The organism is Eubacterium aggregans (assembly GCF_900107815.1).
In the GTDB taxonomy this organism is placed as follows: domain Bacteria; phylum Bacillota; class Clostridia; order Eubacteriales; family Eubacteriaceae; genus Eubacterium_O; species Eubacterium_O aggregans.
On record NZ_FNRK01000018.1, the window covers coordinates 1 to 51,004 of the forward strand.

The 51,004-nt window shown below is 48.4% G+C and carries 54 protein-coding genes and 2 pseudogenes; 20 read left to right on the plus strand and 36 right to left on the minus strand.

The annotated features are described in order from the left end of the window. From BLW33_RS10085 to BLW33_RS10140, 12 genes and pseudogenes are all read right to left on the minus strand, one after another. Positions 1 to 344, minus strand: a pseudogene (locus BLW33_RS10085) (sulfide/dihydroorotate dehydrogenase-like FAD/NAD-binding protein); the annotation flags it as partial. Between the two features lie 20 nt (positions 345 to 364). Further along, positions 365 to 1,222 (minus strand): DMT family transporter, encoded by an 858-nt coding sequence (locus BLW33_RS10090; RefSeq protein WP_090308380.1) that lies wholly within the window; start codon positions 1,220 to 1,222, stop codon positions 365 to 367. 7 nt (positions 1,223 to 1,229) lie between these two features. Next, on the minus strand, positions 1,230 to 1,718 hold the full coding sequence (ilvN, locus tag BLW33_RS10095) for an acetolactate synthase small subunit (RefSeq protein WP_090246809.1): 489 nt from the start codon (positions 1,716 to 1,718) through the stop codon (positions 1,230 to 1,232). Positions 1,719 to 1,727: 9 nt separating this feature from the next. Further along, positions 1,728 to 3,365, minus strand: a complete 1,638-nt coding sequence (gene ilvB, locus BLW33_RS10100) for a biosynthetic-type acetolactate synthase large subunit (protein WP_090308501.1) — start codon at positions 3,363 to 3,365, stop codon at positions 1,728 to 1,730. A gap of 24 nt (positions 3,366 to 3,389) precedes the next feature. Continuing rightward, positions 3,390 to 4,541, minus strand: a complete 1,152-nt coding sequence (locus BLW33_RS10105) for a DUF362 domain-containing protein (RefSeq protein WP_090308382.1) — start codon at positions 4,539 to 4,541, stop codon at positions 3,390 to 3,392. Between the two features lie 9 nt (positions 4,542 to 4,550). Continuing rightward, positions 4,551 to 5,408 (minus strand): CvfB family protein, encoded by an 858-nt coding sequence (locus tag BLW33_RS10110; protein ID WP_090308386.1) that lies wholly within the window; start codon positions 5,406 to 5,408, stop codon positions 4,551 to 4,553. A 47-nt stretch (positions 5,409 to 5,455) separates the two neighbouring features. Then, entirely contained in the window at positions 5,456 to 5,902 is a 447-nt protein-coding gene (locus BLW33_RS10115; protein ID WP_090308389.1) for a hypothetical protein, read from the minus strand. Positions 5,903 to 5,917: 15 nt separating this feature from the next. After that, a complete protein-coding gene (gene coaD, locus BLW33_RS10120) occupies positions 5,918 to 6,388 on the minus strand; it encodes a pantetheine-phosphate adenylyltransferase (protein WP_090308391.1) in 471 nt (156 codons plus the stop codon). Positions 6,389 to 6,392: 4 nt separating this feature from the next. After that, on the minus strand, positions 6,393 to 6,950 hold the full coding sequence (gene rsmD, locus BLW33_RS10125) for a 16S rRNA (guanine(966)-N(2))-methyltransferase RsmD (RefSeq protein ID WP_090308394.1): 558 nt from the start codon (positions 6,948 to 6,950) through the stop codon (positions 6,393 to 6,395). 15 nt (positions 6,951 to 6,965) lie between these two features. Next, positions 6,966 to 9,014, minus strand: a complete 2,049-nt coding sequence (locus BLW33_RS10130) for an ATP-dependent DNA helicase RecG (RefSeq protein WP_090308397.1) — start codon at positions 9,012 to 9,014, stop codon at positions 6,966 to 6,968. A 21-nt stretch (positions 9,015 to 9,035) separates the two neighbouring features. Next, entirely contained in the window at positions 9,036 to 10,655 is a 1,620-nt protein-coding gene (locus BLW33_RS10135; protein ID WP_090308400.1) for a DAK2 domain-containing protein, read from the minus strand. Between the two features lie 11 nt (positions 10,656 to 10,666). Continuing rightward, on the minus strand, positions 10,667 to 11,014 hold the full coding sequence (locus BLW33_RS10140; RefSeq protein WP_090246823.1) for an Asp23/Gls24 family envelope stress response protein: 348 nt from the start codon (positions 11,012 to 11,014) through the stop codon (positions 10,667 to 10,669). Between the two features lie 172 nt (positions 11,015 to 11,186). Here BLW33_RS10140 and rpmB point away from each other — a divergent pair, with 172 nt between their 5' ends. Further along, on the plus strand, positions 11,187 to 11,375 hold the full coding sequence (rpmB, locus tag BLW33_RS10145; RefSeq protein WP_090246825.1) for a 50S ribosomal protein L28: 189 nt from the start codon (positions 11,187 to 11,189) through the stop codon (positions 11,373 to 11,375). A gap of 121 nt (positions 11,376 to 11,496) precedes the next feature. Then, on the plus strand, positions 11,497 to 11,916 hold the full coding sequence (locus BLW33_RS10150) for a hypothetical protein (RefSeq protein ID WP_090308403.1): 420 nt from the start codon (positions 11,497 to 11,499) through the stop codon (positions 11,914 to 11,916). On the opposite strand, the gene BLW33_RS10155 is transcribed toward BLW33_RS10150, so the two are convergent. Genes BLW33_RS10155 through rlmN form a run of 5 tightly spaced genes read right to left on the minus strand, consistent with a single transcriptional unit; the run spans position 11,903 to position 16,996 of the window. After that, positions 11,903 to 12,565: a thiamine diphosphokinase gene (locus tag BLW33_RS10155; protein WP_090308407.1), complete on the minus strand. Its 663-nt coding sequence runs from the start codon at positions 12,563 to 12,565 to the stop codon at positions 11,903 to 11,905. The genes BLW33_RS10150 and BLW33_RS10155 overlap by 14 nt on opposite strands. Continuing rightward, complete coding sequence (rsgA, locus tag BLW33_RS10160) at positions 12,562 to 13,443, minus strand: ribosome small subunit-dependent GTPase A (protein ID WP_090308410.1); 882 nt, start codon at positions 13,441 to 13,443, stop codon at positions 12,562 to 12,564. The genes BLW33_RS10155 and rsgA overlap by 4 nt, the downstream gene beginning before the upstream one ends. Before the next feature lie 11 nt (positions 13,444 to 13,454). Continuing rightward, a complete protein-coding gene (gene pknB, locus BLW33_RS10165) occupies positions 13,455 to 15,218 on the minus strand; it encodes a Stk1 family PASTA domain-containing Ser/Thr kinase (protein ID WP_090308412.1) in 1,764 nt (587 codons plus the stop codon). Beyond that, positions 15,215 to 15,958, minus strand: coding sequence for a Stp1/IreP family PP2C-type Ser/Thr phosphatase (locus BLW33_RS10170; protein ID WP_090308415.1), 744 nt, complete (start codon positions 15,956 to 15,958; stop codon positions 15,215 to 15,217). The genes pknB and BLW33_RS10170 overlap by 4 nt, the downstream gene beginning before the upstream one ends. A gap of 24 nt (positions 15,959 to 15,982) precedes the next feature. Further along, positions 15,983 to 16,996 (minus strand): dual-specificity RNA methyltransferase RlmN, encoded by a 1,014-nt coding sequence (gene rlmN / locus BLW33_RS10175; protein WP_090308418.1) that lies wholly within the window; start codon positions 16,994 to 16,996, stop codon positions 15,983 to 15,985. A gap of 112 nt (positions 16,997 to 17,108) precedes the next feature. Between rlmN and BLW33_RS10180 the strand changes: the two genes are divergently transcribed. The 3 genes from BLW33_RS10180 to BLW33_RS10190 are packed head-to-tail and all read left to right on the plus strand — an operon-like array spanning position 17,109 to position 19,905. Further along, the gene (locus BLW33_RS10180; protein WP_090308421.1) at positions 17,109 to 18,731 is read left to right on the plus strand and encodes a putative manganese-dependent inorganic diphosphatase; all 1,623 of its coding nucleotides are present in this window, start codon (positions 17,109 to 17,111) and stop codon (positions 18,729 to 18,731) included. Between the two features lie 8 nt (positions 18,732 to 18,739). Beyond that, positions 18,740 to 19,501 carry an FMN-binding protein gene (locus BLW33_RS10185; RefSeq protein WP_090308423.1) on the plus strand — a complete coding sequence of 254 codons (762 nt, stop codon included), beginning with the start codon at positions 18,740 to 18,742 and terminating at the stop codon, positions 19,499 to 19,501. Between the two features lie 23 nt (positions 19,502 to 19,524). Then, complete coding sequence (locus BLW33_RS10190; protein ID WP_090308426.1) at positions 19,525 to 19,905, plus strand: helix-turn-helix domain-containing protein; 381 nt, start codon at positions 19,525 to 19,527, stop codon at positions 19,903 to 19,905. Positions 19,906 to 19,990: 85 nt separating this feature from the next. Here BLW33_RS10190 and dhaM read toward each other — a convergent pair whose 3' ends face one another. The 3 genes from dhaM to dhaK all read right to left on the minus strand — a co-directional run bounded on the left by dhaM (position 19,991) and on the right by dhaK (position 22,088). Beyond that, a complete protein-coding gene (gene dhaM, locus BLW33_RS10195; protein WP_090308504.1) occupies positions 19,991 to 20,374 on the minus strand; it encodes a dihydroxyacetone kinase phosphoryl donor subunit DhaM in 384 nt (127 codons plus the stop codon). A gap of 1 nt (position 20,375) precedes the next feature. Beyond that, complete coding sequence (gene dhaL, locus BLW33_RS10200; RefSeq protein WP_090308428.1) at positions 20,376 to 21,017, minus strand: dihydroxyacetone kinase subunit DhaL; 642 nt, start codon at positions 21,015 to 21,017, stop codon at positions 20,376 to 20,378. A 78-nt stretch (positions 21,018 to 21,095) separates the two neighbouring features. After that, entirely contained in the window at positions 21,096 to 22,088 is a 993-nt protein-coding gene (gene dhaK, locus BLW33_RS10205) for a dihydroxyacetone kinase subunit DhaK (protein ID WP_090308431.1), read from the minus strand. 546 nt (positions 22,089 to 22,634) lie between these two features. Between dhaK and glpK the strand changes: the two genes are divergently transcribed. The 5 genes from glpK (at position 22,635) to BLW33_RS10230 (ending at position 28,136) form a co-directional block, all read left to right on the plus strand. Beyond that, on the plus strand, positions 22,635 to 24,128 hold the full coding sequence (gene glpK / locus BLW33_RS10210; RefSeq protein ID WP_090308433.1) for a glycerol kinase GlpK: 1,494 nt from the start codon (positions 22,635 to 22,637) through the stop codon (positions 24,126 to 24,128). Positions 24,129 to 24,286: 158 nt separating this feature from the next. Continuing rightward, entirely contained in the window at positions 24,287 to 24,889 is a 603-nt protein-coding gene (locus BLW33_RS10215) for a glycerol-3-phosphate responsive antiterminator (RefSeq protein ID WP_090308436.1), read from the plus strand. 124 nt (positions 24,890 to 25,013) lie between these two features. Continuing rightward, positions 25,014 to 26,501, plus strand: coding sequence for an NAD(P)/FAD-dependent oxidoreductase (locus BLW33_RS10220; RefSeq protein WP_090308439.1), 1,488 nt, complete (start codon positions 25,014 to 25,016; stop codon positions 26,499 to 26,501). A gap of 3 nt (positions 26,502 to 26,504) precedes the next feature. Next, on the plus strand, positions 26,505 to 27,776 hold the full coding sequence (locus tag BLW33_RS10225) for an NAD(P)/FAD-dependent oxidoreductase (RefSeq protein WP_090308442.1): 1,272 nt from the start codon (positions 26,505 to 26,507) through the stop codon (positions 27,774 to 27,776). Continuing rightward, a complete protein-coding gene (locus BLW33_RS10230) occupies positions 27,777 to 28,136 on the plus strand; it encodes a DUF1667 domain-containing protein (protein WP_090308444.1) in 360 nt (119 codons plus the stop codon). It abuts the gene before it with no gap. A gap of 63 nt (positions 28,137 to 28,199) precedes the next feature. On the opposite strand, the gene BLW33_RS10235 is transcribed toward BLW33_RS10230, so the two are convergent. The 3 genes from BLW33_RS10235 to trhA all read right to left on the minus strand — a co-directional run bounded on the left by BLW33_RS10235 (position 28,200) and on the right by trhA (position 30,001). Continuing rightward, positions 28,200 to 28,832, minus strand: coding sequence for a chitobiase/beta-hexosaminidase C-terminal domain-containing protein (locus BLW33_RS10235; protein ID WP_176966700.1), 633 nt, complete (start codon positions 28,830 to 28,832; stop codon positions 28,200 to 28,202). A gap of 11 nt (positions 28,833 to 28,843) precedes the next feature. After that, a complete protein-coding gene (locus tag BLW33_RS10240; protein WP_090308449.1) occupies positions 28,844 to 29,263 on the minus strand; it encodes a hypothetical protein in 420 nt (139 codons plus the stop codon). Between the two features lie 84 nt (positions 29,264 to 29,347). Continuing rightward, positions 29,348 to 30,001 (minus strand): PAQR family membrane homeostasis protein TrhA, encoded by a 654-nt coding sequence (trhA, locus tag BLW33_RS10245; protein ID WP_090308450.1) that lies wholly within the window; start codon positions 29,999 to 30,001, stop codon positions 29,348 to 29,350. A 148-nt stretch (positions 30,002 to 30,149) separates the two neighbouring features. Here trhA and BLW33_RS10250 point away from each other — a divergent pair, with 148 nt between their 5' ends. After that, on the plus strand, positions 30,150 to 30,725 hold the full coding sequence (locus tag BLW33_RS10250) for a DUF1836 domain-containing protein (protein ID WP_090308453.1): 576 nt from the start codon (positions 30,150 to 30,152) through the stop codon (positions 30,723 to 30,725). On the opposite strand, the gene BLW33_RS10255 is transcribed toward BLW33_RS10250, so the two are convergent. The 10 genes from BLW33_RS10255 to BLW33_RS10300 form a co-directional block, all read right to left on the minus strand. Then, positions 30,722 to 31,816: a murein hydrolase activator EnvC family protein gene (locus BLW33_RS10255; RefSeq protein ID WP_090308455.1), complete on the minus strand. Its 1,095-nt coding sequence runs from the start codon at positions 31,814 to 31,816 to the stop codon at positions 30,722 to 30,724. The genes BLW33_RS10250 and BLW33_RS10255 overlap by 4 nt on opposite strands. Positions 31,817 to 31,848: 32 nt before the next feature. After that, positions 31,849 to 32,730 carry a permease-like cell division protein FtsX gene (gene ftsX / locus BLW33_RS10260; protein WP_242911654.1) on the minus strand — a complete coding sequence of 294 codons (882 nt, stop codon included), beginning with the start codon at positions 32,728 to 32,730 and terminating at the stop codon, positions 31,849 to 31,851. Positions 32,731 to 33,608: 878 nt separating this feature from the next. Then, positions 33,609 to 34,529 carry a cysteine synthase A gene (gene cysK / locus BLW33_RS10265; RefSeq protein ID WP_207647826.1) on the minus strand — a complete coding sequence of 307 codons (921 nt, stop codon included), beginning with the start codon at positions 34,527 to 34,529 and terminating at the stop codon, positions 33,609 to 33,611. A gap of 70 nt (positions 34,530 to 34,599) precedes the next feature. Further along, on the minus strand, positions 34,600 to 35,889 hold the full coding sequence (locus BLW33_RS10270; protein WP_090308458.1) for an O-acetylhomoserine aminocarboxypropyltransferase/cysteine synthase family protein: 1,290 nt from the start codon (positions 35,887 to 35,889) through the stop codon (positions 34,600 to 34,602). A gap of 151 nt (positions 35,890 to 36,040) precedes the next feature. Next, complete coding sequence (locus BLW33_RS10275) at positions 36,041 to 37,735, minus strand: putative ABC transporter permease subunit (RefSeq protein WP_090308460.1); 1,695 nt, start codon at positions 37,733 to 37,735, stop codon at positions 36,041 to 36,043. Continuing rightward, complete coding sequence (locus BLW33_RS10280; protein WP_090308462.1) at positions 37,732 to 38,454, minus strand: ABC transporter ATP-binding protein; 723 nt, start codon at positions 38,452 to 38,454, stop codon at positions 37,732 to 37,734. Before BLW33_RS10280 ends, BLW33_RS10275 begins: the two co-directional genes overlap by 4 nt. 126 nt (positions 38,455 to 38,580) lie before the next feature. Beyond that, positions 38,581 to 39,225: a BMC domain-containing protein gene (locus tag BLW33_RS10285; RefSeq protein ID WP_090308465.1), complete on the minus strand. Its 645-nt coding sequence runs from the start codon at positions 39,223 to 39,225 to the stop codon at positions 38,581 to 38,583. Positions 39,226 to 39,318: 93 nt separating this feature from the next. Next, the gene (gene rsmA / locus BLW33_RS10290) at positions 39,319 to 40,179 is read right to left on the minus strand and encodes a 16S rRNA (adenine(1518)-N(6)/adenine(1519)-N(6))-dimethyltransferase RsmA (RefSeq protein WP_090308468.1); all 861 of its coding nucleotides are present in this window, start codon (positions 40,177 to 40,179) and stop codon (positions 39,319 to 39,321) included. Beyond that, complete coding sequence (locus BLW33_RS10295; protein WP_090308470.1) at positions 40,127 to 41,401, minus strand: CCA tRNA nucleotidyltransferase; 1,275 nt, start codon at positions 41,399 to 41,401, stop codon at positions 40,127 to 40,129. The genes rsmA and BLW33_RS10295 overlap by 53 nt, the downstream gene beginning before the upstream one ends. Beyond that, positions 41,370 to 42,035: an HAD-IA family hydrolase gene (locus tag BLW33_RS10300; RefSeq protein WP_090308473.1), complete on the minus strand. Its 666-nt coding sequence runs from the start codon at positions 42,033 to 42,035 to the stop codon at positions 41,370 to 41,372. Before BLW33_RS10300 ends, BLW33_RS10295 begins: the two co-directional genes overlap by 32 nt. A gap of 220 nt (positions 42,036 to 42,255) precedes the next feature. On the opposite strand from BLW33_RS10300, the gene hisZ reads away from it, so the two are divergent. The 9 genes from hisZ to hisIE are packed head-to-tail and all read left to right on the plus strand — an operon-like array spanning position 42,256 to position 49,852. Then, positions 42,256 to 43,509 (plus strand): ATP phosphoribosyltransferase regulatory subunit, encoded by a 1,254-nt coding sequence (gene hisZ / locus BLW33_RS10305; RefSeq protein ID WP_090308475.1) that lies wholly within the window; start codon positions 42,256 to 42,258, stop codon positions 43,507 to 43,509. Continuing rightward, the gene (gene hisG / locus BLW33_RS10310) at positions 43,509 to 44,132 is read left to right on the plus strand and encodes an ATP phosphoribosyltransferase (protein WP_090308477.1); all 624 of its coding nucleotides are present in this window, start codon (positions 43,509 to 43,511) and stop codon (positions 44,130 to 44,132) included. The genes hisZ and hisG overlap by 1 nt, the downstream gene beginning before the upstream one ends. A 9-nt stretch (positions 44,133 to 44,141) precedes the next feature. Beyond that, positions 44,142 to 45,422, plus strand: coding sequence for a histidinol dehydrogenase (gene hisD, locus BLW33_RS10315; RefSeq protein ID WP_090308479.1), 1,281 nt, complete (start codon positions 44,142 to 44,144; stop codon positions 45,420 to 45,422). A 1-nt stretch (position 45,423) separates the two neighbouring features. Continuing rightward, positions 45,424 to 46,494, plus strand: a complete 1,071-nt coding sequence (gene hisC, locus BLW33_RS10320) for a histidinol-phosphate transaminase (RefSeq protein ID WP_090308483.1) — start codon at positions 45,424 to 45,426, stop codon at positions 46,492 to 46,494. Beyond that, the gene (gene hisB, locus BLW33_RS10325; protein WP_090308486.1) at positions 46,484 to 47,071 is read left to right on the plus strand and encodes an imidazoleglycerol-phosphate dehydratase HisB; all 588 of its coding nucleotides are present in this window, start codon (positions 46,484 to 46,486) and stop codon (positions 47,069 to 47,071) included. Before hisC ends, hisB begins: the two co-directional genes overlap by 11 nt. 18 nt (positions 47,072 to 47,089) lie before the next feature. Continuing rightward, positions 47,090 to 47,698, plus strand: coding sequence for an imidazole glycerol phosphate synthase subunit HisH (gene hisH, locus BLW33_RS10330; protein WP_090308489.1), 609 nt, complete (start codon positions 47,090 to 47,092; stop codon positions 47,696 to 47,698). Beyond that, positions 47,695 to 48,414: a 1-(5-phosphoribosyl)-5-[(5-phosphoribosylamino)methylideneamino]imidazole-4-carboxamide isomerase gene (hisA, locus tag BLW33_RS10335; protein ID WP_090308491.1), complete on the plus strand. Its 720-nt coding sequence runs from the start codon at positions 47,695 to 47,697 to the stop codon at positions 48,412 to 48,414. Before hisH ends, hisA begins: the two co-directional genes overlap by 4 nt. Continuing rightward, positions 48,408 to 49,172 carry an imidazole glycerol phosphate synthase subunit HisF gene (gene hisF / locus BLW33_RS10340; RefSeq protein WP_090308493.1) on the plus strand — a complete coding sequence of 255 codons (765 nt, stop codon included), beginning with the start codon at positions 48,408 to 48,410 and terminating at the stop codon, positions 49,170 to 49,172. The genes hisA and hisF overlap by 7 nt, the downstream gene beginning before the upstream one ends. A gap of 26 nt (positions 49,173 to 49,198) precedes the next feature. Continuing rightward, a complete protein-coding gene (gene hisIE / locus BLW33_RS10345; protein WP_090308496.1) occupies positions 49,199 to 49,852 on the plus strand; it encodes a bifunctional phosphoribosyl-AMP cyclohydrolase/phosphoribosyl-ATP diphosphatase HisIE in 654 nt (217 codons plus the stop codon). 86 nt (positions 49,853 to 49,938) lie between these two features. On the opposite strand, the gene BLW33_RS10350 is transcribed toward hisIE, so the two are convergent. The 3 genes and pseudogenes from BLW33_RS10350 to BLW33_RS14015 form a co-directional block, all read right to left on the minus strand. After that, entirely contained in the window at positions 49,939 to 50,529 is a 591-nt protein-coding gene (locus BLW33_RS10350; protein ID WP_090308498.1) for an accessory gene regulator B family protein, read from the minus strand. Further along, the gene (locus BLW33_RS14595) at positions 50,526 to 50,654 is read right to left on the minus strand and encodes an AgrD family cyclic lactone autoinducer peptide (protein ID WP_176966701.1); all 129 of its coding nucleotides are present in this window, start codon (positions 50,652 to 50,654) and stop codon (positions 50,526 to 50,528) included. Before BLW33_RS14595 ends, BLW33_RS10350 begins: the two co-directional genes overlap by 4 nt. Before the next feature lie 195 nt (positions 50,655 to 50,849). Then, positions 50,850 to 51,004: pseudogene (locus tag BLW33_RS14015) on the minus strand (IS256 family transposase); the annotation flags it as partial.

The following is a 51,004-nucleotide window of genomic DNA, read 5'->3' on the forward strand; positions in this document are numbered from 1 at the left end:
ACGCCTCCGGCCACAAAGAGAATCTTTTTAGCTTTTAGGGCTTCGAGATCTTCGTTGATCAATTCTGAGGCACAGCCCAGGGGTCCGATGAAGTCTAAGAAGGCGTCGCCCTCTTTTAACGCGGCCATGCGGATGGTGGAGGCGCCCACCTCCTGGAATACGATGGTGACGGTGCCGGCTTCCCGGTCGTAGTCACAGATGGTTAGGGGGATGCGTTCCCCTTTTTCATCCATCCGGACGATGATGAATTGTCCGGGTTCACAATGCCCCGCTACCCGGGGAGCGGCAACGTCCATCAGGACGATGTTCTCTGCCAGGTGTTCGGCTTTGACGATTTTGTACATAGTTCCTCCTCAAATAATTATTAATTCACTCCAGCCTGATATTTTTCTGGCCGCAGGGTCAGTAGGATCCCGACCAAAATAGCGGCAAAACCAAGGATAGTAAACCCTGTTGGTTTCTCTCCGATAATAAAAAATACAAGGATGGGGTTTAGGATGGGCTCTAATAAGGATATGATGGAAGCCTCAAAGGCTGAGACCAGACGTACCCCTTTAAACAGGAAGAGGTAGGCCCCGCCCAGCTGGACGACCCCCAAGAATATCAACACTAACCAATTAGACCACGAAATATTCAGAATGTCAATCTGATGATTAAATAAAAGCAGCATCCCAAAAGCCATGATTAAGTTAATAATCCCAACCTTGGAAAGATCATTCATGGGGTAATCCTTTTCCATTAAATACTGCTCTACGGCATAGGCGATTCCTGAGGCCAAGGCCAAAAGATTGCCAAATACGGCCTGACCTCCACCTGCGTTGGTGGGATCAAAGAGAATAACTAAAATTCCACAGAGAATGACGAGTCGGGGAATCAGTTCGGACAGCACAATGGACTTCTTCCCACTGACTAAATAAAATAAATACAGCCAGAGGGGAGCCGTGCATTGCAGGATAATGGCATTAGCTGCCGTGGTCATCTTCGTTGCCGTTACAAAGGTTGCCGTTAAAAAACTATAGGCTAAAATCAATCCCACAAAGGATTTGTCAAAACGCAGCTTTTTCCACTGGATAAAGGGGATGAAAACAATCCCCGCAATGCCTCCACGGACAGCGGCAATGGTCATAGAGCTAGCATCTACACTTTTAATGAGAACGCCACCGCAGCTTAAGAGCACAGTGGCGATGACAATACACAAAACACCCTTTTTTCGATTATCCATTCATTCCTCAGATCTTATGCTTTCCACGTTGAAGTCCCGTTTCGCCTGAACGGACAAATTCCAAAACCCCAAAGGGTTCAATGATTTCGATAAAGGCATCCACCTTTTCCCGGGTTCCCGTCAGCTCTAGAATCAGGCTTTCCTTGGCCACATCCACCACCGATGCCCGGAACAAATTGGAAATCTGGACGATATTGGCACGGGTATCGTCATTGGCACGAACCTTAATAAACACCAGCTCCCGGCGGATGGCTTCGCCATCCTTGAGCTCAATGACCTTAATGACATTGATCAGCTTATTCAATTGTTTTTTAATCTGCTCCAGGATCCGCTCATCCCCCGTAACCACCATGGTGATCCGGGAGATCCTGGGATTCTCCGTGGTCCCGACCGTGAGGCTGTCGATGTTGTAGCCACGACGGGCGAAGAGTCCAGAAATCCGGGAGAGTACCCCGAAGTTATTTTCTACGAGTAGTGATAAACAATGCTTTTCCATCGTCCCCTCCTAAATCCGAATGAAATCTTCGTGGACCATGCATTCCACAAGGGTCGGGCCCTTATGGGCGATGGCCTGCGCAATTGCGGACTCAGCCTCCTCCGTGGTCTCGGCATGGAAGCCCTGGATACCGTAAGCTTTGGCCAAGGTCATAAAATCCACAGAGAAACTAAGATCTGTCCCGGAGTAATGGTTTTTGCCGTAATTATCATGCTGGAGCTGGCGGACCATCCCCAACTTGCCATTGTTAATGAGAATGATATTCACATCCAACTGGTACTCTGCAATAACCCCCAGCTCACCCATGGCCATTTGAAAGCTGCCATCACCACATACCGCAAAAATTTGTTTTGGGGTTTCCCGGGTAGCAAAGGCCACCCCGGCTGCTGCGGGAATGCTATACCCCATGGTGCCCAAGCCTCCAGAGGTAAAGTAATGGCGATCTCCCATGACATGGTAGTATAAGGCAGACCAAATCTGATTCAGTCCAACATCTGCCACCAGGGTCGCATCCAAGGCGGCAATGTCCGACAAGCGGGTAAACAACAGCTTGGGATTCACCAAATCTAAGTCCAGGTGACAATCGTACAACACCGGGTGCTCTTCTTTTATTTTTTCAATCCCCGTAATCCATGTCTTGGTATCCTTGTTAATGTCCTTTTCAATCAAATCACTCAGGACGATACGGGCATCACCCACAATGGGAATATTGGTGTCATCAATATTTTTACCAATTTCAGCCGGATCAATATCAATATGGATCAGCTCCATATCATTCATACTCCCCACGTTATTCATAGTACCCCGATCCGACATCCGGGCTCCCACACAGATACATAAATCTGCCTCATCCATAATATGATTGGAATACTCATAACCATGGCTTCCCACAATGCCGGCATAGAGGGGATGATTTTCTGGAAAGGCCCCAATCCCCATCAGGCTTGTAATGACAGGGATGGTATTTTGCTGGGCAAAGGTTAAAAGCTCCGCCTGGGCCTTGCTCAGAACCACCCCGCCCCCGGCGTAAATCACTGGACGCTTAGACGCCTTAATCTTTCGGATGGCCCGGCGAATCTGTCCCATGTGCCCTTCGTAGGTTGGCTTATATCCACGGATATCCACCTCATCCACATATTTGATGTTTTTAATGGTCTCCAGCTGGACATCCCGGGGAATATCGATCAAGACGGGACCCGGACGACCCGTGGATGCGATGTGGAAGGCCTCCCGGATAATCCGTGGCAGGTCTGCCGCTTCCTTTACGAGATAAGAGTGCTTGGTAAAAGGCGCCGTTGCCCCAAAGATATCCGCCTCCTGAAAGGCATCCGTCCCAATGAGATCCCGGTTAACCTGCCCGGTGATAGCGACAATGGGGATGGAATCCAGATAAGCGGTTGCAATCCCTGTGACCATGTTAGTGGCTCCGGGACCGGATGTCGCTAAGCAAACCCCCACCTTTCCAGTTTCACGGGCATAGCCACTGGCATAATGGGGTCCCGCCTGTTCATTTCTCACCAGGACATGCTCGATGGGAGATTCACGGAAGGCCTCATACAAAGGCAGCAGCGCCCCACCGGGATACCCAAAAATAACGTCTACATTTTCTTTTTCAAGGCATTTAAGTATTAATTTTGATGCTAACAATAAAATCACTCCCCTCTTTTGTATTTATCGGTATATAAAAATTCGCCCCAAAAGCGGCGTTTTAACAACAATGGCCTTTTTCGGGCACATTTCCTGGCAGCAATAGCAGCGAATGCAGCGGTGATAATCGTACTTCGGATATCGATTGCTGCCCACCTCCTGCCAACGCAAGGCTTTTTCCTCTAAAGGACAGCTGGCAATGCAAATGCCGCACTGGACACAGCGTTCCCTTATGACCACCGGCTTTCGCGTTAGCCAATTTTTAACAAATCTTAAATTACTCAGACTGATGGTGCTTTCATCCTTGACCGGAATCCGTTCCACAGAAAAATTATCATTAATCAGATCACCTAAATGATCTCCCAAAAGTGTAATTTCATCCTGGAGGTAGGTTCCCAGGCCCATTTCTTCCCCTGCGGTGATGGTGGGCACAAAGGACGGGTCCAGGTCCACCAACCGGGCAAAGGTGGCATCCAGAGCCACAGGATCATCAGAAATCAAAAGGCAATTCATTTTGACCGGTGTTCCCGACGCCGGACCGTTGCCCTCCATTGCGGTAATCCCATCCATGATGAAGAGCCGGGGGGCAATGCATTGATTGAGATCCACCAGCATTCGGCTAAACTGCAAACTATTTGGAAAACGGGCATGGCTGGCCCCTTTATTAAAGCCATAGACACAGCCTAGTTGGTTTTTAACCGCCCCTGTAATTCGGGTGAGCCCATGGGTCTTCATCTTGCACAGACTAATTAAAGCGTCGGTTTCGATAACAGACTGGGCCAGTTCAAAGCGCTTGGTCACCTCCCCATCAGGGTAGGCCACCGTTTGACCCCGGTCAAATACGCCCTGGGGAATGCCGTGGGCCTGGGCCACAGCCGCTAGCCCCACCTCGGTTGCCACCTTTTCCGGTGACCCCAAACCTGGGGAATCCCCATAGGTCAGCTTGGTGCATTGGGCCTCTTCCAACAAGCGAATGACGCCTTCGAATACAGCCGGATGGGTCGTGCAGCCACTCTCTATTTTTTTACTCCGCAACATGTTGGGCTTCAAGAGAATTTTCTCTTCCGGGGATACAAAGCGGGTAATCCCACCCAGATAGGCCATGCCCCTCTTAAGGGCTTCGTACACCTGCTCACCATCGTAGCTGGTGCATTTAACGATGACGACCTTCGACATAGCCATCACCTAATGGCGACTTTCTGACAGGGTAATCCCCCGACTGGTGATCCGAATCTTCTTGGTTTTCAGCAGGTTACCAATGGCCCGTTTAAAGGAGGCCTTACTCATGTGGAATTCCTTAGCAATAATGGCTGGCGGTGTTTTATCGTTGTAAGGCAGTGATCCCCCTGCCGCCATGAGCTTATCGTAAATCACCCGGGCATCCTGAGGGATTTCCTTGTATGCTTTGCGGTTGGGGCTAAGGGCCAGCTTGCCATCCTTTCGGATTTGGGTCACCCGTGCTTTGACTGAATCCCCACAATGCACATCCGCACTGATCATTTCCTTCAAGGGGACTAGGCCATGGTATTTTAAGTCTACCGCCACAAAAGCCCCCATTTCCGGATTAATCTGATAGATATAACCTTCCACCCAATCTCCTGCCTTGTAGGGCGTTTCGTTTTCCAACTTGGGGTATACTTTCATCGTCGCGCAAAGACGGCCACTTTTGTCCAGGTACAGCTCCACCAAATATTCCCGGCCGATCTGTACCTTAGTGATTTGCTCGCTATAGGGGAGGAGTACATCTTTTTCCAGCCCCCAGTCCATAAAAGCCCCCACCTTGGTAATGGCCACCACCTTCAGGGGTGCCAGCTCTCCCATAAGTATTTTAGGCCGCCTTAGAGTGGCGATGGGCCGGTCCCCGGAATCCCGGTAGACAAAGACCGATAGGGTATCCCCCACAGCCGCGCCCTTAGGCAATTCCTTCCCCGGCATCAACACTGAATCCTTTTTTTCTTTTTTATCCTGGGGGTCCACCAAATATGGCCCAATTTTTGAAATCCGATCGATGACCAGATCTTGAATCTTTCCAACTTCTATCATTCTATTCTCCTTGCTAAAATCGGGACTTGCAACCAAGTCCCGATTCATCATTTAATATCCTTTAGTTCTTTGCGATTTGCTTCGATTTGATCATTGATCTCTTTGAGTTTGATTTGAAGATTGTATAAAATTTTATCCGAATAATGCTGGGTCCCAATGCGAATTTCCTTGGCCTGGATTTGGGCATTTTCAATGATAATTTCCGCCTGAGTTTGAGCATTTTTTGTAATCTCACTGTTATCGATGACCTGTCGCAGCTTACCCTCCACATCGTTTTTCAAGCGATCGGCATCAGCCTGGGCCTCAAACAAAATCTGCTTGCGCTCTGCCACAATCTTACGGGCCTCTGCCAACTCCGGCGGGAGGGCGGTCCGGATTTCGTCCAAAATCTCTATAATTTCCTCTGGATTCACTAAGGCTTTTGATGAGAAGGGAACGGAATTCCCCTTTTCCACCAGTTCTTCCACCTCGTTGATTAATTCCAAAACCTTCATTACACTGCCTCCAATCTATTTCAAGCGCAGCGCGGCTTCCACCTCTGGCGGTACCAGCCCGCTGATATCTCCTCCAAAGCCCAGAAGCTCCCGGACTGCTGAGGAACTGATATATTCATGTTCATGGCTGGCCATCAGATACACGGTATCAATATCCTTCGCCATCCGTTTGTTAAAAAACTCCATGTTGTTTTCATATTCAAAATCCCGGTTATTTCGAAGTCCTTTAATCACGACATCGATTCCGCGATCCACCACGTAGTTCATCAAAAGCCCTTCGTAATGATCCACCTGGATATTCCTCCGATCAGAAAGGGCGCTTTCAAGTAACGCAATGCGCTGCTCCAAGGGAAACAGGTACTGCTTCGTGGTGTTCACCATGACGCAGACCACTATCTCATCAAAGATGGCGGATGCTCGTCTGATAATGTCCAAATGCCCCGTCGTCATGGGGTCAAAGCTGCCAGGGTACACTGCCTTCGCCATACCTTCACTCCTCACCGTAATAACTGATGACGGTATTTCCATATTTTTTCTCTTTTGTTTTCACAAAATTACAGATCGTTAAAGGCATTATAACAGATTTTTCATGCTCCATCATTATAATTCCTTCAGATTTCAGAATTTTTTTATTTGCCATGGCCTCAATGAGGGCGATGCTTTCCTCTCCCTTAACATAGGGCGGGTCCATGAACACAAAATCGCAGGACACTCCGCCCTGGGCCAAGCGATCGATCCCTGCCTTGGCCGACATCCGGCCAATCCTTGCCCGATTCCCAAAGCCTGCTTTTTCCACATTCTTTTCAATCAGCCGGATACTCTCTGTATCCACATCGAAAAACCAGGCTTCCCTGGCTCCCCGGCTGAGAGCCTCGATTCCCATGGCGCCGCTCCCCCCAAAAAGATCCACGAAGATGGACTCCCCGTCCAAACGCATTTGGATGGTATTGAAGATGGCCCCCTTTATTTTATCCGTCGTGGGGCGAATGCGTTCATCCCCCGGCTCATAAAGCCGCATCCCCCGCTTTTCTCCTGCTATGACACGCATTGGCGCCTCCTTTTCTTAATTCATGGTGATGTCAACACTCTGGTAAAAATCCTCGATAATCCTGGAGCGAAAAGACATGGTCTGCGCATCCTGGGCTTCAAGGATTTCCTTGGCAATTTCTCGGGTTTGGGCAATGAGCTCCAAATCCTCATAGGGGTCCAGGGCCTTTGTGGATGGAAAACCGTGCTGCCGGCATCCGAAATAATCCCCGGGCCCCCGCAATCGGTAATCCTCCTCTGCAATCTTCTGACCATTGGTATGCCCCACGATGGCCTTCATCCGCTCGATGGTTTTCTCCCCCCGAGCATTGGATACCAGAAAACAATAAGCCTGCTGATCCCCACGCCCGGCCCGCCCCCTCAGCTGATGAAGCTGGGATAAGCCAAAACGGTCAGCACTTAAAATCGTAATCACAGAGATGCCCCGGACATCGATGCCCACCTCCACAATACTGGTGGCGACCAGAAGTTTCAGCTCCCCGGCGTTATAATCGCCAATAATCTTTTTTTTATCTGCATCGGGCATTTTTCCGTGGAGGCATCCCACGGAATAACGTCCCCTGAAATGCTTCTCCATTTCTGGATATACCCGCTCGATATCCTTCACATCCTCTAAGCCCTCGGCCTCCTCAATGAAAGGACAAATCATCAGGGCTTGATACCCCTTGTCCATTTCATCCGCCATAAAATTCAAAATTTTAGGCAGTGCCTTTTCCCCATAGAAATAGGTTTTAATCTTCTTTCGCCCACTGGGCATCTCATCAATGGTGGAAATATCCAGATCCCCATACAGCACCAGGGCCAGGGTTCTGGGAATGGGGGTCGCACTCATGACCAAGGTATGGGGCTGATGTCCCTTTAGCCCCAGTTTACCCCGCTGGCGAACTCCGAAACGATGCTGTTCATCGGTGATGACCATCCCCAAATTGTAATAATCCACACTGTCCTGAATTAGGGCATGGGTTCCAATCACTACCTGGACCTCTCCAGAAGCCACCCCCTCCAGAACCTCTCGCCGTTCTGCCGGCTTCATACTCCCGGTGATGAGGGCCACGGTAATGCCATAGGGCTTTAAATACGCCTCAAAATTTCTGGCATGCTGGGCAGCCAAAATCTCCGTGGGTGCCATATAGGCTGTTTGATACCCCGATAACCCCATAAGGTAGGCACAGGCCACCGCAATAATGGTTTTCCCAGAACCCACATCCCCCTGGACCAGGCGATTAATGGTCTTTCCTTCCCGAAAATCACCGACAATATCGCTGAGAACCCCCACCTGGCCGCTGGTCAGCTCAAAGGGCAGGCCCCGTTCAAAGCGGCCCAGCTGGCCAAAATTATGGATTTGGATTTTCGATGGCCCCAGGGATATGCGGTTACTCAAAATCCCCAGATTTATTTTAAGGGCCTCGTCAAATTTTATTCGATGCCGCCCCGTCGCTACCTCCTCCAAACACTTCGGATGGTGAAGCATCTTAACCACCTCGGCCATCCCCGGTAAATCAAATTGGTCCCGATAATTCTGAGGCAGGGGATCCTCTATTCCTAAATCCTCATCCAGGGCCTTTTGAATGTATTTTTTTAAAGTTTCCGGTGGAATCCCCTCGACCTTGGGATAAACCGGTGTCAGCTCAAAAAAATCCCCGGGCTGATCCGCCCGCACAAATTGAGGGCTGTACAGTACATGCCTTCCTTTTTTAAAGGTGACACGGCTATAAAAATGGTACACCGTGTCCACCTCAAAATGCTCGGATAACCAGGGCTGGTTAAACCACACCGCCTCTCCCCGGACCACCTGTCCCCCGGATAATATTTCCTCAATGGGCAATACAAAAAGGGACAGGCTCCTGCGGATCCGCCGAACCGTCCCTTTCTTTGCGACCACTGCCGTTACCGTCACACACTGGGCTGTTTCTGTGAGCAATGTGCCGGTTTCGCTGCGATCCAGGTATTTTCGGGGAAAGATCCCCAGGAGGTCTCCCACGGATTCCACACCAAAGGCCTTTAGGGCCGCTTCACGCTTCGGCCCCACCCCAGGAATTGTCCGTACCGGATCTTTGATCGCCATCTTTTACCTCTTTATATCATCCTACTCCACCGAAACGATGTAGTAATACAGCGGTTGACCGCCGTCGTTCACTTCAATATCACAGTCGCTGAAGTCTGCTTCCAGGGCTTCTGCCAGAGACTCCGCCGTCTCCTCATCCACCTCGTGTCCAAAGTAAATGGAAATCAGCTCGCTGTCCTCATCCACCATTTTCTGCAGCAGCTCCACCGTCACAGCATCGACATTTTTGCCCTTCACGACGATTTCCCCGCCGTAAATACCAATAATATCACTTTTTTTAATCTTAAGGCCGTTAAATTTAGTATCTCGCACCGCATAGGTGACCTCGCCGGTTTTGACATCGGCAATGACCGCCTGCATGTCATCCCTATTTTTCTGGGCATCCAACTCTGCGTTAAAGGCTAGCATGGCGGTTACGCATTGGGGAATGGTCTTGGTTGGAATCACATGGAGGTTTTTGTCTGAAATGGCCACGGCCTGATTGGCCGCCATAATGATATTACTGTTATTGGGGAAAATAAAGATATCCTTGGCGTGGAGCTTTTCCACTTCATCCAAAAAATCCTGGGTACTGGGGTTCATGGTCTGTCCCCCGGAAATCACCCGGGTAATGCCAAGATCATGGAAGAGATGGGTTAGCCCCTCCCCTGGAGAAACAGCGATAAAGCCATAGGGAACCTCTGGAGAATCCTCTTCCTCCCCTTCCTCTGGCACGCCTAGCATTTCCCGCATATTATCCACCTTCATCCGAATCAGATCGCCGTAGGACAAGCCCTTTTCAAAGGCCTGACCCGGATGGTCTGTATGCACATGGACCTTGATGATATCATCATCCTTAATCACCAGCACACAGTCTCCGATGGTATTTAAAAACTCCCGCAATTCATTTTCATCGGCGTCTCCCGCTTCTTTGACAATGAATTCCGTGCAATAACCAAAGGTGATATCCTCAGGACGCATACCGGAGTCATCCACAAAACGGTCCCGGTCGCTGATATCGAAGCGCACCTCTTCCGTAAGCTCCTGATTGGTCAGCGCCAGGTATCCCCCTTCCATAATGAAAATGAGACCCTGTCCCCCAGCATCCACCACACCCGCTTCCTTAAGTACTGGCAGCATATCCGGTGTTCGGGATAGGGCGTCCTTCCCTTGGGTGATGACATCCTTTAAGAACAAATCGATATCCCGATATTCATCGTGATGGTCCATGGCAAATTCCGCCATTTCCCGGGCCACGGTCAGGATTGTCCCTTCCGTGGGCTTCATGACCGCCTTGTAAGCCGCATCGGCCGCAGCACGGATCACCTTGGCGGCGCCAAACACATCCAGACTGTCTTTATCTTTACAGCCATCGGCCACCCCACGCAGCAGCTGTGAAAGGATAACCCCGGAATTCCCCCGGGCGCCAATCAAGGCGCCGCTGGAGGCTGTCTTTGCCACAGAGTACAGATGCATACTGTCGAGTTTTGCCAACTCCCCCACGGCATGAGAGAAAGTCAGAGACATATTCGTCCCGGTGTCGCCATCGGGCACGGGGAAGACATTGAGTTCATCCACCGTCTTTTTATTGATTTCCAGATTTTTAGCCCCGTATTCGAACATTTTCTTCAGCATCGCGCCGTCGATTCTTTTTGACTCCATTTTAACCTCCGTTATACCCTGACGCTGACGACATTCACGCTGACCCGCTTGACCTTCAGTGATGTCTGCTTTTCAACGCAGTATTTCACTGCAGAAATAATATTTTCAGCCACCACCGAAATCTTGATGGCCTGCTCGACGATGACGTACAGGTCGATGATCAGCCGGCCGTCCTCGTCGATCTTCACGCCGACACCCTTGCTGGAATGCTCCTTGGTCAGAAGCTCGATGAGGCCATCCTTCCCGCGCTGGTGGGCCATGCCTACGAGGCCATAGCACCCCATGGCCGCGGTTCCAGCGATATCGGCAATGGCTTTACGTGATATTTCGATATACCCAAGTTCATTTTCGATTTTCATTGTATAATCTCCTTAAGCTCAAAAACTCAAAATTACCCATTGTTTCTTTATATTCTACATTTTTTTCGGGATAAAGTCAAAAATCTTATTGCATTATTTTTTGCTTCTGTGATATAATGGCTTCTGTTTGATAGACGAATAAGTTAGAACTGAATAAGGGAGGTAAATATAGATGGCTAAAGAATGCTTTGTGTGCAAGAAACATGTCGTTGCTGGCAACTCTGTTTCTCACTCCAACAAACATAACAAGAGAATCTGGAAGCCCAACCTGCAGAAAATCAAAGTAATGGTCGATGGCACACCCCAACGTGTCCACGTCTGTACAAGATGTCTGCGTTCCGGCAAAGTCGAACGTGCGTAATCAGACCACCTAGAAGGGGGCTGTCCTATGTGCTGATGGAAATCAGCAATGGGACAGCCCTCTTTTTATGTGCTGTGTTCTGTGATATACTGATATAAAGCCTAAAAATCTTTGAGTTTTTATGGAAAGGACCTATTATGATAAAAACAAACCGATCCTCCCCTACCTCCAAATCACCCTGACCCCCTACCTGGTTCTGGGCCTGTGCCTCTACCTTGTGAATTATATCCGCTTCACTCTGGCGAACGTCTCTTTTTCCTACGAGCATACATTTTTAGCCTTCATCCTTATCCTTGCCAGCTACCTCATCTCCGGTATCCTCCTGGCTACCCTGGCCCACAGCTTTGCCCAAATCCGCCATCAAAAAACAGCACGGATTATCGTGCTGTGCAATTTGGCCCTGCTCGTCTTCTCTTATATCATCAGTTTTTTCGGTGTTCCCTTTTTCTTCAATATTGATGATTATTTCATGTGGGCTTTCCTGCTCATCGGCTTTTACGGTACCCTGGCGGTGCAGGCCTTCGTCGTTAAAAATCCGTAAAACCCTCCTCATGCACCACATCTACCAGCAGGATCCCACTTTCCACAACAATCTCTTGGTGTTCTGCCACCGCCACATTACTCACCCCCAGCCCCGCAGCCAGATGGTCCAAGTCCGCCCGGTCCAGGGGATACTCAAATCCCCTTAGGGTAACCCCCTCGGCCCGATCGGTATAGGCAATGACGGATAGGGTGGTACCCACCGGCAATTCCAGGACTTTTCGGTCCTCCACTAAAAACAAGGTGTTGTATTCGTCCATAATACGGCCATAAACCCCAGCGGCTTGGAGCCGCCCCAGAAGATGAATATTGCTCAGGCTATGGTCCAATCGGGTGCCCAAGGCCCCCAGGAGCAGAATTTCGGTACAGCCCCTCTGTAAACAGGTGGTGATGGCCAGCTCCGTATCGGTTTCGTCCTTATGGGTGGGATGGACCACCATGGGAATTGCCATTTTTTTGATCTGCGCTAAAACCTCCGGGGCGATGGAGTCAAAATCCCCCAGCACCGTGTCCGGTTTAATGCCTAGAGCTAACGCCGTCTCCGTTCCTTTATCGGCACACAGGATATAGGCCGGCCTTTCCTTTTCAAGAAGCTGGGCATAGAAATCCAAATTCCGGTAGCGTCCCCCGGTAAAGATGATGGCCCTCATCGCCAGCTCTCCTTTTTTCCTAAAAAATCGTATAACTCCAAATAATGCTCATATCGAAGGGGATTGATGGTCCCTTCCTCCACCTGGGCTTTAACGGCACATTTCGGCTCGGAGCGATGGGTACAATTCATAAATTTACAGGCTCCCTGGGCAAACTCCGGGAAATAGAATTTTAGATCCTCAGCGGTCATTTCTTCATCAATATCCAGGGAGGAAAACCCTGGGGTATCCAGCAGATACCCCCCGCAATCCATATTAAGCAGCTCCACGTGTCTCGTGGTATGCTTCCCCCGGCCAAGCTTTTCACTCAGTCCCCCGGTTTCCATCTCACTAGCAGCACACAGGCGATTGGCCAAAGTGGATTTTCCCACGCCAGAGGGCCCGGCTAAAAAAGCTGTTTTATCAGTAAGAAGATCTGTCAGTGCCCTTAAGGACCCGGTTTCCACATTACTGACAGGGACGATGGCATAGGGGGTATCCTTAAAAACCGCAGCTATTTCTGCCACTGCCTCAGCTGGGACTAAATCCGTCTTGGTAATACAGATAATGGGCTCCACCTCCCGATATTCTGCTGTAATCAGCAACTTGTTCAACAAAAAAAGATTAGGATCGGGGTTGGCGGCGGCAAAAACAATAATAGCCACATCCACATTAGCCACCGGCGGGCGTACAAAGGCGTTTTTACGGGTTTTAATGGTATCGATGGCCGTTTCCTTCCCATCCACCGCTACATCCACGTAATCCCCTACCATCGGGGTTATTTTTTGATGTCGGAATTTTCCCCTGGCCTTGGTTTCTAATAAAGCAAGGGAACCGGTGGGTCTTACGTAGTAAAACCCTCCGATTCCTTTAATAATGCGTCCTGATATTTTCTTCATATTCGATCTTCTTAATTGTCCGGCGTCGGTGCTGGTTTCACCGTCGTCGTTGGGGCTGGTGTTGCCGTGGGTGTGGGTTCCGGTCCGGAACTGACGACATAGTTTACCGCTGAGCCCCGTTCCGTCTGGGTTCCCTCAGAGGGGGATTGGCGGATGACCACGCCAGTGGCGTAGGTCGAGCTATGCTCTTCCGTCACGGTACCAACACTCAGTCCATTGGCCTGGATTCGGGAATCCGCGTCACTTTTAGCCAAGCCCACGATTCCTGGTACATTGACCACATCCGGTCCTTTACTGACATATAAGGTTACCTTGCTTTTTTCTGCCACTTGGCTGCCCTCACCTGGGCTGACCTTAAAGACCGTACCTGTGCTATAATCCGAGTTGAACTCCCGCTGGATTTCCCCAACGGCAAGCTTTGCCCCTTCTATCGCTGTAATGGCATCATTTTCGGAAAGACCAATTACTGATGGCACGCCAACGCTTTGGCTGCCCTTACTAATGCTAACTTTAATGGTTTTTCCCTCTTGAGACGTTGAACCTGCTGTAGGATTTTGGGAGACGATTTTTCCAGCATCCACGGTGCTGCTATACACTTCTTTTTCAACTTCCAAAGTGAGCTTCAGGTTGTTCAAAGCGGTGGTGGCCTGCTCCTTCGTCATGTTGGTAACATCTGGAACGGTCACATTTTTCTTGGGTGAAAAAGCATTAATGGCAACAATGGCCAAAATGAGGACGATAACCGCAGCAATGACACCCACGATAATCATTTTTTTCTTTTTCTTTCGGCTTTGTAAATCACTTAAACCCGTTTCATCTACTTCATCATCATCGGGAATGATGGGCTGGGCCATGGTTGCTGGCTCGACCTTAAACAGTCCATCATCACCTAAATCATTAAAGAGTTCATCGGTATTAGACGCCCTCATTCCACTGGCCATGCCCACAGCCGCTTCCGCGTCCATCATCAGGCGGTCTAAATCCGCCACCAGTTCATCGACATTTTGATAGCGTTCCTCAGGTTTTTTCTGGGTTAACTTCAGGATAACAGCGTTGACGCTATCTGGAATATTCGGATTAATCTCCTTGGGTGGCACAATCTCTTCCCGAATGTGTTTAATGGCGATGGTAACGGTGCTTTCCTCGTCAAAGGGCAGCTCTCCGGTAACCAGCTCATAATACATAATCCCCAGGGAATACAGGTCTGATCGTTCATCGACAAAACCACCCCGGGCTTGCTCCGGTGAGATATAATGAACCGACCCCATGGTCTGGTTGGTCATCGTCACCGTGGAACTGGTCACTGCCCGGGCAATCCCAAAGTCTGTGACCTTGGGGACTAAATCCCTGGTCAGCAAAATATTGTGGGGCTTGATATCCCGGTGGATGATTTTGTGCTCATGGGCACATTTTAAGGCTTCTGCCACATCGATGATAAAATTCGTGGCTTCTTCATAATCTAGAACACCCTTTTTATCCAAATATTGCTTCAGGGTAATCCCATCTACATATTCCATGATGATGAAATAAACATCATCATCCACCCCCACGTCGTATACTGATACGATATTCGGGTGAGTCAGCCCAGCTGCTGCCTGGGATTCCCGATCAAACTTTTTAATAAATTGTTCATTTTCCGTATACTCATCCCGGAGGACCTTTACCGCAACAAAGCGGTTGAGCTTTAAATCCTTAGCCTTGTACACGTAGGCCATGCCCCCGCGTCCAATGAGCTCGATGATTTCATAACGACCGTTTAACAATCGACCGATCATATGGCATTTTCTCCTTCCTGGGGATCAAAAATAATGACGGTGATATTGTCGTTTCCACCGTTTCGATTCGCAGTGTTGACCAGCTCCTTTGTCGCTTCCTCCATATCTTCCTCCAGGACGATACGGCGGATCAAGGTTTCGCTTACCAGATTGTACAGGCCATCCGAGCACACCAGAAATTTATCCCCTGGCCCGATGGTATATTCAAACAAATCTGTTCTGACCACCTCATCAGTGCCAAGGGCCCGGGTAATGACATTCTTTTGGGGATGGGTCTTGGCCTGACTGGAAGAAAGCCGCCCTTCATCCACCAACGCCTGGACCAGGGAGTGGTCCTTAGTCAACTGTTCGATTCCTTCCCGGTTAATTCGGTAAGCACGGCTATCTCCCACATGAGCAATAACCAAATTCTCACCGTCCACAATACAGAGGGTCAGCGTAGTCGCCATTCCTCGTAATTCTTCATTCCGAAAACCGGCTTCCAAAATCTGTTGATTGATCCCATTGACAAAGGTATTTACCTGTCCATAATCGGTATAGTCCCCAATTCCTGCGATATTTGTTTTGATATAATCGACAGCCATCTCACTGGCCACCTCGCCGGACTGATGTCCCCCCAGTCCATCAGCGACAACGAAAATATAACAGATTTCGCCATCCTTCTCAAAATTCGCAGCAAGGTAAGCGTCCTGATTCACTTTTCGTTTTACACCGATATTTGAAGAATATGCACACTTCATCTATTTTATTCACCTCAAAACGCACTAATTGTTCGTCTTTCTACGTAGTTGTCCACATGCAGCGTCGATATTGCCGCCCATTTTCCTTCTCATTGTACAATTAATGCCCCTCTTTTTCAACTGACCCTCAAAAAAGTTTACATTATCGCTACCTTTGTATACACTTTCGCTAACAGAATTAAGTCCAATGAGGTTAATATGACAGTTTTGGCCTCCAAACAGCCGAACCAGTTCATCCACATCCGCCTGACGGTCATTAAAACCGGCAATCAGAGCATATTCGAAGGAAATCCGGCGCCCCGTAATTGTAAAGTAATTGTTACAAACCTTTAGTAATTCATCCATAGAATAACGTTTTGCGATGGGCATCAGCGTTTCACGCCGGTCTTGGAAGGGTGAGTGGAGGGAAATGGCCAAATTGATTTGCAAATCCTCCTTGGCCAAGGCCTCGATTTTGGGCACCAGTCCACAAGTGGAGACGGTTATTTTCCGCTGCCCAATCCCCCATCCTTTATTGGCTATTTCGATAAAGGTGAGTAATTCGTCGTAATTATCCAGGGGCTCGCCGATCCCCATAAGCACGACATTGGATATCCGAACCCCCTTCTCCTTTTCCACTAAGTAAATTTGGTCCAGAATTTCTCCAGCTCCCAAATTCCGGACTTTCCCCCCAAGGGTGGAGGCACAGAAGGCACAGCCCATGGCGCACCCCACCTGGCTGGAGACGCACAGAGAATAGCCATGCTTGTAGGACATCAGCACCGTTTCCACACATTCTCCATCCCGCAAACGAATTAGAAATTTAGAGGTGCCGTCTACGGGGTCATGCTGCTCCTCTACAATAATGCCATGCCCGATCCCGTAGCGTTCTGCCATCCGCTCCCGCAGAGCGGCGGGTAAATTTGTGCAATCCGATAAATCCGTTGCTTTTTTTTCATAAAGCCACTCATACAGCTGCTTCCCCCGGTATTTCGGTTCTCCCAGAAGTTGCATCACATCCTGGCACTCGGCCAAGGTTTTTCCGAATAAATATTCCATTAAGATTCCTCTCGTTATTTTCATATCAAAATGTATAAAACTTTGTTTTATGATATCATTATCCTACTAAAAGTACAATTAAGACTATTTAAAATAAGAAGGAGAAGCTTAAATGTCCCAAGATATTTATGTGTTCGGGCATCGCAACCCGGATACGGACTCTATTTGCTCTGCCCTGGCTTACGCTAATCTCAAACATGCCCAAGGTGTGCCCAACGTCGTTGCCGGCCGTCTTGGAAAAATCAATAAGGAAACCCAATTTGTCCTCGATTATTTTGGTGTTACTCCACCTAAACGCATTAGCGATGTTCATCCCCAGGTCTCAGATCTTAATTTAAACAATGACTCCATGGTAACCGAATCGGAATCCGTCCTCAATACCATGAACAAAATTGTCTCGAATCCCGGTCGTTCCCTGCCGGTGGTCGATGATGAAAAAAAACTGCTGGGGATGATTGCACTCCCGGACATTATGCAGGCCTATACCGATCCCTTTCGGGCATCCCTTCTTCGAGATAATGCCACCCCTTACCGTAACGTGATCGATATTTTAGAGGCCCGGGTCATCGGGTCTATCCCTGGTAAAATTATTCTCGGTGATGTTTATAGCAATACCCAGCTTCATCCCTCCGAACACCTGAATCCCCAGGATTTAATCGTCACCGCTTTAAATGATGGCTCTCTCGAAAAAGCTTTTTTGGCAGGTGCCCATAATATCATTATATCCAATACGCCCAATGGCACCACGCCCCAGCTGCCCCAGGATTTTCCAGGGGTCATTATGCTCTGTGAAGCCCCCCCTTTTGAGGTCATCAGACGTCTAACCCAGGTTATTCCCATCGCCAATTTTGTCAAACGGGAAAAGCTGGAGTATTTTGTTATCTATGAAACCATCGACGATGTGAAGGAGAATATGCTGACCTCGGACCACAACCGCTTTCCCGTGGTGGATGAGGATGGGACCGTTTTGGCCTCCATTACCAAAAGCTCCCTTTTAGACTTCAAGCGGAAGCAGGTTATCCTTGTGGACCATAACGAGCGGGGTCAATCCATCGGCGGTATCGATGAAGCCGAGATTATCGAAGTCATCGACCATCACCGCATTGCAGAGATCCAGACTGCAGCCCCTCTTTATCTCCGATTAGAGCCCGTGGGCTGCACCTGCACCATCATCGCCCGTATCTATGAGGAGAAGGGAATTCCCATTCCCAAAGCCATGGCTGGCATTATGCTGTCTGCCATCCTATCCGATACACTGCTCTTTAATTCCCCCACCTGCACCGATTTAGATCGAAAAACCGCCATGCATCTGGCGAAAATTGCAGATGTCGATCCCCAGAGCTACGGTCAGAAAATGCTGGTGGCCGGCAGTAACCTCACCGACATGACCCCAGAGGAAATTCTGAACACTGACCGAAAGCACTTTACCATGGGGAATTACCGGGTAACCATTTCACAGATCAACACCGGGGATTACAAAGGGATGTTCTCCCAACTAAAACCGGTGCTCTCCCAAATGGAATCGGACTGCGCTACAGGCAGTTTTGATCTGGCGGTGCTCATCGTCTCTGACGTACTGCTGGGAGGCAGCGAGCTCCTGGTCGCTGGTAAGGCCCGGAAACTGGCAGAGGCCGCCTTTGGCATTGCAGAGGATGATATCAGTCAATTTTTCCCGGGAATGTTTTCCCGTAAAAAGCAGGTCGTTCCCCCCCTTATGAATGCTGCTTCATTATAGGAGACGCCATGGGTAAGAAAATCACACTTTTTCTCTGCTTCGCCCTGCTTTTTTTAACCGGCTGTACCAAAGAGGATATCATCAATAACAAAAAAAATGGTACGGTGGACACTGGACTAGTGGCACAATACCAGGATGGATCCTATACGTCTACCTCCAAAACCTACGACAGCTACGGTTACGGCCAAACCCTTGTGATTGAAGTCCACTCTGGTATTATCACAAAAGTGCGTTTTTATGAGCAAAACCGTACCGGTACCCTCAAAAATGATGCTGCTGGTACCTGGCTTTCCAAAAGCGACACCCCAACCCTTACCGAGCTTTACAGCACCTTGGTCACTAAATTGATCCGTGCCCAAAGCGCAGATATTGATACAGTATCTGGCGCAACTAAAACCTCCCAGGCATTCAAAGATTTAGCCACGTCAGCCATATCCAATGCACAATCCGGCAGTACAGCTGTGTCGAAGGTCGATTTAGACGACACGTATACCGCCACCAGCAGTCTCCCCACAGAAACAGGCAGCATCGGAACCTTAACCGTCGTCTACGATGGCCACACCATCTCCGATGTCCAGTACGATGAAGTAAAGGATGGGAGCAATAAAAGCAGCAATATGGTTTATAAACAACTCTTTACCACAATGACACGGGAGACCTTAAAACACCAGGAACTAACACCCATAACCCCTGATCCCACATTTCCAGAAGAATACGCCACCTACAATGCTTTATTGGAAAACATCAACAGCCAACGGGGCGCATTTTAATACGTGATACAACGGAGAACATTATGAAGAATGATACATTTGGCAAGCGATTCCGCGCCCTTCGAACCCAGAAAGGCCTGACCCAAGAAAAAATTGCAGATATTTTTTACCTGAACACCAGCTCAATTTCAAAGTATGAAAAGGATAAAAGCATGCCTGAAATTGCTCTGCTTATCCAAATCGCAGATTTTTTTGGTGTCTCTGTGGACTACTTACTTTGCCGCACAACATGCCCATTACTCATTCGCCCCGACAACGGGGCCGCCCTTATCGATGGTAATGGATCCCCTCATTTCCTGGATTCCCGGGCCTTTGAAACCCTTTTAGCCTACCTGCGTTTGCCAGAGGATGTCCAGATGGAGATTTCCGATTTTATTTCTTTTAAAGAAAAGCAACGCCATTAGAAAATATTTTGATTTGCTGCCGTATAAAAGTGAAAGAGCCGGAATTCCGCAGATGGAATTCCGGCTCTTTTTTTACAGACTTAGGTTAAAACTTCACCTGTTCTTTAACCTGTTTTAACACCTCTTCAATATGTTCCACTGAAGAGCCAATGGATGCTTCTACCGCACCAAAGATGGTCCCCTCGACTACGGGAGCGTCTACCATCTTTATCTTTTCAGGGTCTGAAGACATTTCAATGGCCATCTCTGTGGTCATAATGGCAGAACCCATATCCATCAAAACAATTACGCCATCATCGGACATTACTTCTTCGATACCGGCGGTAATCTTTTCTAAATCCGTCCCAATGCTTCCATCGGCCATTCCACCAGCTGCTGCAATTTTAGCATCTGATGCCATTTGATGAGCCAGCTCTGCTGCCCCTTCTGCTACCTTTTGACTATGGGATACAACAACGATGCCAACCAAATCAGGCACCTGCCTGCTGTGCGGCTTCCCGTGCTGCCTGAATCAGATAAGTCACTGAGGTGGCCCCGGGATCCTGGAAGCCGATGCTCCGTTCGCCCAGATAACTGGCACGGCCCTTGGTTGCTATGATGGTCTTGGTGTACTCCACACCCTTCCAAGCCGCATCCTCTGCATCCACTAAGGCGTCGGTAATGCTTTTTCCTTCAGCAATCGCTGCATTATATGCATCTTTTGCCGGCACAAGAGCATCCAACATGGTCTTCTCTCCGGTTGTCGCCTTCCCACGGCTGATAATACCCGCAATGGCTGCATCAAACATTTCACTGATATCTGAAGCTGATAGTTCTTCTTTACCCTTCATGGCCATTCCAGCTTTCATAAAAGCGGTGCCGTAAAGGGGGCCTGATGCACCACCAACAGTGGACACCAATGTCATCCCAACCGATTTTAAAATATCAGCAATGGGCTTATCTACCACTGCATCGATTTTTTCTTCAACAGCCTTCATCCCACGATTCATATTAATACCGTGGTCACCATCGCCGATGGCCTGGTCCATATCCGTGAGGGCCTGGCGATGTTCTTCCATCTTATTATTGAATAAATCGACGAAAGTCAATACATCTTTCTTAGTTGCTGCCATATTTTACCTCTTTTCTAAAGAATGACAGGCCAGAAAGGCCTGCCATTATCTTTTTTGTATAATTATAAATTGTTTTCCTTAATCCTGAGTCAAAGCGATGGTATCTGCAGGTGCTAAAAGCAGTGCTTTCATTTCATCATCAAGTCTCAGTAAGGAAATGGATGCTCCAGCCATATCGATGGAGGTCATATAGTTGCCAACATAAGTCTTTGCAATCTTGATTCCTTTTTCTGTTAAGACATCGTGAATGCGTTTATTCAAAATGTAGAGTTCCATTGCTGGTGTTGCGCCACCGCCGTTGACCATTACAGCCACTTCGGAACCGGAATAATCAATATCAGCCATTATCTTATCCAGCAGATGATCCACAATGGCATCAGCCGGCATGATTTTTTCCCGGCTGGTTCCGGGTTCACCGTGAATACCAATACCCAGTTCGATTTCGTCTTCTTCTAATTCAAAGCCCGGCTTACCCGCAGCAGGAACAGTAGAAGGTTTGAGGGCGACACCCATGGTACGGACATTGGCGATGACCTTTTCGGCGACGGCTTTAACGGTGGCTAAATCTGCACCTTCTTCCGCCTTGGCACCGGCGATCTTGTGAACAAAGATAGTTCCCGCAACACCACGACGACCGGTGGTATACAGGGAATCTTCCACTGCAACGTCATCATTGGTGACGACATGATCGACTTCAATCCCTTCGTCCTGGGCCATTTCAGCCGCCATTTCGAAGTTCATAACATCTCCAGTATAGTTTTTAACGACCATCAGGACACCTTTTCCTGCATCAATCGCCTTAATTCCTTCAAAAACCTGGTCTGGTGTGGGAGAAGTATACACAGCACCTGCAACGGCGGCATCTAACATTCCCTTGCCAACAAAACCACCATGAGTCGGTTCATGGCCGCTGCCACCACCACTGATGAGGGCAACTTTTCCAACTTTCTTTTCTGCTCTGACTAAGACATCAAAATCAGGAATTCGCTTAACATATTCAGGATGAGCGTCTACGATACCTTCCAGCATCTCATTTTCGACATTTTCAACATCATTGATAAACTTTTTCATCAAAAATTCCTCCTAAGAATTAAGACTTTTACTAAATAATAGTATAACACATTCAATCTTTAATTACGATTATGTTTCACGAACACGACAAAATATTACTCTATTTAGACAATAAATAATAATCAGAAAATCACAACATCTTATGAAAATTTTCAGAAATTGAATAAGGGTGTAAACTGCATGAAAACCGCCTGTTTTCCTTTCATTCTTATCGTTAAATTAATAACGTTCTTTTTTCTTTGTTCTCCCTTTACAAATCTGACCGGCTATGCTATCATATGAGTGTAATCGAAAGCGGACTGCTTTTAAAAGCAAATTATTCCTCTTTCGCAAAACAACATATTCTATATATAGGGCAGGAGACTGGAGGGCCGAGCTAAACCATTCGCATCACATAAATTGAATATGTGCTTGTGTAAGTGTATGTTTAGTTGTCAGCCTTTTTTTTATGACCTCTCCAATCCTTATCCTTTAATACTTCATTTCGGTTTAATCATGCGTGTCATGTTTAAATAATACATTTATAATTCATAGGGGGTTTTATTTATGGCAAAGTATGTATTGGCACTCGATGCAGGAACAACGAGCTCCAGAGCTATCTTATTCAATCACGAAAGTGAAATCGTTAGTGTCGCACAGAAGGAATTTACACAGATTTATCCTAAGCCAGGTTGGGTTGAACATGATCCCATGGAAATTTGGGCTACCCAAAGTGGTGTTGTCAGTGAAGCAATGGCAAAAGTAAGCGCTACTGCTGATGATGTCGTTGCTATCGGTATTACCAACCAGCGTGAAACCACCGTCGTTTGGGACCGTGCAACTGGCGAACCGGTTTACAATGCCATCGTATGGCAATGCCGTCGTACCGCCAGCTATGCCGATGATTTCCAGGCCATTCCTGGTTTCGGTGATTATGTACAGGAAAACACTGGTCTGATCCTTGACCCCTATTTCTCCTCCACTAAATTACTCTGGATCCTCGATCACGTTGAAGGCGTTCGTGAAAGAGCAGAAAAAGGCGAATTAGCATTCGGTACTATTGATACCTGGCTGCTCTGGAAACTCACTGGCGGTAAAGTACACGCAACCGACTATTCCAATGCTTCCAGAACCATGCTCTTCAACATCAAGACCCTGAAATGGGACGAAGAATTATGTGCGAAGTTCAGAGCTCCCATGAGCTTACTGCCTAATGTACAGCCTTCTTCCAGCAAATTCGGAACAACCACCCTCTTCGGTGGCGAAATCCCAATTACCGGTATTGCCGGTGACCAACAGGCAGCCCTCTTCGGACAGGCTTGCTTCGATGCTGGTATGGCTAAGAACACCTACGGAACCGGCTGCTTCATGCTGATGAACACCGGGGAATCTCCAGTGAAGTCCAACAATGGCCTGTTGACCACCATTGCCTGGGGTTTAGACGGTGTCGTTGATTATGCTCTTGAAGGTTCTATCTTTATCGCTGGTGCTGCCATCCAATGGCTGCGTGACGAAATTAGATTAGTCGATACCTCCCCTGACTCCGAACACTTTGCTAAGAAAGTGGCTGACACCAATGGCGTTTACATGGTTCCTGCTTTCGCTGGCTTAGGCGCTCCTCACTGGGATGCTTATGCTCGTGGCTGTATTGTCGGTCTTACCCGTGGTGCTAACAAATGCCACATCATCCGTGCAACATTAGAATCCCTTGCATTCCAGACCAAAGATGTTTTGGATGCCATGGAAAAAGACTCTGGCATTACCCTGAAATCCTTAAAGGTTGATGGCGGTGCTTGCGCTAACAACTTCCTGATGCAGTTCCAGGCTGATATCCTTGGTGTTCCAGTTGACAGACCTTCTATCGTTGAAACCACCGCTATGGGTGCTTCCTACTTAGCTGGTTTAGAAGTTGGATTCTGGGCAAACAAAGCTGAAGTTGCTTCCGCTTGGAAGATTGACCGTACCTTCGAACCAATGATGGATTCTGAAGTTCGTGCTAAACTGTACAAGGGATGGCAAAAAGCCGTTGAATGTTCAAAGGGTTGGGAAGACGCTGAATAAGCATTTACTTTCCCATATGTAAAGATAAATGATATTTTGACGAAAAACCTCCGGGTTTTTCGTCAAAATATTTACAAAAAGTGAGAATTATCCCAATTAGCGGTTTACCTCTGATTGCCGGAGTGCTAGAATAATGACAGTGGAGTTGGAGGGCAGTCATGTCAACAAGAAAGTGTTTTCTTTTGTTTCAAGCGAATCCAATCATCGCCGCCGTTCGAAATCCAAAAGACATCTACGACGCCGTTGAATCCGAAGCAGAAGTAATTTTCCTTCTGGGAGGCAACATTTACAATTTGAAGAAAATGGTGGATTTTATTTCTCAATCCGGAAAGCATGCTTTTGTTCATCTGGATCTCTTAAAGGGCTACGCCCAGGATAATTACTTCATTAAATACTTAAAAGAAGAAATTAATCCAACCGGTGTGATCTCTACAAGGAATTCCCTAGTAGCTAAAGCAAAGCAAGAAGGTTTGATGACGGTTCAACGCCTTTTCCTTTTGGATTCATCCGCTATGGATACCACTATCCAATCGGCTAGGAAAATCAAGCCGGATGCAGTGGAAGTGTTGCCAGGACTGGTTCCTAAAATTATCCATCGGGTTAAAGACGAGTTGGCTATCCCCATTATTACGGGTGGATTCATTGAAACAGAAGAAGAAGTACAATCTTGTATCAATGCTGGCGCTATTGCTGCCAGTACTTCACACAAGCCCCTTTGGAATGCCCTTTCTCATATTGAAAAGAGTACCGAAGAGGTATAAAAGCACAACTGAATAAAGGCAACGGAGAGCCGCACATTTTTTCTGACGTATGATTGGTACGGTATGGAATTTGTGTGGTTTTTTTATTTCTTGCAAGTTAAAACAAATAAGAGGAGGAGTTATTATGTATGATATTGCTATTATAGGTGCTGGTATTGCCGGCTCCTACATAGCTCGGGAACTATCCCGCTATCAATTGGATGTCGTGTTATTGGATGGAGAGAATGATGTAGGAAACCAAATCACCATGGCAAATTCTGCCATCGTTCATGCTGGGTTCGATGCCCCTTCTTACAAGAAAAAAGGTCAATTCAATGCTCCAGGCAATATTATGTACGAAAAGGTCTGCCGAGATTTAGACGTTCCATTCAAACGGACCGGGTCCTTCGTTGTGGCTCATAATGAACATGAAATGTACAAATTGCATGAGCTGTATCAAAACGGGTTGAAAAATGGTGTGCCGGATTTACGCATCATGTTCCAGGATGAAGTCCATGAAATCGAACAAAACCTGAATCCCGATATCTGTGGTGCATTATATGCGGGTACTGCAGGTCTGGTTTCTCCCTTTGAAATGTGTGCGAAGGTTGCCGAAAATGCCGTTGATAACGGCGTCACCCTGAAGCTCAACCACCTGGTCACGAATATTGAAGACCGGAAGGGCTCCTTCAAAATTGAAACCACCGGTGGGGATGTTGAAGCCAAATATGTGATCAATGCAGCAGGTGTCTATGCCGATGATATCTACAAAATGGTTGGTGACCCCTACTTTAAAATTTTAGCCCGCCGGGGTGTCTACTTCATCTTCGATAAAGAAGTGGGGGATTTAGTCCATAACGTTATCTTCCCCTGCCCGACCAAGAATGGTAAAGGGATTCTGGTCTCCCCCACCGTCCACGGCAATCTGTTAATCGGACCAGACGCCATGCCTGTAGAAAAGGGTGATATCAGCACCACCCAGGATCGTCTGGATTATATTAAGGAAAACGCACTGAAGAATTGTCCGGATCTGGGCCATTACTTCAACAAGATTATCCGCTCCTACGCTGGTACCCGGAATACCCCTGTGGCGGACACCTATACCACTACCGATGGTGACTTCATCATTGAAGAATCTCCCATCAAGGGCTTTGTCAACTTTGCGGGGTATGAATCCCCGGGTCTGACTTCCATTCCTGCTGCAGGCTACTATGTAGTTGAAGAAGTTATTCTGCCGATGCTCAAACGCGATGGTATTGAACCAAAGGAAAACGAAAAATTCAATCCTGTTAATAAGAAGCATATTTATTTCAACGAACTGACGGATGAAGAAAAACGTGAAATCATCGCTAAGGACCCTAAATATGGTAAGGTCATCTGCCGCTGTGAAACGATCACCGAAGGTGAAATTTTAGATGTTATTCATAGAAGCGCAGGCGCCACCACCGTTAAGAGCGTGAAGAAACGCTGCCGCGCTGGTATGGGTCGCTGCCAGGGTGGCTTCTGCTCACCACGGGTGGTTGAAATCCTCGCACGGGAATTGGGCTGTGAACTGGATGATATTATGTATGATGCCAAGGATTCTGGCTATGTCCTAAGCGGTAAAACAAAATCTACAGGGGAGGAAGCATAAGCAATGATCTATGATGTTGTAGTTTTAGGCGGGGGCCCCGCTGGATTGGCCGCTGCTGTCGAAGCAAAAAAAGAAGGCGCAGAAAATGTCCTTATTTTAGAACGTGACCGTGAACTGGGCGGTATTTTGAACCAATGTATTCATAACGGTTTTGGGCTGCACACCTTTGGTGAACAATTAACCGGTCCGGAATATGCAGAACGTTATATTGATATGGCTGCTGAACTGAATATCCCCTACGAATTAAACACCATGGTCCTGGATATGGTGGATAACGGGGATACCAAAACCATCCATGCCATTAATGAAGAAGAAGGTTACACTGCCATCGAAACCAAAACGGTTATTCTAACCATGGGCTGCAGAGAACGGACCGCTGGGGCCATTGGCATTCCCGGCTATCGTCCGGCTGGTGTCTTTAATGCCGGGACCGCCCAACGCTTTATCAATATGGAAGGCTATATGGCCGGTAAAGAAGTCGTCATCCTCGGTTCTGGAGATATCGGACTGATTATGGCTCGTCGGATGACCCTGGAAGGGGCACATGTCCAGGCTGTCTGTGAACTGATGCCCTACTCCAACGGCCTGACGCGTAATATCGTTCAGTGCCTGGATGATTACGATATCCCCTTGAAGCTCTCCCATACCATTTCCTACATCCATGGGAAAGACCGCGTGGAAGGCGTTACCGTTATGAAGGTTGGCGATAACTTAAAACCTATCCCCGGCACCGAAGAATTTATTCCCTGTGACACCCTGCTGTTATCCGTCGGGCTAATTCCTGAAAATGAAATCTCCCGTTCCGCTGGTGTTGAAATGGATCGTCGGACCAATGGCCCTGTGGTGTCTGAACTGCGGGAAACCAGTATTCCCGGAGTCTTCGCCTGTGGTAATGTCGTCCATGTTCATGACTTAGTCGACTTTGTCTCTGAAGAATCCGTCTTAGCCGGGAAAGGCGCCGCCCGATACATTAAGGGTCAGCTGACTGGGACGAAGAACTTCGATACCGTCAATGGTGACGGCATTAGCTATGTGGTTCCCCAGCACGTTACGGTCTCTAACCTGGATAAAGATTTGACTTTCTACATGCGTGTGCGCGGTGTCTTTGCTGATTCTGTTGTGAATGCTTATATTGGCGATGAAAAGATTGCAACCAAGAAGGCGCCAAAATTTGTTCCGGCTGAAATGGTTAACTTTAAAATTAAAAAAGAAGTTCTCGAAAAATATCCCGATGGGGAAATCAAATTCGTCGTGGAACCGAAGGAGGCTAAATAAATGAAACGTGACTTAATCTGTATTTCATGCCCAATCGGATGCGCCATCACCGTTGAAGGGACCGATGGCAATTACACGGTTACGGGTAATAAGTGTAAAAACGGTGAAAAGTATGGGATTGAAGAAGTAACCAATCCCCAACGGGTTGTTCCTTCCACCGTTGTCATTAAGGGTGCCTTAATGGCCCGTCTTCCTGTAAAAACAGCAGACACCATTCCCAAAGATAAGATCTTCGACTGTATGAAGGAAATTGATAAGGTCGTTGTAGAAGCCCCCATTAAAATGGGTGATGTGATCATCCCCAATGTTTGTGGCACTGGTATTGACATTGTTGCAACTAAATCGATGCCTGCTATTTAACCTTTAAAAATAGAAAAGCGTTGGCTCCACACCAGTGGAATCAACGCTTTTTTTATAAATGACCTATCCTAAATAATTGTAGTTGTCCTGATTGAAATAAACAGCATTATCCCCTGAGGGCGCCATATTGATCTCAAATTTCTGTTCTTTCCCATCATTTCCCGTATAGGTCAGGGTTCCACTTTCGCCATCGCCATCCTCTGGGGCAGACACCGTAAATTTAGATGATCCCTTTTGTCCACCGATGTTCCACTCAATGATTCGCTTTGCACTATCAATATCAATGGTATTTCCATTCAACTCATAGGATCCCCGGATATTGCCAATAAAGACCCGTTCAACATCCGTTAAAGTTTGTTCTTTCATTTCTTTAATGGTGTAGGTCGCCTCCGCAACCGGTCCCTTTGATCCATCGTTAATGGTAATGGCCTTCAAGGTCGAATCATAATTAATGGCCAAAGGACTATCCTTTTCGTATAAAAAGCTTTTAGAAGAGGGTTCTGAGCCATCTAAAGTATAATAAATCAGACAATTTCCCCCATCCCCCTCATTGGAAAGGATGACTTCTTGTTCCCCCATATATTCCCCGGATGGTAGGGAAATCTTCGTCTCTAATTTTTTCCCACCGCATCCTACTAAGGCCAGGGATACAAATAGACAAGCTGCAAGCAGCACACTAACCTTTATTTTCTTCATCACACACCTCATTATATTGAATTTAAATCCTCTAATTGAAAAACAATTCCCTGACAAAACTTTAAGTTGTCCGCCGGTTGGTTATCGATAATATCGAAGTGACAATGGGGAATTGCAGTTTCATAATGCCAAACATATGGGCCCTTACACCAAATCGCCTTAATAATCTGTGCTTTAGCCTTTGCTGCCTGGGCGTGGGCACAGTTACAGGCACAATCTTCAAATATTCCTCGGGGTGTCAGGTAGATTTCAGCGCCATCGATGGTGTTGACTTGTGCTTCTATAGCACCATGAAAGACGGTTGTATCATCGGAGTGGCCAAATACAACAACCACTTGCGATTCGGCCGCTTCAGCAATTTCCGCATCGGTCATTTCATGCTTGTACTCCCGTCCATCGAGCTCCTGGGCGAAATCCGCTGCTGTTTTCATTTTCCTATACCTCCTTTTATTTATTACTATTGTATCAGACTTTTATAAAAAAAAACAGCCCTCATGGGAGCTGTTGTGTAGGATTTAAACCATAAGCAAATAACGGAAAACGGCTGCAAAGTGACAAGCACTCCCCAACAAAACAAAGATATGGAATATCTCATGAAAGCCCCATCGCTGACTTAAGTTGGGCTTTTTAAGGCCATACATCACCCCCCCAATGGTATAAAGTATCCCCCCTAGAATAAGAAGAACCAAGCCTCCCGTTGGGAGAGCCTCATACAGTGGCTTAAGTGCAAATAATGCAAACCAGCCCAGGGCGATATATAAGGTCGTGTTGAGCCATCTCGGCATCCCAATCCAAAAGACCATCATCAGAATTCCAATAATCGCAACACCCCAGATTGCAGCCATCATTCCAATACGCATTGGTCCGGTTAAGCAAAGCAGGCAAAAGGGCGTATAAGACCCCGCAATTAAGAGAAAGATCATGGCATGGTCCAGCTTCTTAAGCCGCAGAAGTTCCTCTCCCCCTCGATTCTGTACCGCATGATAGTAAAAACTTGTGTAGTATAACCCAATCAATCCAATTCCAAAGGCTAATACAGAGCATAAGGTTTCAGGGGTCACGTTGTTTTCTGAAATAATGAGGATAAGCATGGCAACCATTCCCACAAGGGAGAGAAGTGCCCCGATCAAATGGGTCCAGGCATTAACCGGTTCTCTGAATTTTTCCATTATATTATAAAACCTCCATACATAGTTTTTATTACTACTTAATATATTAAATGAATATTATCATGTATGCCTGTTGCTGTCAATGACTGTTTTTTATTGCAAGTTTATAAATTCTTCGGTACAATAAAAGAAAAAAAGGAGAAAAGCAATGGATGAGCAACAACTAAACACCTGGCTGGACGCTTTGAATCAAGACGCCCTCAACTCAGGGGATCAGCTGCCGGATATCGATTTGTACATGGACCAATTAATTACCCTATGTGAGCAATACCTGGAGGTCCATCGGCGCCATCCCGAGGATAAACTCCTCACGAAATCCATGATTAACAATTATAGCAAACGAAAGATGCTGGGAACAGTCCATAAAAAAAAGTACACCCGGGGCCAGGTACTCATGTTGTACTTAATCTTTATGCTAAAGCCAGTGGCCTCCATCGACGATATTCAGCAGCTTTTTAATGAATTCACCACCGAGGATGGCTTCTCCCCAGAGGATCTTTTAGCCATTTATCCTCTTCTCAGTGAACGAATGGCCGACAATGATCGTATCTTTAAGGAAGAGACCCGGGCCCTTTGGGAAACAATAAAAAAGGAACCCGAGTCGGCCAAGATGGCACACTCCGATTCCTTTTTAATGGCTTTTTCACTTTATAGTCAAGCTCTAAATTACAAGCGATTGGCGGATAAGCTGGTTGATGAATGCCTCACCACAGCCCTCCATTAACCAACCCAGACACAACTGTTTTGATATTGTGGGAAATAAGTCATGGGATCAACCATGGTCCCATTTTCCAGAATACTTAAATGGAGATGGGGGCCGGTGGAATTTCCGGTGGAACCAACATAGCCCAGCACCTGTCCCTTAGTGACCGTTTGACCCGCAGAAACAGCTACACTGCTCATATGGCCATAGATGGACCCAATCTGGACCCCGGAAGCATTTTGCCCATTATTCAGGGTGACGCAGTTGCCATAGCCGCCATTTTCTCCAGCCTGTACCACGGTACCATCCGCAATGGCCAAAATCGGCTCACCATTCCCTGGGGTGATGTCGATTCCCTGGTGGTTGGTGGAGCCCACACCGTTGGTGGCTCCCCAGGAGCGCTGACCAAACCAGTCACTGATATTAAAGGCCTTGGGGTTGCTGGGATCAATGGGCCAGTAATATTCCCCGGTCTGAACGATTCCGTTCAGTCCTGAAAGTCCCAATTGCTTGGCCAAATCTTCACCCGCAGCATATTCCGCATCATAGGCTGCCTGCTGTTGTGCCAGCAGGGTATTGTTTTGGGCAAGAAGCTGATTCTGTTGGGTTTTCAGACTTTCGGCACTGGCCTTATCGCTTTCCAAATCGGCAATTTTAGATTCAATTTCTTTTTTAGTCTGCTCCAAAGCATTGACGGCATCCCGGTCACTTTGCATAATATTTTTGACCTGGTCGATCCGGGTCAGCAGCTCGGTAAAGTTCTTGGAGGAAAACAGTACCTCCATATAACCATCATCGCCGTACATATACATAATTCGCAGACGTTCTTCCAGCTCAGCTTCCTGCTGGGCACGCTTTGCTTCAGCCGCTGCAATCTCCTGCTTGGTTCCTTCCATCTTTTCATCGAGGGCTGTAATGACAGCATTGGATTTACTGAGCTCCTCTTCAATCCCTTTGATGGTATTCTTGGTCATATCAATTTGATACTGGGTATCCTTAATTTTTTGAACGGCATTATTTAAATCATCAGTAGTCGCCGCCAATGCCGGAACCCCGATGCACGATAAAGCAAAACATACACATAACAACATCACTAACATTTTTTTTGCCATAAAACACCTCCGATTATTTTTATATCAACGTCTTAAGCGTCTAAGTATTTTCGTATTGAGAATAGACTTCCGCAGGATCCAATGACCACGCCATAGAGCATACAGAACAATGAGATTGGCCCCATCAGAAGGGATGGAGACACCAAGGCCGTATCCATTGGGATGTAAACCGAATGATTTACGTAGGCGATGATGAAGTAATAGCCTGTTCGAATGACAAGCATTGCGGCCAAGGCCCCAATGCATCCCAGGAAGGTTCCCTCCAGGACGAAGGGGGTCCGGATATACCAGTCCGCTGCTCCCACATATCGCATAACGCGGATTTCCCGACGTCGTGCAAAGCAGGTCAGCTTAATGGTATTATAAATAATGAAGATGGAGACCAGGGTCAGCACAATCAGCATAACCAAACAGAAAATATTGCTGAATCGGCTGAACTTCATAAGGGCATCCACATATTCTTCACCGTATTTAACATAATCAACACCCTTATTCGTCAAACCTTCGGCATAGCCCTTTACGTCTTTAATCTTCTCTGAACTTGTTACCTTAATGGTGAAGGATGCCTGCATGGGGTTGTTGTTGCTGCTGTAACCACTCAATAGCCCAGCATAGCCTTCCAAGCTGTCTGAAAACTCCTTTAAGGCATCATCCGCACTTTGATAGGTGATTTCAGTGATATCTGAATTCTTTTTTAGTTCAGTTTCCAAAGAAAGCTGTTGCTCCTGGGTGATATCAGACTTTAAAAAAACCTTGAGTTCCAAGGCTGACTCCACATTCTTTGTGATTTGCTCCAGGTTAACGGAGAAAATGACAAAGATGCCTAAAATAATAAGGGCTGCTACCACAGAAAGCACCGATGCCATACTCATTAAATTGTTACGCTCAATACTCTGGGTGGTATCTCTAAACACACTTTTCAAAAAAGAAAAAATTTGAAATTCTCGCTGATTACCTTTACCTGCCAAATCCGTCTCCAAACTCTATGAATTCACGCCTCCCCTTTGGAGAGGCCGTTCTCAGAAAATTTCTAAGGAAATATTATAAAAGCCTCAGATTAAATGTGACTTAATATTTCACCTTGTAACTAATTATGTACAAATTGTAACATAAAGATTGAAAGAATTCAACACTCTTAAGGGATTCCCGGAAAATTCTTGGTGATTCAATTGAAAAATTTAACTTTAAAGTATAAAACACGTTCCGCTTCGCTTCACTCCTTCACGGCTGCGCCATGTAAAGGGATGGCTAACACGTAAAAAAGACGCCACGTATGGCGTCTCAGAGTGTAGACAAACAGGTGTAGCGCGGTCAGGACGAGGATAAAAAAGATTCACCCCGGACCCCAGGCGCTGACGAGCAAAGGGAAAGTCCTCACTCGGCAAGGCGCAAAACCTTCGGTTTTGATAGGTTTTTGGCTGGTTTACCGTATTAATGCTTAGCCTTTTAAAGTTACTATCCGCGGGGGCAGCCGGGGTTCTCGTATTTTTATCCTCGTCCTTCCCTTACTTTGTCTTCAACCTGAAACGCCACGTATGGCGTCTTAAAGGCAACAAACAGAATTGCCATTCGGTTTGATGTGGGACGTGTCAGGTTGAGGATATTAAAGAGTCTCAGGTTCGTCCCAGAATCCTAAGGCTGTCCGTGGATTGTATGCCAGGCACTGCGACCTTGAGGCGAACAGGCGTAGCCTGTACGTCGAGCGGGAGCATGACTGTTATACAATCCGCGAACAGCCGCCCCATTACCACAAACTTCAGCGGACGAACAGCCCTTTGCCAACGCCCATCAATCAGAGGCTCATGGAGAGGTAGCGGTCCCCGGTATCCGGCAATAAGGCCACGATAGTCTTTCCGGCGTTTTCCGGCCGTCTTGCCAGCTCTGCGGCGGCCCAGACTGCGGCTCCGGATGAAATGCCGACCAAAACCCCTTCTTCCTGGGCAATGGCATCCTTTGTCCCAAAGGCATCCTCGTTGGAAACCGTGATGATTTCATCGTAAATTTTACTATCCAGGGTATCGGGCACAAAGCCAGCACCAATTCCCTGTATTTTATGGGGACCCGCTTCACCCTTGGTCAGAACCGGTGATCCCGTGGGTTCAACCCCCACTACTTGGATATTGGGATTTTGGGCCTTGAGATAGCCCCCCACACCACTAAGCGTCCCGCCGGTGCCGACGCCAGCCACAAAGATATCCACCTTTCCTTCGGTATCCGCCCAAATCTCCGGGCCTGTTGTTTTATAGTGTGCTGCAGGGTTTGCCGGATTAACAAATTGCCCCGGGATAAAGCTATTGGGCGTCTGAGCAGCCAGCTCTTCTGCCTTGGCCATGGCCCCCTTCATCCCCGTGGCTCCATCGGTCAGGACTAATTCTGCCCCATAGGCCTTTAACAGATTCCGACGTTCCACGCTCATGGTTTCTGGCATGGTCAAAATAACCTTGTAGCCTTTGGCCGCACCAATGGCAGCTAAGCCAATCCCTGTATTTCCGCTGGTCGGCTCGATGATGGTAGCCCCTGGTGTAAGGAGGCCCTTAACTTCAGCATCCTCGATCATCGCCTTGGCAATCCGATCCTTAACACTGCCTGCCGGATTAAAGTACTCCAGCTTCACTAGAATAGTGGCATTCAATTTATTCTCTTTTTCATAATTGGTGAGTTCCAATAAGGGGGTCTGACCCACCAGTTCCGTTACACTTCGATAAACTGCCATGATTAGCACCTACTTTCTTTACACTTATAATTTATATCATACCAAATTTTTCTTATAACCGTCCACAATCTCAATCGATGGCGTTAAAGGCTTTTGACAGAGCCTCAATTAAATCATCCACATGCTCGGTCCCAATGGAGAGGCGAATGGAGTTCGGCCGAATGCCACTCCCCTCTAATTCTTCTGCAGTCATCTGGGAGTGAGTGGTCGATGCCGGATGAATGGCCAGGGATTTAACATCTGCGACATTGGCCAGTAGGGAGAAAATTTCCAAATGATCAATGAAGTCCTTGGCTTTCTGAGCATCTCCCGCAATTTCAAAGGTGAAGATAGACCCTGCCCCATTTGGGAAGTACTGGGCATATAAATCGTGATCCGGATGATCTGCTAAAACGGGGTGATTGACCTTTTCCACCTTGGGATGGGCCGCTAAATATGCGACAATCTTCAAGGCATTTTCCACATGACGTTCCACCCGGAGGGAGAGGGTTTCCAGCCCCTGGAGGAATAAGAAGGAATGGAAAGGGCTTAAGGTTGCCCCGGTATCCCGCATCAGGGTCGTCCGAATTTTCATGATATAGGCTAAATTGCCGCAGGCTTCTGTAAAAACCACGCCATGATAGCTGGGATTGGGTTCTGAGAGTCCTGGGAATTTATCATTCTGAGCCCAGTCGAAGGAACCGCCGTCGATAATGACACCCCCCAATGCTGTCCCATGACCGCCAATAAATTTTGTAGCAGAATGGACCACCACATCGGCGCCATGCTCCAGGGGTCTGAATAAATAAGGGGTTGCAAAGGTATTATCCACAATAAGGGGAATGCCATGCTCGTGGGCGATGGCGGCCACAGCCTCAACGTCAATAATGGTTGAATTGGGATTTCCCAGGGTTTCTAAAAACAAAGCCTTGGTATTCTTCCGAATGGCCTGGCGAAAATTCTCTGGGTTACTGCCATCCACAAAGGTCGTGGTGATGCCATAATCCCTAAAGGTATTTTCAAAGAGATTATAGGTCCCCCCATAAACGGTGTTGGCTGAAACGATATGGTCCCCGACCCGGGCGATATTCTGAAGGGCGTAGGTGATGGCTGCCGCCCCGGATGCCGTGGCCAGAGCCGCCGCCCCTCCTTCGAGTGCCGCAATCCGTTGTTCAAACACATCTGAGGTCGGATTCATTAAACGGGAGTAGATATTACCGCCTTCGGTTAAACCAAAACGTCCAGCTGCCTGATCTGAATCTTTGAAGACATAGGATGTGGTAGCGTAAATTGGAACAGCCCGGGCGTCTGTTGCGCTGTCTGGGGCTTCCTGTCCAACGTGAAGCTGCAGGGTTTCAAATCGATATTGTTTATCACTCATTTTAATTCTCCTAACGCATCTTTAATATAGTTTATTGCTATGTTTTGTTATATATTAAATCATTAATACATATATGTCAAGTATGTTTCTTGGGTTTTAAGAAAATTTTGGGCAAAAAAAGAAAAGCCCGGGTTGGGGGCTTTCTCTCCCTCTATTCATCGCATTTCAACAAGCACCTGGGCAATTGACGAACACAGACCTTGTATAGAATAATAGATAGCACCGCGGACAGACTAAGAACCGCTCCGCAGCCGGCCCAGGGACTGATAAAGTAACCCATGCTGCCGCCAAGCACTACTAGGATCACGGTGTAACACATTCCCAAAAGCATGGTAAAAATAACATTCAGATTGTTTTTCACCGCCCGTTGTGGATTGTCCCAATGCAGCAGAGGACGGTGCATATCAATGAGCAGGCCCATAAGCTGGATCGGCAGAGCGCAGCCAATACCACAAAGGGTGGATAAGAGAATGACCTGGGGACTGAGTCCTATGATAAAACTCAGCATGATAAAGGTCATCACGATCCCCAGGGCTTGAATACAAATGGCGGACACACACCGCCCGATAACCTGAGCCTGGGGCGCGACAGGAATGATCCGAGTAATCCAGATCCCCTTACCTTCCCTGGAAAAGGAGGTTGCCGTCGTGGCGGAGGTCGCCCCAAAGAATAAAAACACAAGACTCAAGGCTAAAATCAAAAATTCCGGGTACTGGGAAAGGAATTGGATAGCCTGTTCAATCTCCCCTCCACTCCCCCCTTTAGCCATAAAAATCACAAAAATCAGGCATAAAGGAATGACAATGGCAATACTCACATTATTAAAGAAAAAAATGGGGGTGCGCAGCAGCAGGCGAAAATCCATCTGGAAGATCCGGAGGGCAGACCCCCGATGCCGGCCTAAAAGCCCGGCGATCCCCTTCTGATTCTTTTTCCCCTTGGATGTCGCCGACATCCCGCCTTCCAGCAGTCCTTTAATATAAAAGCGCTCACCAACCCATATGAGCAGGAAAATGCTCAGGACCGATAGGCCGACAACCCCCACCAGGCAGGCCAGGGACATGAGCCCCTCTCCCATTAACGCCCGGGCGGCCAGGTAAGCCGGTGGAAAAATTCGAATAATACTGTCAAGGAGCCCCGTGTTATTTTCAAGAAGCTGTGTCAGCATGGTAGTGAGCTGACTCTCATCCATGCTGGAGGCGGCACTCCCCAGGGTGAATTGAACCCCCAGAATAAGGGCTAAAAAGGCAAACATCATCACCACTGAGATGACATCCTTCTTCCCCTTAAGATTCCCTGCTCCAAGGATCACCATCATGAGTGCCGCCTCCAAGGCGATGGGCAGTATGGGCAGTGCCGCAACCACCAAAACAGCAGCGGGCAGATACCACAGCCAAAAGACACCCTGGGAGGCCCCCCAAATAATGAGTGGCGGCACCATAATGAGAATGCTAAAGACGTATTCCCAAAGCAGCACACAGCAAAGCTTCGCCATAATAATCTCCCTGGGGCGGATGGGAAGGGAAAGCAGCTGGGTGACACCCTCAGAAAAATAAAACTCTGATAAGACCCAGGCGACGCCGAAAACAAGGACCAGGATCGAAGCCATGGCATAAAAGAGGCCAATATACCCCAAGGTTTGTCCAATGGCGGCCATACTGACATAAAGGGCCCCAGAAAAAATAAAATAGACGACCAGGGCCGGCAGGCACAGCAGAGGGACACCAACCATTAAAAAAATCTGTTTTGTAAAAGCCCGTTTATCATTCTGCCGGTTGTACGCCAGCATGGAAATCCCCAGCTGGTTTCGCAGCAGTAAACCAGTGAGCAGCATCATTCGTTTCATTCGGTCAGCTCCAGGAAAATTTCTTCCAGGGATTCATCCTTGCCGGCGCCTCCCCGGATTTCATCCATGGTCCCAAGGGCGATGAGGCGTCCATGGTTAATGATGGCAATACGGTCACATATTTTTTCAGCGACGTCCAGCACATGGGTGGAAAAGAACACAGAATGCCCCTGGGCACACAGTTCAGCCATGATCTTTTTCAGCTCAAAGGAGGATTTAGGGTCCAGGCCCACCATGGGTTCATCCAGAATGAACAGCCTGGGATTATGAATCAGCGCTCCAATGAGGGCAATTTTCTGCTTCATTCCATGGGAGTAAGCCGCAATAGGCGCCGCCACATCCCCCTTTAAATCAAAAATATCCAGGTAACGGGATGCCCGCTCCTTAAACTCCCCATCCGGCACCCTGTAAACATCGGCCATGAATCGCAGATACTCATTCCCACGGATTTTTTCAAAAAGCTCCGGATTATCCGGCACATAGCTGAATTTTTCTTTTGCCGCCATGAGATCCTGCTGATTATCCACACCATCAATGATAATGCGTCCGGTATCCGGGGAAAGCAGTGAGGCAATCATCTTAATGGTGGTAGTCTTTCCGGCCCCATTGGGTCCTACAAATCCAAAAATTTCTCCATCCCGAACGGTAAAGCACAAATCGTCCACGGCTTTTTGGGATTTATTACCATAGGTTTTTGATAAATTTTCAATTGTCAGCATAATGATTCCTTTCAACACTAATCCAAATCATCTGGTTCCCAATTATTATACCATCTCAACTAAAAAAAGATATGGAGCCGCAGTTGATTCTGCAGTGCCATATCTCTTGTTGTTCAACTTTTAATCTTAATATTCAACCGGATCATCGACATAATCGAAAATCGCATTTTTAAAGCTTTCTGCTGCTGAACGGCATTGGGACTGGGACCCGGTAAAGATCCCACCACACAAGTTGGAATGGGTTGGACTACCGAAATACTGAACCAATTCCACATCGGCATAATCCGTCATCTCATCGATCCCTGCAACACCATAAATCGCCGGAGCCAAGAGGTAGACGATGGATGAGCCCTGGGGCAGGTTATAGGCCTTGGCAAAGTAACGGCCAATTTTAGAAACGCACTCAGAGTAGAGTACGACGCTGTCATCCTCACTGATGCTGTATAAGGAGGCCTGCTCTTCCACAAACTCCCGGACATAGCGCAGCCCCCGCTGGACATCCGACACCGTCGGGCCTGTAATCATGCCGAAGGTCTGGCCGTCATTCATCTTACCGCTGCCACCATAGGTGGAATAAATTTTAGCGACTTCGATGTTGGCCATCTTGGTGGCATCATCAGCGGCCACGTAACCCACACCGTCGCAAGCGGTTGTGAAAAGGCCCATATCCACATAGCCTTCAGGTAATTCGTAATCATCGATCATAAAATCATTAACGGCGGTGAGTAATCGGCTGACCAATACCTTCCCTGAAACTTTATCACCAATCATTGGGGAGTCCTCCTTATAATTCAAATTCTAGTTTATAGTCATAATAATTAACATTATCATACCAGCATTTTCGTGAAATATCAAGAAACAAAATTATTCTTTCTGCAGACAATCCGAAAGCCGGGCGAAATCTTCTCCGGTAAGGCGCTCGGCCCGAACCCCAGGATCAATATTTGCAGCCTCTAAAGCCTTTGTGAGTCTTTCCTTATCATAACCGGTATTGGCGCACAGGCTATTGATCAGTGTCTTCCGTCGATTTAAAAAAGCGGCTTTAACAATTCGGAAAAACAGTTCCTTATCCCCGGGGTTCACCGAAGGCGCCTGGCGTTTTTCCAGGGTGATGACCACAGAGTCTACCTTGGGTCGGGGCATGAAAACACCAGCAGGCACATAAAATGCCACCTGGGGCTTGACATAATACTGGCAGGCGATGGTTAGGGACCCGTAAGCCTTGGTTCCTGGCTGGGCACAGATCCGCTCCCCAACCTCCTTCTGAATTAAAAAAGACATCCGCTCCACTGGAAGGTCCGACTCTAAAAACCCCATGATAATGGGTGTCGTCACGTAGTAGGGGAGATTCGCCACGATTTTTAAAGACATTCCCTGGGCCAACTCCTGGGCCACCAAAGCGGCCACATCGGTTTTTAAAATATCCCCACAAATCACTGAAACATTGGGGCAATCTGCCAGGGTTTCTTCCAATACCGGAATCAGTTTTTTATCAATTTCGACAGCGTAGACCTTTCCCGCCTCCCGGGCAAGGACCTGGGTCATGGTGCCGATACCCGGCCCCACCTCCAGCACAATATCCTCCTTAGTCAGCTGTCCCGCCGCCACAATCTTTTCAACCATGTTGGCGTCGATTAGAAAGTTTTGCCCAAACCGTTTGTTAAAATGCAAATCATATTTCTTCAGTAAACCCTCGATGGTCCGGGGTGATGTGAGCTTTTCCACTTTTGTCCTCCTCTAAATAGACCATCAGGTCCGCTTTCGTATTTTTTTCTGGATGCCGATATACCCATTTTAAGGCAGTATCCAGAGCCCTGGCAATGGCGCTGCCCTCATAGCCAAGGGCCTTGATATCCTCGCCCTTTACCGCAAGGTCTGCCCGTACCAGGGCATCCCCCCGGGCTTTAATCACCTCAAAGGCGGCACGGTTCTCAGCGGCCTCCCCCATCCATTTGGGGTTGTTCTCCCACTGGGCCTGACCCTGCTGGAGACAGAGAAGCCGGTCAAAATCGGCCACCCCAATATCTGCAATAGCCCCTTTAAAAGCCACCATATCCCCAGACTTTACAAAAAAATGGCGGCTCAAGGCAATTACCCGGGCCATGATGGCCTTAGGATAACGCATACAAGAAAAAAATTCCAGACGCTCCACTGGGGTCATGGGAACCGCCAGAATGGTCAGGCGCATGACTAAGTCCCTGGGAACATAGGCCATGATCTCAAAGCTTTCAATTAAATGGTAATCCCGCTGGCGCTTGGTAAAGGCCGGAATGGTCCGGCGTAAAAGAGTGGTCATTAAATCTGTTCGAACCAACAGGTAGCCCCCCCAGGTGACCTTCTCCGCCAGAAGGATCCGGTCAAATTCATCCCGGAGGCGTTCCATACTAACGCCATCGATGGCAGGATTAGCATGGATAGCCTCCCGGGTGGGGGCGGCAATTTCCATGGCTTTCTCCGCGGCCAGGCGAATGGCACGCCATTTGCGCAGCTGATCCTCCTGGAAGCGCTCGTCCGGATTTCCGATGCACCGCAATACACCCTTTTCCAAATCCCCAAGGCCGCCCACATAGTCGTAAAGAACACCCTGCCCATCGACAATCAACGCATTGATGGTAAAATCCCGGCGGATGACATCCTCCCGGACATCATCGGTGAAGGCCACAGCCACCGGGTGGCGTCCATCCTGGTAAGCCGTATCCTTTCGAAAGGTGGTAATTTCATAAACCTCTCCCTCCAACACCACCCCAATGGTTCCGAAGCGCTTTCCCTTATTGATGGTATGGGGAAACCACGCCTCCATTTCCTCGGGCAGGGCATCGGTGGTCAAATCGATATCCCCGGGGGGAATACCCAGCAGGCAGTCACGCACCGCTCCTCCGACGATGTAAAGCTGCCTGCCCCGGGCATGAAAAACCTCAAATAGCTGCTTCAGAGCATCCTTCATCATCCTGACTCCTCACGATTTCCAAGATTTCCTCCAGGGAGGAAGCGGTGTAGGTAGGGTTACAGCGTTCTAAGGCCGCCAGGGTATTATACCCCCAGTCTACGGCTACGACATCCACCCCTGCCCGGTGGCAGGCTTCAATATCCCGGGTTTCATCGCCGATGTACAGAATCTCGGACAGTTCTAGCCTGTATTTCTTGGCAACCTTCTTTATTTTTTTCTCCTTGGATAAAAGGGAGGAACATACCACAAAATCAAAGCAATCGGCAATGGCATAATTCCTTAAAAAAGCATTGACGGTCTTCTTGACATTGGACGTTAAGATTCCCCGGATTTCCGTTTCCGACTCCAGGGCCCTCATGAAGTCTCGAAGATGGGGCTTAAAAGCCTTAATCGAATCCTTTTCCTCCCGGAGACGCCGCTGCCCTTCCCGAAGGACCCGGGGCAAGCGGTAGAAAGGAATATCCACAATCTCCATAATGTCCGCAATGTTGAGCTCTTTAATGTGCTGAAGCTCCTCATGGGTAACCTTCCGATATTTATATTTTTCCGCCATATCATTGTACAATTGAAAGACTTGCTGTTCTGTATCTGCCAGGGTCCCATCAAAGTCAAAGATAATACATTTATAAGCCATATTCTCTCCAAAATTTCAAAGTTCACTTTCCTCTTTTTCTATTGTCCAATGGACACATTCTTTTTTCAACCTTTTTATGGTAGAATAATATTATCATATTTCTAGATTAAAGTTGCATGAAAATTAGGTTTTTTCTCTGAAAGCATTGACCTGGACCGCAATGAATGTTAGACTATCATCACGCACTTTATTACGGTAACGTAACAAAGAGGAGGATACTATGTTAACAAATTATACTATTGAAGGGTTTGAGAATATCCAATATCAAGGCTTTCTGGCCCTTCAAAAAATCGAAAATAAGCTGAGCCATTTATTCAGTCTGTACGGCTACCACCAGGTCTCCACCCCCACCTTTGAGGCCTATGACCTACTGGCCCCAGAAGATGCCATTCCCAGCGACGAGCTCTTCAAGCTGGTCAATCATCAGGGGAAGGTGCTGGCCCTTAAGCCGGATGCCACCCTGCCCATTGCCCGCATGGCCGCCATCAACCATCACGATTCCCAGGAAGTCATTAAATTTTGCTACCGCACCAATATCTATCGGAATTTCGCTTCTCCGGATATTGTGAAAAAGGAAATCACCCAGATGGGGGTGGAATATTTCGGCAATCCCATGCCGGAATGTGATGGTGAAATCATCGCCCTGGCCATCTCCTCCCTGCTGGTGAACGGCATTGAGGATATCCATATCGATATGGGCCACGTCGGCTTTATTGGCCAGCTCTTTGATGCCATTGGACTCACCGGGGACAAACGCACCCGGCTTTTAAACCTCATCGAAACGAAAAACCTCGGTGATATCCGGGATTTTCTATCGGACGAGCCCTACGATGATACCATTAAAGAAACCATTCTGAAAATGCCCTTGCTCTACGGAGACCCCCAGGAAGTTTTCACCGAAATGGACGGTCTTTGCCTGACCGATGGCATGCGCTCTGTCGTCGCCCAGCTCCGTGCCATCTACAAGCATTTGGAAATCATTGGCCTCGCCCAGTACATCACCTTCGATTTAGGCTTTACCAGCCGAATGAATTATTACACTGACCTGATTTTCAAGGTCTACGTCAACGGCTGGGGGGAACCCGTCATTGGCGGTGGGCGGTATGATGATCTTTCTGCCCGGTTTGGTATTGACCGCCCGGCCTGTGGCTTTGCCATCGATATCCTCCAGCTCATGGATTATATGGAACAAAATGACCTGCTGCCGGCGGACACCGCCAGCCGTACCGTCATTTTATACGATCCCGGAGATAAATGCCAGGCCTTCGATACCGCTGCTGCCCTCCGCGCTCAGGGCCACTCTACCGAGGTCTTCCAGGTCTCTGAGGCTCCCCTGACAACAAAGGCCCAGCTCCAGCACAATCAAATGTACGAAGGGGCCAGCTTTTATTATATCAGCAACGGCAAAACCTTTCAGTTTAAAGCCGATGCTTTTAAGCCCATTGCGTGTATTACAGAAGGGATGGTGGACTGATGACCATACGTTTTGCCCTGGCCAAGGGCCGAGTCGCAAAAAAAGCCATTGCACTCCTCACCGAGATCGGATATTGCTTTGAGGATTATACCCCGGAAAGCCGGAAGTTAATCTTTCAGGATACCACCGGTGCCATTGAATTCTTTCTGGTAAAATCCCCGGATGTGGGCACCTATGTTGAAAAGGGTGCCGCAGATATCGGCATCGTTGGTCGGGATGTCCTCATGGAGCACCCTGCCAATGTCTACGAGCTGTTAAACCTGAATATCGGACAATGCAAGATGTGCGTGGCCGGCTACGCCGACACCCATATCCAATTCGATAAAAAGCTGGTGGTTGGAACAAAATATCCGGGTATCGCCAAGCAATACTTTAATTCCATCGACCAGCCCATCGATCTGATTATGATCAACGGTTCCGTGGAGCTGGCCCCCATCCTGGGACTTTCCGACTGTATTGTGGATATTGTGGAAAGCGGCAGCACCCTGAAGGAAAACGGCCTGGTGGTGCTTAAGGAAATCTGCGATATCAGTTCACGGCTCATCGTTAACCAGGTCAGTTTAAAGATTAAGCGGAAGGAAATCGAGCCCATTATCGATCGGTTTTCAGCCATTGCCCAATAGGAGGTTTGAATGAAAACATACACGTACACCGAAGCAGCCCCCTCCCTTAACCGCCTTCTGAAGCGGGATGAAGGAGAAAACACGGAAATCCGGGAAACCGTCCTCGCCATCATCGACGGGGTTAAGGCCCGGGGGGACGCTGCGTTATTTGACTATACCGAAAAATTTGACGGGTGCCGCCTGGATTCTCTGGCCGTCACCCCAGAGGAAATTGAAGAAGCCTTCACCGCCGTGGGCCCGGAAATGATTGCCATTATGGAGGAGGCCGCCCAAAATATCCGGTCCTTCCACGAAAAGCAGCTGGAAACCACCTGGACCTACAGCCCGGGCCCCGGCATCACCTTGGGCCAGCACATCACCGCCCTGGAACGGGTGGGCCTTTACGTCCCCGGGGGAAAGGCAGCCTACCCCTCCACCGTCCTCATGGACAGCATCCCCGCCATTGTCGCCGGGGTGGATTCCCTGGTCATGGTGACCCCGCCGGGAGCGGACGGTAAAATCAACCCCAACATTCTGGCTGCGGCTAAAATTGCGGGGGTCACGGAAATTTTAAAGGTCGGTGGGGCCCAGGCCATCGCTGCCCTGGCCTTTGGTACGGAGTCGGTAAAGCCCGTTAATAAAATTGTGGGCCCGGGCAATATCTTTGTGGCCACCGCCAAGAAAGAAGTCTTTGGGGTGGTGGATATCGATATGATTGCCGGTCCCAGCGAGGTCCTCATCCTGGCCGATGGTAATGCCAATCCGGTTTTTGCCGCTGCGGATCTCCTCTCCCAGGCAGAGCACGATGAAATGGCCATGCCCATCCTTGTGACCACCTCCCGGGCCTTTGGTGAAGCCGTGGAAGCCGAAATCACGAGGCAAATTGATGCGGATCTTAGCCGAAAGGACATCGCCCGGAAGTCCGTTAGGGACTACGGTTTTATCTTTGTCTGTGAAAATCTGGACCAGGCCTTTGAGCTCTCCAACGCCATCGCTCCGGAGCATATGGAAATTCTCCTTCCGGATGCCATGGATTATCTGGATCGGGTGCGCAATGCCGGCGCTATTTTCCTGGGGTCCTACACCCCAGAACCACTGGGGGACTACTTTGCTGGTCCCAACCACACCCTGCCCACCTCTGGGACCGCTAAGTTCTCCTCTCCCCTGGGTGTTTACGATTTTACCAAGCGTTCCAGTATTTTAAGCTATTCCGAAGCTGCCCTTAAAAAGGATTATCAGAAAATTGCAGCCTTTGCCCGCTCTGAAGGGCTGGATGCCCACGCCAAATCTGTAGAAAGGCGGTTTGAGTAAAATGAAAAAGAATTATATCCGCCCCTGTGTAAAGAATCTGGAAGCCTACCAGGTGGAGCCTCCCCAATACGACATCATCCTCAATGCCAATGAAAACCCCTGGGATTTCCCCAATGACCTGAAAAAAGAGCTCTGCGAGACCATTATGACGACGAACCTCAATCGCTATCCCGATGCCTGTTTTACGGAGCTCCGGGAATTACTCTCGGATTACACCGGCATTTCCCCGGATCAGCTCATTGCCGGCTGTGGCTCTGACGAAATCATCAACATGATTTGCCAGGCCTTTGTGAATACTGGTGACACCATCGTCTCCCACGCCCCATCCTTCTCCATGTACGAAATCTGGAGCACCATCGGGGATGCCCCCTTCTCCTGGGTGCCGGATAAGGAGGACCATTTTCCAGATGTTTCTGCCATCATCGCCACAGCCGTGGCACAAAATGCCAAGGTCATCTATCTGTGCAATCCCAATAATCCCACGGGCTACCTCTTCCCCCGGCACGATATCATCCAAATTCTGGAAGAAACCGGGGCCCTGGTGGTCCTGGATGAAGCCTATATCGAATTTAAGGAAGGGGAAAGCCATATTGATCTCGTCAACAGCTATCCCAATCTCCTGGTGATGCGCACCCTCTCCAAGGCCTTCGGCCTGGCCGGGATTCGCTGCGGCTACTGCGCCGGGAGCAAAGCCTTAATCGATGCCATGTACAAGGTAAAATCCCCCTATAATCTCAACACCCTCACCCAGCAGACGGCCATTATTGCCCTTCGGCACCGGGACAAGCTCCTGGGCCGCCTAAAAACCCTGGGGGTCGAACGCCGGAAGATGTACAAGGCCCTCCTGGCCCTCCCCATCGAGAAGGTTTATCCCACCGCTGCCAATTTCATCTATTTCGAAACCGCCAAGGCTCCGGCAATCTACAAAGCCATGAAGGAAGCCAATATCCTCATTAAACATTTCGGTTCAAAAAATGGCCAGCCAGAAGCCATCCGCTTAACCATTGGCTCCCCGGAGGAAAACAGACGGGTTTTAGAAATTCTTACGGAGGTATACAGCCATGTCGCGTAAAATCAGCCTCAGCCGGGAAACCGCCGAAACCCAAATTGCCCTGACCCTGGATCTCGATGGGACGGGTCAATGTACCGTGGAAACCGGCGTTCCCTTTTTTGACCACATGATGGTACTCTTTACCAAGCACGGTAATTTTGACTTAGACCTCTCCGCCACAGGCGACGGTGTGGATAACCACCATGCCTTAGAGGATATTGGCATCCTGCTGGGCCAGGCCTTCGCCCAGGCCTTGGGCAATAAGGCTGGCATCAATCGCTATGCCTTTCAATTCACCCCCATGGACGAGGCCCTGTGCCGTATCTGCATCGACATCAGCGGCCGGGCCACCTTGGTCTGGGATGTTCCCCTCACCCGGGAATACATCGGTGATTTTGAAACGGAGATGCTGGAGGAATTTTTCATCGCCTTCACCCACAATGCCAAAATGACCATCCATATCGCCTCCCTCTACGGCCGGAACAACCACCATATTGTCGAGGGCATCTTTAAAGGCTTTGGCCGAACCCTCAAGGAGGCCGTCGCCCTGGATCCCAAAAATCCAGGAATTCCCAGCACCAAGGGAATCATCGAATAAAGCAGACAGGAGCAGATTATGATTGCCATTATTGACTACGATGTTGGAAACTTAAAAAATGTCCATACCGCCCTAAAGGATGTAGGGCTTAGCAGCGTCATCACCCGGGACCCCCAGGTGATGGACGATGCTGATGCCATTATCCTCCCCGGGGTCGGTGCCTTTGCCGATGCCATGAAAAACCTGGAGGCCTACAACCTCCTCTCCCCCCTGAACCGAAATGTGGCCTCGGGTAAAATCCTCATGGGGATCTGCCTGGGCATGCAGGTCCTCTTCGATAAAAGCTATGAGGATGGCGAAAATACGGGCTTAGGGTATATTCCCGGTGAAGTGGTCCGCTTTGATGCCCCGGGGCTTAAAATCCCCCATATGGGCTGGAATAACCTGACCATGAACCGGGAGGACCCCATCGCCCGGAGCCTCACCCCAGAGGATTATGTCTATTTCGTCCATTCCTACTACGCCGTTCCCCAGAATTTTGACGATGTGGTAGCCTATGCCGACTATTCCGCCAAGGTCCCCGGCATCGTCAGACGGGACAATGTCATCGGGATGCAGTTCCACCCTGAAAAAAGTGCCGGGGTGGGAACAAAGTTATTGCAAAATTTTAAGGAGTGTATCAAATGATCGTATTACCCGCTATCGATATTAAAAACGGACAATGCGTCCGTTTGCAGCAAGGTGTTAAGGATGCCGAAACCGTCTATTTTAAAGATCCTGTCGAGGTGGCGAAGCGCTTCCAGGACCAGGGGGCCGAATACCTGCACATGGTGGATTTAGATGGTGCCTTTGAGGGGAAGCCTAAAAATCTAAAAACCATTGAAAGCATTGTCGAGGCCTTGGATATCCCCATCGAGCTAGGTGGGGGCATCCGCAATCTGGAAATCGCCGAAATGTACATGGATATCGGGGTCTCCCGAATCATCATCGGTACCCAGGCCATTAAGGATTTTGCCTTCATCGAAAAGCTCATTAATCTCTATGACGACGCGATCTGCGTCTCCATCGACGCCAAGGATGGGATGGTCTGCACCGAGGGATGGGTAGAAAGCAGTGATATGGAAGCCCTGGAGCTGGCCACCAAGCTCGAAAAAATCGGCCTCTCCACCTTGGTATACACCGATATTTCCAAGGACGGTATGATGACCGGCCCTAATTTTGAGATGCTAAGGGTGTTGAACGCCCATCTCCAGATGGATATCATCGCCTCTGGGGGCATTGCCTCCACCGCCCACCTGGACCGCCTGGCCGCCATGGATCTTTACGGTGCCATCACTGGGAAAGCCATTTATGAAGGAACCATCGATTTAGCCGCCTACCTCAAGGGGGCATCTTCATGCTGACCAAACGCCTGATCCCCTGCCTGGACGTGGACCACGGTCGGGTGGTCAAGGGGAAAAAATTCAAAGACATCCAGGATGTTGCCGATCCCATCGAACTGGGACGATACTATTCTGAACAGGGGGCCGATGAACTGGTTTTCTATGATATCACCGCCTCCTATGAAGAGCGGGATATCTTCCTCAATATCGTCGAAAGGGTGGCCGAGGCCATTCGGATTCCCTTTACCATTGGCGGCGGCATCAGCAAGGTCGAAGACTTTCGCAAGGTCCTCATGGCTGGTGCCGACAAGGTTTCCGTCAATTCCTCCGCCGTCCGGAATCCCCAGCTCATTCGGGATGCGGCCCTGAAATTCGGCAACCAATGCGTCGTCCTTTCCATCGATGCCAAACGCAATGCCGCTGGCTCCTGGGATGTCTATGTCAAGGGTGGCCGGGAAAACACCGGCATCGACGCCATTGCCTGGGCTGTGCAGGGCCAGGATTTAGGCGCTGGGGAGATCTGCATCAACTCCATCGATACCGACGGGGTGAAACAGGGCTATGACCTGGAGCTCAATCGCCTTTTGTCCGAGACCCTCACCATCCCCGTCATTGCCTCCGGCGGTGCCGGAAAGCCCGAGGATTTTGCGGATGTCCTCAAGGTCGGTGCCGATGCCGCCCTGGCCGCCTCGGTATTCCACTATAAAGAAATCCCCATTCCTGATTTAAAGGATTATTTAGGGACCCAGGGCCTGGCCATGCGCCCGGTTGTACGGTAATTTACGATTTTACAAAAGAAAGAAGAATGAAATTGAAACTTGAAGAAATTGAACTGAAATACAACGATGCGGGACTGATTCCCGCCATTGTCCAGGATTATCGCACCCGGGAGGTGCTGATGATGGCCTGGATGAATAAAGATGCCTTACAACGCACCCTGGCAACAAAGAAAGCCACCTTCTGGAGCCGCAGCCGAGGAGAATTGTGGGTAAAAGGTGAAACCTCCGGCAATATCCAGCAGGTTGTCTCCCTGGATTATGACTGCGATGGGGATACCCTTCTCCTTCAGGTTCTCCCCGCTGGTCCCGCCTGCCATACCGGCCATACCAGCTGCTTTTACCGCAACCTGATGACCGATGATGCTGCGAACAAGGGAAATATCACCATTCTCCACGACCTGGCCGCACAAATTAAAGCGCGGCGGAAAAATCCCGTAGAGGGCTCCTACACCAACTATCTCTTCCGGGAAGGGGTAGATAAAATCTGTAAAAAAATTGGTGAAGAGTCCGCGGAAACCATCATCGCCGCCAAGAATAACGATCCTGAGGAGCTGCGTTACGAAGCCTCGGACCTCCTCTATCATCTAGCGGTTTTGCTCAACAACCAAGGCGTCACCTACGATGAGCTCTTTGAGGTCTTGACAAAACGCCATACCAATAAGCGTAAACGGGAATATTAAGCCACGCATAAAGGGACTGCCCTGGGAGTACTTACCCCCGGGACAATCCCTTATTTTTAAGTAAACGACAAATTTAGCGGCATCCACTACGTTTCAATGGGTGCCCGTTCATTGAATAGATGGCCAAAGATCGCCATCAATGCCACCATATCCAGAGTGACCGCCATGGCAAATAACGGCTGCCACCACCCCACCATGAAAAACATCCCTCCAATGGCGACAAAAACCATGGAATAGATCAGAGCCTTTTTCCGATTAAGGGCCTTTTGCTCCTCCGTCAGGGGCTTATCAATATGCATGACCGGCGTCAGGGACCAGGCTGTTATCAGATAGAATGAAAAGCTTCCCAGGCTGCCAATTACATAATAATCAAAGGGTACCTCTCTCACAATCAGAAGATATGCTCCAAAGACAATCATGGTCTTCATGAAACATCCCTTCCGGGTTTGCGCGTGATAAATCCCGACAAGCCGAACAAGGGACAAGTAGACAACGCAGAAAATGAGGGCATTTAGTAACTCCTGGGTGAACGCTGCAATCGTGGCAATGACCACAAGATTGATGAGTACGAAGATTAACTCCTCAAAGCCAAAGGCAATGGCTTCACGGTTTTTTTCCTTAAGTACCCCTTCCCGGCAACACGCCTCCGCCATCTGCTGGCCCCATTGTTTAATCATAATTCATCAATGGAAAAATCTTTTGCACCTTCTGGTAACTTAGGTTGGTGGGAAATTAAAAAACACGTATCTGAATTCTGGGCCAACAGAACGACTAAGGCAGAGAGCCAACAGGCATGTTTCAAAACGGCCGCTTTTAAACTTTTCAGGGAGTGTGAAAGACTTTCTGTAAATACGAATTTCCTGTGCTTAGAATCAGAAAAAAAAGAAAAAGCAAAGCAATATAGATATGCCTTAGATAGTTAATATATACGCCATAAATCGTAACTTGTCAAGAACAGGTGATAAAAACAACCTGTGCATTAAGGCGATATCGATGATTATTCTGGCAAGCGCCCCTCATACATCATGCTGAGCTCGCCATAAACCAGCCCCCAGTTCCGAAGGGGCAGGCGCCATTTTTTAGTCGCTTCAAAGGTCGCCAGGTAAAGGGCCTTTTGGAGCGCTGTATCGCTGGGAAAGACACTACGCTGGC

What these genes read in the sequence shown, in the direction of transcription:
- BLW33_RS10090 (WP_090308380.1), bottom strand. Translation starts at nt 1,222, where the DNA reads ATGGATAATCGAAAAAAGGGTGTTTTGTGTATTGTCATCGCCACTGTG.
- ilvN (WP_090246809.1), bottom strand. Translation starts at nt 1,718, where the DNA reads ATGGAAAAGCATTGTTTATCACTACTCGTAGAAAATAACTTCGGGGTA.
- BLW33_RS10105 (WP_090308382.1), bottom strand. Translation starts at nt 4,541, where the DNA reads ATGTCGAAGGTCGTCATCGTTAAATGCACCAGCTACGATGGTGAGCAG.
- BLW33_RS10110 (WP_090308386.1), bottom strand. Translation starts at nt 5,408, where the DNA reads ATGATAGAAGTTGGAAAGATTCAAGATCTGGTCATCGATCGGATTTCA.
- BLW33_RS10115 (WP_090308389.1), bottom strand. Translation starts at nt 5,902, where the DNA reads ATGAAGGTTTTGGAATTAATCAACGAGGTGGAAGAACTGGTGGAAAAG.
- coaD (WP_090308391.1), bottom strand. Translation starts at nt 6,388, where the DNA reads ATGGCGAAGGCAGTGTACCCTGGCAGCTTTGACCCCATGACGACGGGG.
- rsmD (WP_090308394.1), bottom strand. Translation starts at nt 6,950, where the DNA reads ATGCGTGTCATAGCAGGAGAAAAGCGGGGGATGCGGCTTTATGAGCCG.
- BLW33_RS10130 (WP_090308397.1), bottom strand. Translation starts at nt 9,014, where the DNA reads ATGGCGATCAAAGATCCGGTACGGACAATTCCTGGGGTGGGGCCGAAG.
- BLW33_RS10135 (WP_090308400.1), bottom strand. Translation starts at nt 10,655, where the DNA reads ATGGAGTCAAAAAGAATCGACGGCGCGATGCTGAAGAAAATGTTCGAA.
- BLW33_RS10140 (WP_090246823.1), bottom strand. Translation starts at nt 11,014, where the DNA reads ATGAAAATCGAAAATGAACTTGGGTATATCGAAATATCACGTAAAGCC.
- rpmB (WP_090246825.1), top strand. Translation starts at nt 11,187, where the DNA reads ATGGCTAAAGAATGCTTTGTGTGCAAGAAACATGTCGTTGCTGGCAAC.
- BLW33_RS10150 (WP_090308403.1), top strand. Translation starts at nt 11,497, where the DNA reads ATGGAAAGGACCTATTATGATAAAAACAAACCGATCCTCCCCTACCTC.
- BLW33_RS10155 (WP_090308407.1), bottom strand. Translation starts at nt 12,565, where the DNA reads ATGAGGGCCATCATCTTTACCGGGGGACGCTACCGGAATTTGGATTTC.
- rsgA (WP_090308410.1), bottom strand. Translation starts at nt 13,443, where the DNA reads ATGAAGAAAATATCAGGACGCATTATTAAAGGAATCGGAGGGTTTTAC.
- pknB (WP_090308412.1), bottom strand. Translation starts at nt 15,218, where the DNA reads ATGATCGGTCGATTGTTAAACGGTCGTTATGAAATCATCGAGCTCATT.
- BLW33_RS10170 (WP_090308415.1), bottom strand. Translation starts at nt 15,958, where the DNA reads ATGAAGTGTGCATATTCTTCAAATATCGGTGTAAAACGAAAAGTGAAT.
- rlmN (WP_090308418.1), bottom strand. Translation starts at nt 16,996, where the DNA reads ATGGAATATTTATTCGGAAAAACCTTGGCCGAGTGCCAGGATGTGATG.
- BLW33_RS10180 (WP_090308421.1), top strand. Translation starts at nt 17,109, where the DNA reads ATGTCCCAAGATATTTATGTGTTCGGGCATCGCAACCCGGATACGGAC.
- BLW33_RS10185 (WP_090308423.1), top strand. Translation starts at nt 18,740, where the DNA reads ATGGGTAAGAAAATCACACTTTTTCTCTGCTTCGCCCTGCTTTTTTTA.
- BLW33_RS10190 (WP_090308426.1), top strand. Translation starts at nt 19,525, where the DNA reads ATGAAGAATGATACATTTGGCAAGCGATTCCGCGCCCTTCGAACCCAG.
- dhaL (WP_090308428.1), bottom strand. Translation starts at nt 21,017, where the DNA reads ATGGCAGCAACTAAGAAAGATGTATTGACTTTCGTCGATTTATTCAAT.
- dhaK (WP_090308431.1), bottom strand. Translation starts at nt 22,088, where the DNA reads ATGAAAAAGTTTATCAATGATGTTGAAAATGTCGAAAATGAGATGCTG.
- glpK (WP_090308433.1), top strand. Translation starts at nt 22,635, where the DNA reads ATGGCAAAGTATGTATTGGCACTCGATGCAGGAACAACGAGCTCCAGA.
- BLW33_RS10215 (WP_090308436.1), top strand. Translation starts at nt 24,287, where the DNA reads ATGTCAACAAGAAAGTGTTTTCTTTTGTTTCAAGCGAATCCAATCATC.
- BLW33_RS10220 (WP_090308439.1), top strand. Translation starts at nt 25,014, where the DNA reads ATGTATGATATTGCTATTATAGGTGCTGGTATTGCCGGCTCCTACATA.
- BLW33_RS10225 (WP_090308442.1), top strand. Translation starts at nt 26,505, where the DNA reads ATGATCTATGATGTTGTAGTTTTAGGCGGGGGCCCCGCTGGATTGGCC.
- BLW33_RS10230 (WP_090308444.1), top strand. Translation starts at nt 27,777, where the DNA reads ATGAAACGTGACTTAATCTGTATTTCATGCCCAATCGGATGCGCCATC.
- BLW33_RS10235 (WP_176966700.1), bottom strand. Translation starts at nt 28,832, where the DNA reads ATGAAGAAAATAAAGGTTAGTGTGCTGCTTGCAGCTTGTCTATTTGTA.
- BLW33_RS10240 (WP_090308449.1), bottom strand. Translation starts at nt 29,263, where the DNA reads ATGAAAACAGCAGCGGATTTCGCCCAGGAGCTCGATGGACGGGAGTAC.
- trhA (WP_090308450.1), bottom strand. Translation starts at nt 30,001, where the DNA reads ATGGAAAAATTCAGAGAACCGGTTAATGCCTGGACCCATTTGATCGGG.
- BLW33_RS10250 (WP_090308453.1), top strand. Translation starts at nt 30,150, where the DNA reads ATGGATGAGCAACAACTAAACACCTGGCTGGACGCTTTGAATCAAGAC.
- BLW33_RS10255 (WP_090308455.1), bottom strand. Translation starts at nt 31,816, where the DNA reads ATGGCAAAAAAAATGTTAGTGATGTTGTTATGTGTATGTTTTGCTTTA.
- cysK (WP_207647826.1), bottom strand. Translation starts at nt 34,529, where the DNA reads ATGGCAGTTTATCGAAGTGTAACGGAACTGGTGGGTCAGACCCCCTTA.
- BLW33_RS10270 (WP_090308458.1), bottom strand. Translation starts at nt 35,889, where the DNA reads ATGAGTGATAAACAATATCGATTTGAAACCCTGCAGCTTCACGTTGGA.
- BLW33_RS10275 (WP_090308460.1), bottom strand. Translation starts at nt 37,735, where the DNA reads ATGAAACGAATGATGCTGCTCACTGGTTTACTGCTGCGAAACCAGCTG.
- BLW33_RS10280 (WP_090308462.1), bottom strand. Translation starts at nt 38,454, where the DNA reads ATGCTGACAATTGAAAATTTATCAAAAACCTATGGTAATAAATCCCAA.
- BLW33_RS10285 (WP_090308465.1), bottom strand. Translation starts at nt 39,225, where the DNA reads ATGATTGGTGATAAAGTTTCAGGGAAGGTATTGGTCAGCCGATTACTC.
- BLW33_RS10295 (WP_090308470.1), bottom strand. Translation starts at nt 41,401, where the DNA reads ATGATGAAGGATGCTCTGAAGCAGCTATTTGAGGTTTTTCATGCCCGG.
- BLW33_RS10300 (WP_090308473.1), bottom strand. Translation starts at nt 42,035, where the DNA reads ATGGCTTATAAATGTATTATCTTTGACTTTGATGGGACCCTGGCAGAT.
- hisZ (WP_090308475.1), top strand. Translation starts at nt 42,256, where the DNA reads ATGTTAACAAATTATACTATTGAAGGGTTTGAGAATATCCAATATCAA.
- hisG (WP_090308477.1), top strand. Translation starts at nt 43,509, where the DNA reads ATGACCATACGTTTTGCCCTGGCCAAGGGCCGAGTCGCAAAAAAAGCC.
- hisD (WP_090308479.1), top strand. Translation starts at nt 44,142, where the DNA reads ATGAAAACATACACGTACACCGAAGCAGCCCCCTCCCTTAACCGCCTT.
- hisC (WP_090308483.1), top strand. Translation starts at nt 45,424, where the DNA reads ATGAAAAAGAATTATATCCGCCCCTGTGTAAAGAATCTGGAAGCCTAC.
- hisB (WP_090308486.1), top strand. Translation starts at nt 46,484, where the DNA reads ATGTCGCGTAAAATCAGCCTCAGCCGGGAAACCGCCGAAACCCAAATT.
- hisH (WP_090308489.1), top strand. Translation starts at nt 47,090, where the DNA reads ATGATTGCCATTATTGACTACGATGTTGGAAACTTAAAAAATGTCCAT.
- hisA (WP_090308491.1), top strand. Translation starts at nt 47,695, where the DNA reads ATGATCGTATTACCCGCTATCGATATTAAAAACGGACAATGCGTCCGT.
- hisF (WP_090308493.1), top strand. Translation starts at nt 48,408, where the DNA reads ATGCTGACCAAACGCCTGATCCCCTGCCTGGACGTGGACCACGGTCGG.
- hisIE (WP_090308496.1), top strand. Translation starts at nt 49,199, where the DNA reads ATGAAATTGAAACTTGAAGAAATTGAACTGAAATACAACGATGCGGGA.
- BLW33_RS10350 (WP_090308498.1), bottom strand. Translation starts at nt 50,529, where the DNA reads ATGATTAAACAATGGGGCCAGCAGATGGCGGAGGCGTGTTGCCGGGAA.